A 56,392-nucleotide genomic window follows, 5' to 3' on the forward strand; every position below is an offset into this window, starting at 1 on the left:
CGAGGACCTCGACGTCTATCCCCAGCTACCCCGCACCACCGGCGCGCCCACACTCAACTCTGAAGAGCCCTGTTCCGCGCATCAGTATCCAACGGGCGCGTGAACTTGGGTTCCATGTCTCTGGAGTTGACTCCGGCTCAACGGGAGGCACTGACCAGCGATGAGATCACAGTGGGTATCCGCCCGGAGGATCTCTCCCCGACAAATGAAGGGACGGGTCTTCCCATCACTGCAGAAGTGGTCGAAGAACTCGGCGCGGACGCCTATGTCTACGGCCAGCTCGCGCCGGTTACCGCCGCTAACACAGTGGTGCGGGTGGACCCCTCCGCGCAGAGCACCAAGGATTCCGGGCGCGCTGAGGAAGGTCTCGAGGAAGGCGCAAGCCCGGTGGTGGTTCGCACGGATGGCCGGACTCCGCCGCGCCCGGGCAGCACCGTGTGGGTGGCACCCAACCAGGAACGGATTCATTTGTTCGATGCTGCGACCGGAAACCGGTTGCCGGAATGACACTGATCAAGATTCGCGGGCGACTGCGGCACCGCACGGGCACACTGAAAACTGAAGAGGACAATCACATGACTCGTTCACGATGGGCGGTTGCTGCGGCGGCGTGCTGCGCCCTTTTGTTGGCAGGGTGCTCATCCGCGCCCACGTCTGGGGTGGCTGCGCTGGGCGCTGGAACGGGCGAAGTGACCATTCAGGCCGGTGATGATGAGATTCCCGCGCTGCGCGAAATTGCCGAGGACTACACGGCAGATACCGGTGTTGAAGTGCGGTTCATCGAACGGGAAATCAACGCGCAGGCTATCTCCAACTTCATCTCTCAATCGCCCACCGGGCAGGCCCCGGACATCATTGTTTCCCCGCACGATAATCTCGGCCAGCTTGCCGCCAACGGTGTGGTTGCCCCCGTGGAGCTGGGCGACCGAGGTGAAGAATTCACCGAGAACGCACGGGACGCCGTCGTCTACAACGGTGTGAGCTACGGGGTGCCTTACGCGGTGGAGAGCGTGGCGCTGGTGCGTAACGACGAGCTGACGACCGAGGATCCCGGGACCTTCGACGAACTGCGCGCCGAGGGCCATCGCCTCATGGCGGACAGCGGTATCACCTACCCGTTTACTGTCAGCCAGTCTCCCGATGCCGGCGATCCGTACCACCTGTACCCCTTGCAAACGTCGTTCGGGGCGGAGGTCTTCGAACGAGGAGAGGACGGGGAGTACTCGAGCACTCTGGCCATGGGCGGCGAAGGCGGCCACGAATTCGCGCGCTACCTGGCGGAACTGGGTGAGAGCGGGGACCTGCAGACATCCATGACCCCGGACATTGCCAAGGAATCCTTCATCTCCGGGGAATCCGCTTTCCACATCGCTGGCCCTTGGGAACTCGTGGATATCGAAGCCGCGGACATGAACGTCACCGTTCTCCCGGTGCCGCCGGCAGGAAATGAGGAAGCCCGTCCGTTTGCCGGAGTTCAAGCGTTCTTCGTCAACGCCAACGCAGCAAACCCCATTGCGGCCCAGGACTTCGCGACCAACTACCTCACCCGCCCCGAATCGCAGACAGCCATGTACGAGAGCACTGGCCGACCACCCGCCAGTGAGGTCGCGATCGATGGCATCAAGGATGACCCGTTGCGTTCCGCCTACGCAGAAATTGCGACCACGGCTCTACCCATGCCCGCCATTCCGGCCATGGGCGCTGTGTGGTCCTTCTGGGGCACCACGGAAAACGGAATCGTCAATGGCAACGGTGAACCGGTTGAACTCTGGGATCGCATGATCGCCAATATCGAAGGGCAAATTCAATGAGCACGAGCACCGGTCAGCCCGGAGCGGTAACGGGCCCGGAACAAGCTGACGGCGGCAGTCTGGGCACACCACTGAAGCTCCGCCACTCACACTCACGCGGGTTCAGCGCGGGGTTCGTGGTCAAGCTGGTCCTCATGGCCCTGATCAATGCCTTTGGCCTGTTCGGAATTCTCTCCGCGTGGGCAGCGGGTAGTTGGGGGATCCTCGCGTTCCTCGTGATCGCGCTGATCGTTGCCGACCTGGTGTACTTCCTGCCAACCAGGCGTCTACTGCCCGCTAAGTACCTATATCCCGGGTTGATCTTCCTGCTGGTGTTTCAAATCTTTGTGGTGCTCTACACCGCGGGTACTGCTTTCACGAACTACGGAGACGGTCACAACTCGACCAAGGAATCGGCCATCGGGCAGCTCACACGCACGTATGAACAGCGAGTGCCGGGCGGTCAAGAGTATTCCGTTGCGGTGCTCAGCCAAGACGGGGATCTGGCCCTTGCCGCAGTCCAGGATGACCAAGTCCTGGTGGGAACACCCGACCAAGCGCTCGCACCGGTCGACGGCGCGCGAGTCTCGGACGGGATCATCGAAGAAGTCCCTGGATACGACATCCTCGACTTCAACCAGGTGACTGCCGCGTCCGAGGACGTCATGAACCTCCGGGTGCCTGCCACAGGGGAATCCTCTGACGGCGCGCTGCGCACTGACGATGGCCGCACTGCCTACGCGTACAACCCAACCCTTGTCTATGACGAGCAAGCTGATGCCATGGTCGCCGAAGACGGAACCGTCTACGCGAACAACGGAGAAGGTTCTTTCGCTAGCCCTTCGGGCGAGGAACTGCGCCCCGGCTGGCGAGTCTTTGTCGGGTTCGACAACTTCGCCGCCATCTTCGACCCCGAGATCCTTGGCGGGCCGTTCGTATCGGTGACCTTGTGGACCTTCGCCTTCGCGATCCTGTCGGTGGCTCTGACGTTCTTCCTGGGTCTTCTGCTCGCCATCTTGTTCAACGACAAGAACCTGAAATTCCGCAATGTCTATCGGGCCATCATCTTCCTGCCTTATGCCTTCCCCGCGTTCCTCTCCATCCTGATCTGGGCTGGTCTGCTCAATGCGGACTTCGGATATATCAATCAGGTGCTGCTGGGTGGCGCGGATATCCCATGGCTGGACAACCCGTGGTTGGCCAAGGCCTCGCTGTTGTTGGTGAACCTGTGGCTGGGCTTCCCGTACATGTTCCTGGTGACCACGGGTGCGCTGCAGTCCATTCCGTCTGAGCTCTACGAGTCCGCTGAAATGGACGGCGCCCGTGCAGTACAGAGGTTCCGTGCTATTACGTTGCCGATGCTCATGGTGGCTGTGGGGCCCCTCTTGATCGCATCCTTCGCCATGAACTTCAACAACTTCAACGTGATCTACCTCCTCACTGGAGGTGGCCCACAGGACCTGGAATCAACCACCGGCGTGGGAGCAACGGACATCTTGATTTCGTTCGTCTACAAGATCGCGTTTGCCGGTGGCACCAATGACTACGGCGTGGCATCGGCTCTGTCGATCCTCATCTTCATCATGGTCGCGGTTGTATCGGCCCTGACATTCCGCCGTAGCAAGGCTCTCGAGGAGATCAACTGACATGTCTACTTCCACGACCTCGAGCGCTACGAAAAACCGCCGCGGTTCGCGCTCGCGACTCAGCGCTGGCCAGCGATTTGCCCGCGGCGGCTGGAAGCACGTTGCCGCCCTCGTGGCGTGCGTCTTCGCGCTGTTCCCGCTGGTGTACGCGTTGTCCGCGTCCTTGTCACCCACTGGTTCGCTCCTGGGATCGAACGACCTGTTCGGTGAAGTGACGGGTGCGAACTATCAGAACCTGCTCAACGACCCTCAGAACCCCTTCCTCACGTGGTTCGGGAACTCGATGCTGATTTCGAGCATCACCGCGGTGGGCACGGTTCTGATGGGTGCGGCCGCCGCGTACGCGTTCTCCCGATTTCGGTTCAGGTTCCGCCGCGGCGGGCTGATGTCGCTTCTGATCATTCAGATGTTTCCGCAGCTGCTGGCCTTCGTCGCGATCTTCTTGTTGTTGTTCAGCATCTCCGAGGTGTTCCCGTTCTTGGGTCTGAACTCTCGGATGGGTCTGGTCGCGGTGTACCTGGGTGGTGCGCTCGGGGCCAATACGTTCCTGATGTATGGATTCTTCAACACGATTCCTCGCGACCTAGATGAAGCAGCCACATTGGACGGGGCTTCCCACGCCCAGATCTATTGGACGATCATTCTTCCGCTGGTCACGCCCATCCTGGTGGTCGTGGGCATGCTGTCCTTCATCGCGTCCTTCTCGGACTTCCTATTGGCACAGATCGTGCTCCAGGATCCCGAGAAGTACACACTTGCGGTGGGTCTGTACCAGTTCGTGTCCGTGCAGTTCGGCGAGAACTGGGGCGTATTCACGGCCGGCGCGATTCTGTCCGCCATTCCGGTCGTGCTCTTGTTCCTGTTCTTGCAGCGCTACATCGTCTCCGGTCTCACCGGGGGCGCAGTTAAGGGGTAGCCACACGAGCGACGACGCCGGTCGGCCCGGATTTTGCCCCCGATTCACTCTCGATTCGCATCAGGGGTTCGAGTTCCGCTATGCTGAGTGCCGCACGTTGCCCACGCGTTGGGGAATGTGCACGCCTGGAGGATTCGCCTAGCGGCCTATGGCGCACGCCTGGAACGCGTGTTGGGTTAACGCCCTCGGGGGTTCAAATCCCCCATCCTCCGCGTTGTGAAGTAGCCCCTGACCAGTGGAAACACCGGCCAGGGGCTACTTTCATGTCCGGGGCGTTCCATTGATTGTCGTCAGGTCCAAGGCCACTGGTGCGAAGGACTGCGCTCTGATCGGCGTTACGACCAAAATCGCCCGTGCCATGCAACTTGATCGACGTTGAAACCAAGGATCGCTGGAATCCTGGCCCTACCGTCGATCATGATGCGCTGGCTTCTGCGCGAGGGCATTACCGTCCATCAGAATGCATCGACCCCTTGGGCCGCCTCGCGCCGCTAGCGGCGGGGCATCAGTGCTTCCGACGCGTGGCGATAGCGATCACGATTCCCAGGCCCACGACTACCAGGAGCCCCAGGACCACTGCAGCACCGATGGCAACCGGGGTACTCAGCCCGAAGATCTCGTCTGACTCCGCGGCTTGGGCGTTCTCGGCGCCCTCTGCGTTGTCTCCGCCATCACTATTCGCACCGTCTGAACCGGAGTTCTCCGCATCATCTGACTGGTAATCGTCGGTCGATGCCGAGGGACCAACCAGCGGGGCGATCGGTTCATCGGAGGGTTCGGGACCGTCGTTCGTGGGGACGCTCCACTCTGGTCCATCAATGACGTCACCTTCGCGGAGGACCGTCAGCTCGTACTCCTCCTCGACGCTGGCCTTGCCGTTGTCTTCGCCGCCGTCCAGGGTCACCATGACGAACCAGTCGCCGATGTACGCTGCGTCCCTCTGGAAGGCCATGCTGCTACCCGTTCCGACCCCGTCGGAGTTGCTGTAGATCGGCCAGTAGGCGTTCAGGTTCTCCGCAGAGACTTCCGCGTCGTCCTTCAAAGACGTGCTCATCTCCACCCCCGCCTTTCCGCGCAGCGGATTGGCGACCTCAAGCTTGGCGGCTCGACGTTCATCGGCATTTCTGGCGTTGAAGACAGCCTTGGCCACGGGGCGCTGACCCCAGTCCATGGGCATCTTGTAGATGCGCGTCTCACCGGGCACGAGCGAGCCGCTGTATGTTCCCGGCTCAATGTCGGTGGCGCTGGAGTAAGACGTGCCACCGGCCAGATCGGTCACGGGGTAGTCGTCGTCCAGCTCGGGTACGTCGTCCTTCTCCGAGTCGTAGGGGTGGTTGTCCTCCGGGCCGATCTGATCCTCGGGAGCGATCGGCTCCAGCCCAATGACTAGCTCAACGGGCAGCTCGTCCTCGTAGGCGCTGCCCGTGCGCTTGACCTCAAGGTTCCAATCCGAAGGATTGCAGGACTCCTTGGGTGTCACACGGAGGATGGAAGCGGACGGAGCCTCGCGGCCGAGCGTTGTGGATTCCCAATCGGAACTTCCGGTTTGGTTGCAGGATGCGTTTTCGGCTTCGACATCCACGGAGAAGCTGTCACGCCCACCACCCAGTCGCTGAACGAACTCCTCCATGGAAGGATCTACCACGGTTGCGGAGACATGGGCGCGATATCCCTCGGGGATGTTCAATGTGAACCAGCCTGCGGGGCCCTCCTTGCTGGTCACGGTGGGGCCGGACATCTGCGTCTGGTAATTACCTTCACCCAAATACTGGCCGGAATCCCGGTCCTTACCCAGCGTGATTTCGGTGCCGCCCGCCTCGTAGGCCTGGCCCACTCGCTGCGCCAGTGCCGACAGGGTGGTGCCCAACTCATTGCTGTTATCCGCCGAAGAATAAGTGCCACCGGTTGCCTCGGCGATGCATTCCAGCTCGCTCTGGGCGTCGTCGTTGACCTTGAAACCCACGGTGTGAACGGCCAAGTCCACGCCGTCGGCGCCCAAGTCTTCGGCGACGTCGCAGACTTCCGGCGGCGCGCACGTGTCGATTCCGTCCGAGACCAGAACGATCGAGCGAGGACCCTCATCGCCCAACTCTTCGGCAGCCTTTTTAAGGGAGTTGCCAATGGGCGTGTAGCCCGTAGCTTCCAGGTCGTCGATCTCTTGAGAGATGGTGTCTCTGTCCAGCGGACCCACAGAGCGCAAGACCTTGATGTCCTGGCAGCCGCGTTCGTAATTGTCCGGATCGTCGTCACTGATCTCGGCACCATAGGCGATCAGGCCCAGCTCGACATCGTCATCGAGGTCCTCAAGCATTCCGTTGGCCGCCTTCTTGGCAGCATCCATCCGGTTGCCGCCATCGACATCCGATTCCGCCATAGACCCGGACGCGTCCAGGACGAGCGCGATTTTTGGAGGTACCCACCCGTCGTCGTTCGATGGAGCGGGCGACTGGGTTTGGGCTTGTGCCGGCGCAGTGAGCGCCAAGGCCAAGATCGACGTCGTAACGGCAGCGAAGTAACGGCGAAGCATGCGAGTCTCCTGCGCGGGCGAAAGCGTATCAATCGCAAACTACCCCACCTATGTGACGCAGGAAACAAATGTTTCTCGGGGTGGTTCGTGCCGCCCGGTGCCTACGCAGGAAACTTTCAATGGCCGTGCAGCCTCGGAATTACCGCTTCTTGGGCGTGAAGGACGTGGTGCACTTCCAGGTGGTTTTACCCTGCTTGGCGGAGACCTCCACGATCACCTTGCGCCCGGGGGTTGCGCGGGCAATGGGGTACTTGATCGACGCAGTGCCCTTGGTGGAGGCCGTTGCGGTCTTGGTGTTCGTGGTGGTCTTGTACTTGGCCTTGGTGGTGATCTTGGAGCGGGCGCCCACCTTGGACACCTTCACGTAGGTGTTCGTGTACTGGCGCGGCTGAGTCACGGACATAGTCGCCTTGCACGGCTTGACCACCGCGGCTTCAGCGGGAGCGGCGCCCACGGCAACGGTGCCGGAGGCCAAGAACAAGACGATGAGTCCGGTCGTCACGGAACGACGGAAGGATGATGCGGCATTCATGCGCGGATCCTTTGTTACGGGCGATAACTCTCCGAACTTGGAACCAATATTCCGCGTCAGGACGGCCCAGCCAGGCCGTGAGTCCCTCGCCGATCAGGGGGATGCTCACATCATAAAGACACTAATGACCCCCGGGTAACTATTGTCGCAACATGACGGGCACGAGTCTTTGCGCCGCTGACAACGACGCCGCCGCGTCCAGTTCGGCGCACATGGTCAGCACATCGGACCTCCTACGCATAACAGCGCCGCGGCCGCGCTCGAAAGGAGCGTGGCCGCGGCGTCGTCGATGTCGGGAGAGCTACTTTTTGCCCGCCCGGAAACCCGCGATGTACGGGTCGTGATCGGAGGAAGCGATCTCGTTCGCCACGTAATAGTCGAGCGCGGTGGTGCGGTACTGGCCGTACTGCAGCAGCGGGGACTGGCCGGAGTTGATGTTCCAGGCGTCCGCGCCGGTCATACGCTTCTTCAGGGACGGCGAGACCAGCATGTGGTCCAGTGACCCCACCTGACCGCCGAACACGTACGTGTAGTCGTCCTCGGTGGCCTGCGTATAGCCGGCGCCGTAGAACTCCTGCATCGGGTTCTCCTGGGCATATGAATTGAAGTCGCCCAACACGGCCACGTCCTCGGAGCCCGCGGCCTTGGTCAACTCGGGAATCCAGTCCACGACGGCGCTCGCTTGCGCCACGCGCGCCGCGTTCCAGGCACCCTGGCCGTCGCCGCTGTCACGGTTGGGTCCGGTGCGAGGTGCGGAACCCTTGGACTTGAAGTGGTTGACCACCACGGTGGTGGGCGCGGCGCCGTGCTTGCCGCCGCCCTTGGTCGAGGTGAAGGTGGCGGCCAGGGGAGTGCGGGCGTTCTCGAACGCGCCCCCTGCACCGGCCTCGGAACCCAGCGCCTGAGCCGGGCCCACCTGGGTGACCTGCTTGGGCTGGTAAATGATGGCGTTGGTGATGAAGTCCTGATCGGCCACGGGCTGCATCTCGGAGTCGGGCACCGAGGCGAAGTCCCATTTGGTGTAGCCGGCGGCCTTGTTCAGCGCGGTGACGAGGTTCTGGAGAGCCTCGTCCTTGGGCTCACCGAGCTTGGCGGAGTTCTCTACTTCCATGAGACCCACCACGGACGCATCCAACTGGTTGATGGCGGAGACTGTCTTGGCCTGCTGACGCTGGAAATCGGCCTGGTCGAACGCACCGCGCACGTCGCAGTTCTGGGCCACGTTGTAGGTGCCGTCGGTCGAGTAGTTGCCGCCGCGGCAGCCCTGCTCCTGCCCCACGGTCGTGAAGTAATTGAGCACGTTGAATGAGGCGATCCGCATCTGACCACCCACCGCTGACTTGGGATCGGCGGAGCCCGAGAAACGCGCCGGTTCCTCACCCGGAACCACCGGGGAGGTCGGCTGGAAGCGCCACTTGTCGAAGCGGTAGTCCACGATGACCGGTTCGGTGATGCGCGCGGAATCGCCCACCGCCACCGGATTCTCACGGGTCAGGTAGGGAACCTGGCGTGCCTCCTGAGACGGTGACGCCGCGAAACCCCGGTTGGTGCCGTCATCGAGCGTGACCGAGATGGCACTGTTACGCTCCGCCTGAGCTTGCGCCTCCGCGCTGCCCGGCCGCGCGACCTGGGTCGGTTGCGCGGGAAGTTCCTTCCCCGCGGCCAGCCCGAGTTCGCCATAGCGACCCAGGCCGTAGGTATCCGCGACCTGGAACTTATCCTTGGGCTTGTACAGCATGGATTCAAGGTTCTCGCGGGTGGCGGCGGTGGAAGCCCAGTCATTGGTGGCGGGCTCCACCGCGGGGAGCTCCTCGGCCACCGGCGTGATCTCGATATTGCCTTCCAGCTGGGTAAGACCGCGATACTCCCCGGCTTCGCCCGTGACCTGGACCCTGTCGCCCACGGACACTGTGGACTGCGTGCTACCGGTGTAGACGAACACCCCGGTGGAGGCCTTGCTCGTGTCCACCTTCCCACCGGAGCCGGGGGTCTGAATCACGAAACCACCCAGCGTGCCCGGATCGCCCGGGTACACAGCGGTCACGATCGAGGGTTCAGTCGTGACGGTTTGACCCTTGAGCGGAGTCTCGGCTCCGGTGCCCTGAATCTCGGCGATGGACACGGTGTCGGTGGCCGGGGCTGCGAAGGCGGGCGCCACGGCAATGCCGCTACACAGCAACACCGCTCCGGTGGAGGCAGCGGCAATGCGGGTCCGCAGCGAGGGCTTGGACATGGATACGGGCATGAGTGATCTCCAGATTGTGGTGAGGGGCTATCGCTTGCCCGGAACCTTGACGTCCACCCATACCAGGCGGTGGTCGGAGGTCGGGAACGGGTATTCGCCGGTCAGTTCGGAACCGGGCTGACCGGGCGCTGGCCAGAAAACACCGGCATCCAGCAGCGGCAAATTCTTGGACGGCAACGCGTAGTCCACGCGCAGGTTGCCGGGAGTGGGGCTGTCATTGAAGTCTGCGGTGTCGCGTGCGGGATCGGATTCGTGGGCCAGGTTGGCGCCGCCCTGACGCTCGCTCGCCTCAGTGGCTCCGGTTGAGGTCGGTTGCGAATCGCGCACCCGCGAGTTGTTCAGCAACTGGCCGATGGCACCCGGGAACGAATCGCCGTCGTTGGGGTCGGAGTTGTAGTCGCCCGCGATCACGAAACGCTCGCCGCGAGGCAGACCACCGTGGCGGCCGGCGTCGTCGTAAATATAGGAAGCGCTCTTGTTGCCGGTGACGTAGTCGGCCCAGAAGCGGATCTCGTCGTTGTTCTTGCGGCCGTTACGGTCCTCTGGGCCGTCGAAACTGGGCGGGGTGGGATGCGCGGCCAGCACGTGGACCGTCTTGTTGCCCACACGCACGGGCACATCCCAGTGGGATTTGGACGACAACCGCAGCTGCGCCGCCTGTCCCGGTGTGTAGTAGTCGGTGGGCAGCTGGTTATTGGGCATGTCCTGCCAGCGAAAATTCTGGAAGGTGCGCACCTGATCCTGGGCGATCGGGTACTTGGAGTAGATGACCATGCCGTACTGGCCGGGGAACAGGCCGAAGCCCCACGCGTCGTCGGGCCCGCCCGTCTGCCCGTCCTGGTTGAGGTCCAGGCCGGACTGCACACCCGTATTGACCGGCGCCACGTAGTAATACGGGTAGTCCACCGCCGCTTGGCCGTTCTGCCCGACCGACAGGTAGCTGTCGCGGAACGCCTCCGCCGCCTGGTTACCGGGCACATAGTCGAACTCGTTGACGAGCACCACGTCCGGGTTGTTGATCTGGATGACTTCCGCGATGTTCTGGGCCTGTTGGTTGGCCGGCGTGGAGAGGTCCCGCAGCAGCTGACCCTCCTCGTTGCGGTTCAGCGACGCGTTGTACGTGGCCACGCGCAGCCCGTGCTTATCGCCGGTCACGCTCGCGCTTTTCGACGATGACGCCGCTCGCCCACCTTCACCCGCCACGGCCGGTGCCACCGCGCTCGCGGCGAGGGCAACGGCGAGAGCGCCAGCGGACGAGACAAGAAGGGCGCGATATTGAGCACGCATACGAACCTCCAGGTCAACACACAGTGACCTCGAGCATAAGCGCGATAAACGACCAGGTCGTGGCGGAGAAGTAAAAACTTGGTGGTGGCGGGGTACAGGGAGTGTGGGTGCCACGAACTTTGGGGAGCCCATCCAGATTGGAGACGTGGCCACCTTCTACAGTCCGCAGGATCAGGCTTCTCAGGGGTTTTGGGTCGCCGGCCGGATCGCTCTCATTCTGGGCGTCTCGCTCTGCGATTACTCCCTGTTCCGGCCTTCGGGTACATGACCCGCAATGAAACGTCCACTACCCCGGCTCTGCCTCATGCTGGGGTTACAGTTTCTGGATCGGGGTATGACTCTGACGGAGCTTTCCCATCGGGTCGATATCAGCCTGGCGAACCTGTCGGTTTTGAAGAACAACCGAGCCAAAGCCATTCGGTACAGCACGCTCGTGGCCATTTGTGACGCGCTGGATTGCCAGCCAGGCGACCTTTTTAGGGTCGAGTGAAACTTTCTCCATTCCCCGAAAAGACGGGACAAAATCAACACCGTCCTGGTGCGACGGTTGTCCCCGTTTTGTCGCACCAGGACGGTGGATTTAGCCCTAGCTCCCCCGATCTGTATGTCAGTCGAAATGCGTAACGTATTTCTGTCGCTCGTCGAGCTCTTCGGTCAGTTCCTCGACCCTGTCCAGAGTGGCAGGATCTGCGCCATCCGGATCGGTGAGGTATTCGCGCTCAAGCTGCCGGCATACCCGGCCGTGGAGGGCGAGCACCGTCATCAGGTCCAGGTCGGCCAGCTCACTCGGGAACTGATCTGCCGGGGTGAGGAAGGTGCTGGAGGTGTCAAGCTGCCGGGATTCCCCCGGCGGGCTCTGGTGAGTGGGGGGTAGGCGTGGTGGGAATGATGATTTCGCTCATGATGCACCCTCCTTGAGGGGCTCTACCTGCAGGCCTGTCAGTCCGTTCGATAGGTGCGGGCCTGCGGGGCCAAGATGGCTCGGGAGATGAGTAGGAACCACGAAATGAACGGGTGGCCCCTGGCTCAGAGAAACCTCGTAATCGATCGCGTCACGCAGCAAGTCCAGACCGAGGGCCTCAATATGACGTGCGGGCGTTGCATCCAGGGTGACGCGGGCGCCAGCCGTGAGCTTGCGGGCCCGGCGAATGAGGGGCAGGAGCGCTGACTGGCTGAGCCTGGTCAGGCACCCTGTAGTGATGATCCGGATGTCTTGTCCGTCCATGTCGATCTGGACGGTCACGGAGATTTTATGATCCACTCGTGCAGCCTTCCTCCACGGTAAGGGGGAGGCCGCTGCTTGACCTGTGGTTAAGCGTATTTCACTACTGGCGAGTAGGGAATGTTTTCCCTGATAGATCGCGATTTGCCCACAAACTATTACCGTTCGAAGTGCGTGCGACCGGGGCCGTCACCGATCCTTTCCACCAGCTCGACGGCTAGCTCTCGCAGCTTGATATTGCGGTGATTCGAGGCTGCGGTCAGGATGTCCAGGGCCTCACCTTGCGAGCAACGGTTTTGTCCCATGACGATTCCCACCGCCAAATTGATCACGGTCCGGGAGTTGATAGCGGCGGTCAGATCCTTCTCAACATCGCGCTGACTTTCCAGCCTGAGAGCGAGCTGCAGTGCGCTGGACGCAGCGACGACTTCTTGCTCAATCATTTCGACCGTGGCGGAGTCAAAGGCCCGGGGTTGGTTGGCATAAACATCCAGGCCCGCCGCGGCACCACTCTCAAGTTCCATAGGGACGCCCAAGATCGACAGAATACCCAAGTCGGCGGCAGCCTTCCCATACTCTGGCCAGCGTGAATCGGTGCGGGTATCGGGAACGTAGACCACCTTGTTATCCCGCGCAGCGGTGAGGCAGGGGCCATCCCCTTGATGATGTTGGAGTTCGTCAAGGATTTCCAGGAGCGAATCCGACGATGCCATGGGGGTCACACGCTTGGGGCGCAGCAAGGTCACCGAACAGTGGACCTCGTTGCCCCCAGTGGACACGGCCCTGGCCAGGTTGCGGGTGAAGACATTGAGGAACTCTGAGATGTCTTCACTGTCCAGTAGCAATTGTTGTAATTGGAGGTGAGAAAGATTGTCGGCTTCTTGATTGGTCATGACCCGCTCCTTCGCAGGTGTGGGCCGGCACCCGCGGCTGGATCAGGCCAGGGCCGACCGGCGTCAATCCAGTCCAGTCTTCGACCGTTTCCTTCTCCTCAGGATCATCCCGTTCATTGGGCGTCGCCTCGTCCACCGGTGGGTTCCTGTGGCGCAGGATATCGGCGGCATACGGTACGCGGGGCGGTGCTTGTTCAGCCAGGATTTCGTTGGCTGCCTGAGCCAAGAGGTCTCGCTGGAGGCGCGGGAGTACCAGGGAGTGGTGGAGGAAAGCATCCAATTCGAACTCACTGATGCTGCCACCGATGCTGAAAAAGTAGAGCCACAGACGGCCCTGATCGATGTTAGCTGCACGCATGGTCAGTAACTGCCGGGCTTGCTCGTACCCCACTGAGGCGTCATCGGACTCATGGGACTTCACGATGATTCGCCCTGCTTCTCCCACTCTGTTAGGATGTCGGAGGCCACATCGACCACGCGGCGGTTGCTGTTCCGTGCGAGTTCGAGCAGGCGGGTTCGCGCCATGTCCCGGCTCAGGTGCTCTTGGGCCATGAGCAACCGGCGGCCATGCCGATCGTGTCCCGGGTAGTCAGCGCGTCGGTCAAAACCTTGCTCAAGCGGACGGGCGACTCGATGCTCTGCGTTGTACCCAATAGGGTGGCGGCGGCATCAGCCAGCAACCCGAGAAGATGCACCTCGGTCTGGCTGAAGGCATGGGGTTCAGCAGCGTAGACCTTGAGGGTACCCACGTGGCGCCCCCGGTAAATCATGGGGAACTCAAAACGGATCCAATACCCATGGAAATGGCCGCTTCGATCCAATCCGGCCAGCGCGTTTCCACGGCGGTGTCATCCACCAGCTGCGGGTCGCCGGTGGCCCAGGCGCTCAGGCAGGGGCCTTGCCCCAGATCGTATTGCAGGGTGTCTACTGCTTCCACGGTGGGATCCGTTGAGGCGCTCGACAGCCGTTTGCCTTGGTCATCGAGGATTGAGAAACCCGCCCCTGTTGCGGATGGAACCGTTTGATGGGCAGCCCAAGCGAGCTTGCTCGCAGCCGAGGTGGCGTCCTGCTCATTGAGGATCATCCCGGAGAGGTGGGCGAAAACCCGGCTGAGCTCAACGGGGGTGGATTCGGAAGACATGGTGTGCGTCGTTCATTCGGAGTGGCCGGTCAAGGTGTGTTGGCAGCTGCCCCAAAACTACTCATCACCACCGGCCTCACTGCAGAGAGCCAGCTTGGTGACAAGTGTACCGAGAAAAGACACCTTTTAGGGTGAGGCAGCCGAAGATCGAGAGATAGTGAGTGTCAGAGCTCAAGAACCCGCGCGTGGATTACCGAGCGGTGGTGCAGCGCGGTACGGAGGGCGCGGTGAACGCCGTCCTCGAGATAGAGCGTGCCGTTCCACGAAACGACATGCGGGAAAAGGTCGCCGAAAAAAGTGGAGTCGGCGTCCAAAAGTTTAGAAAGATCCAGCATGGATTGCGTAGTGACCAGGTCCGCGAGGCGGACCTGTTTCGGTGCAATTTTGGACCAGTCAGAGGGTGTGACCAGGCCGTGTTCGGGGTACGGGCGTGAATCGCCCACGGCCTTGAAGATCATTGGTTCAGCCTAATGTGTCGTGCTCCTGCAATGGCGTGCGGTTTCGACGGGGGAATCTTAGGAAACCACACTCAGGGCGGGCCGCGCCAAAGGCAATTGGACGGGGCGGAGATCCTGGTCGAACTGGGCACCCAGGCCGCGCTGGATGAACAGGACGGTTGCATCGGTGCGTTCCCTGTGGGCTCGCTCGCTTTCGGCCCCGTGGCTGCGATCCGCCGTGGACGCAAGGGAGCCGTGCACGAGTTGCGTCAGCTGGGTGGGGTTGGCGCGGGGAAGGTACCCCTCGGACATTGCGCGTTCCAAGATCCCCACCAGGACTCCTTGAAGCTTGCCCACGTGGGCCCCGAGCTTGGCGAAATCCTCGGGGGCGAGCACGGTCTTCATGGCCTCCCCGGGAGGGAGATGACGGCGGCTCATGTCCTCGAGTTGCGCCCGTACGTAGATCCCCAGCTGGTCAATGGGGTTGTCGGTTTCGGTCAGATCCTGTTCGAGGTCCGCCACGAATCGTTCGGTCTCGTCCAGTGCGTAGGCGACGAGCAATTCCCCCATGTCCGCGAAGTAGTTGTACACCGCGGTGCGGCCCACTCCAGCGGTCTTGGCCACCTGCGTCATGGTGAGGTCCGTGAGCCCCTGGGTGTAGAGAAGCTCTCCGAACGCGGTGAGAATGGCGCGCTGGGTGCGCTCTCGTTGGGCGGCGTTACTGGAGGCTGAAATGCGGGGCATGATGACACCTTATCTGATTCTGTCAGTAAACCGGGGAAGCACTGAGGTAGGCGGGTGACGGTCTGTCTTTACATTCAACGGCACGTGCCGCCAGATGTAATCCAGGCGCAGCGTTCTCACTGAGACCTTTCAGGAAACGTCCCGCTCATGCCCTAGACAGGGGGACGCCGCCCGCACCGTTCCCAGCGTGGGGAACCGGTGCGGGCGGCGTCGGCGTACGAGTGAATCAGGATTCGGCGGCCAGACCGCCTTGCCACAGGGACTCGAAGGGCAGGTGCGAATCGAGGCGGTGCCGAATACCGGCCGAGATGAAGGCCTTGGCGGTACGGGCAGCGTCGATCTCGGACGCGCCCTTGGCCAGTTCGGCGGCCACGGCGGCAGCCAACGAACAGCCCGCGCCCGAGACCGGGACCTCGCCCACCTTGGGTTCACTGAGTACCTCGAGCTCGGAGCCGTCGTAGAAGACATCTACGGCGTCCGGGCCGGATAGGCGCACGCCGCCCTTGGCCAGCACGGTGGCTCCGGAGGAATCGTGGATGCGCTTGGCGGCTTCCTTGAGGTCCTCCACGTTGTCGATTGCGTCCATGCCGGACAATGACAACGACTCGAAGTGGTTAGGTGTCACGAAGGTGGCCAACGGCAGCACCTCAGCCTTGAGTGCCTGGTCCGTGTCCAGGGCTGCCCCGGGCTCCTGACCCTTGCAGATCAGGACGGGATCCAGCACCAGGTGGCGCGACTTGAGCTCCGTCATGGCCTTGGCCACCGTGTGAATGGTGTCCGGGGAGCCGAGCATGCCGATCTTGACGGCATCCAGGTCATACGCGGCAGAAATAGTCTGCAGTTGATTGGCCAGCGTTTCCTGGTCCACGGGAGTGACGCGGTGGGCCCAATCATTCTCGGGATCGAACGCGACAATGCAGGTCAGCGCCAGGGAGCCGAAAACGCCCAGCGAAGTGAAGGTCTTGATATCCGCAAGCGCGCCGGCTCCACCGGTGACTTCGGAACCGGCGATCGTCATGGCAACGGGAGGCTGCGGGCGGGAAAGTTTAGTCATGGGCATATTGTGCTCCTGTCATCCCCGTGCTCGCGAATTCAATGCAACAGGCGTAACCATTACACTGATCCACGACGCCGGGTGGCAGACGACGTCAGCACCAGTCCCCTTGATTTCGTGGAGAGTTTGTCGTGCCCAATTCCGCCACCCCGGTCAGCCGTGACGTTTCCGCAACCGCGGTCGCGGCCGACGCCGCCGGCCCCGCTTTTGCTCGCCGGCCCCGCACCTACTTCGACCTGATTCTGGCCGCCTACTGCGTAATCCTGGTGCTCTCCAACATCGGCGCGACCAAGGGCGTGGAGTTCGGTCCCATCATCACGGACGGCGGGTTCTTCCTGTTCCCCTTGGCCTACGTGCTGGGTGACGTGGTTTCCGAGGTCTATGGCTTCAGAGCTGCGCGGAAGGCCATCATCACGTCCTTCGTGTTCGGGGCGTTCTCCTCCGCGGTGTTCTGGATCGTGATCATCCTGCCGCCGGCCGAGTTCTACGAGAACCAGTCCGCCTTCGAGGCCGTGCTGGGCCCCGTTCCGTTGATTGTGGTCGGCTCATTGCTCGGTTACCTGGTGGGCCAGTTGCTCAACGCCTTTGTCATGGTCAGGATCAAGGCCAAGACCAAGGAGAAGCACCTGTGGGCCCGCCTGATCGGTTCCACCATGGTGGGGGAGCTGGTGGATACCATCATCTTCTGCTCGATCGCCGCGCCGATCATCGGCATCGACTCGTGGTCAGGGTTCTTCAACTACGTGATCGTGGGCTACGTGTACAAGTGCCTGGTGGAGGTGCTCATCATGCCCGTGACCTACGCGGTGATCGGATGGATCAAGCGCCGTGAGCCGAGCTATGGGCCGGTGCAGAACGGCGTCGAAACCCGAAACTAGCTCGCGGCCCTCCGCCGTTTCCCGATGCCTTACCGGGGAGCGGCCGGGCCAGAGACCGGGTCGTGAAACCCAGGGTTACCGCCAGTCAGTAGCCCAGGTAGGCGAGCTGCGCTGCGATCGAATGCTCGGCCGCCCGACGTACGCCGTCCGGGACATCCGCGTAAACGGCGTCCGTGATGGCGCCGAGGCTGGTGTTGCTACCCAAGTCATTGAGCACCGAGCGGACCTGATCCAGCCGCTCCAAGCGGTGCTCCGTGAGCTCCTCACAAATTTCCTGAATGTCGTGCAGGGGCCCGGCGTGGGCGGGTAGCACCATGGCACCCGAATGCTGCGCCAAGAGATTGAGCGAGCGGAGGTAATCGCCCAGAGAGCCGTCCGGGTGATCGATCATCGTGGAGCCGCGACCCAGGATCGTGTCACCGGTGATCACAGTTTCCGGCTCATCGTGCGGAATCCTGAAACACACGGAGTCCGAGGTGTGGCCCGGGGTCGCGATGACCTGGATGCGCATGCCCGCGGCCACAATGGTGTCCCCATCGCTGAGGGGCTCTCCGTCGCGGCAGTGCTCGGAAAGTACAGCGCGCACCGGAGCGCCGGTCAGCTTGTGCAACCGGTCGATACCGTCCGTGTGATCCCCGTGCCGGTGGGTGATCAGAATCAGCACCACGTTGCCCACATTCGCAATGGCCCGTAGATGTCCCAGGTCCTCGGGGCCCGGGTCCACGACTACGATGTCGCTGCCGGGCCACGAACCACGGCCCTGGGCCGAGGGGTGAGCGCCGTACGTGGGATGCTCCGGGTCTGAGCCGGGCGCGGACAGAATCCAGGTGTTGGTGCCGTCCAACGTCATAGGGCCCGGGTTGGGTGCCAGGATCACACCCGCGCACGCGCTGACCCGGCGCAACTCGCCGGGCTGGACGTGTGGTTGGTCCGGAACCATTTAAATTCGGTTCTCCTGCACGGCCGCGGCAATGGTGTCGAAAGCGGTGAGGGTGGTCAACAACATCCACGCATCCTGGGGGACCGGCCAGCTGGAAAGCTTGGTGGCCACCACGCGTGCCGGGCGGTTGATGTAGATCATCTGACCGTGGATACCCAGAGCCAGAATCACGTCCGAACCTTCCCGCGGAATCCAGAACTGATTGCGGTACATGCCTCCGGGCATGCGGGTGTCCGTGGGGGAGTCGGCGAATACCTGGCGAGAATCCGGGGCACCGGCCATGGTGTCGTAGATCCATTCCGCGGGGGTGACCCGAGCGCCGGTCATGGAAACTCCGTCACCCAGGACCACACGGCCGACGCGGGCGATATCGCGCAGCGAGGCGGAAATACCACCGTCGAACATGCCGGTTCCGGTGCTGTCCACGCCAATGTTGGCGTCCTCTTCAGCGCCGATACGGCTCCACAGCATGCGGGACATCAACTGCTGCATGCGGGCACCGCCGGCTGCTTCGCAGACCCAACCAAGGACGTCGGTTTCTGCGGAACGGTACTCGAACACACCGCCGTGCTCGCGGACCTTCTTCAAGCCAAGCAGGAACTCGTACATGCTGCGTGGGCCCGGGTGTGTCCAGGGCTTCCAACCGATGGCTTCCTCGAGCTGGCGAACCTCGGCATCAGGATCCGTGTATTCCTCGGAGAAGCGCACGCCGGTACGCATGTCCAAGAGATTGCGCACCGTGGCACCGGCATATCCCGAATATGCCAACTGAGGCACATAAGCGGTCACGGGCGCATCCAAGTGCAGAAGACCCGAGCCCCACAGGGAGCCTGCCACCAGGGACACCAGGGACTTGCTTACGGACATCAGCAAATGCTTGGTGTTCGGAGCCATGCCGCTGGGGTATTGCTCGGCGAGGATCTTGCCGTCGTGCTCGACTAGCCAACCGTCCGTGTAGGTCCAGTCCATGACTTCGCCCACGGTGAGGAACCGGCCGTCGACCGTGACAAGGGGAAGGTTCTCCACGGGTGCGGGAGCACTCTCGAACGGGGCTGCCGGTGCCGCGGCGCGCGAAATGGCTGCGGTGGGCAGGATGTCCGCAATGTGCTGGAAGGACCACGCGAGTTGCTCGGGGGTCTGCCAGTTGTTGAGAGTGACTCCCATACCCGGGGAGCCGCTGGTCTCGCTGAGCAACCTAGGCCTTCAAACCTGCGGATCCTTTGGCCCCTGCTGGACGTACCAGGGGAGTCACGGTGTACATGTCACGGAAGGATTCGATCAAGTGCTTGGCTCGAATGCTCAGCGCGGTGCCATTGCCGGTGTCACGCTGCAACCGCCCGATCGAGACAATGATGCCCAAATCTGCGCCCTTCCAACGGAACTCGCCGGGACCGTAGATCCGCATGAAAAAGACTTCCGACGAGTTCTGAAGCTGGTGCCAGTCTAGCGCCGGGCGGCGGTAAACGAGGCCCCCGTCAGCATCCACGAAGTACTGGCCCGTGCGGGGTGCCTTGTCGATGCGTGCCACACCCGGAGAGATTTCCTTGACCACGGCCTGGCTCCATACATCAACGGCGGCCAGTTCAGCCCAGCGTTCGTTGATCTCGTCCACGTCAAGCTGCAGTTCTACGTCCATGTACTGCAGCAGGTGGAACAGGAACAGCGGAACGTCAGCGTAGGCGCCGGCGGTGACCTGGGTGATGGAGGTGGCCCCGGAAATCCGTGGATTCAGCTCGCCCAGGTACACGTCCTTGGTGTCCAGATCGATGAGCACGTCCACCTCGAAGAAGCCCATGTAGCCTTCCTCGCCCAGGCGGTCGCCCAACCGGCGGACCATGTCCGAGGCAATGGCTCGAGTCTCGTCGTCGAGCACGTCCGGGAACGTCTCGTTGCCGCACCAACCACCGCGGTAGGGGGTCAGCTCGGGGTACCCGGTCAGCTCCGTCATAAACGGGCCCACAATGGTCCCGGCATCGGTGCGAACCGCTTCCACCGCAACGGGGAAGTTGTTGATGCGCTTCATGACCTTGACCTCTTGGCCAACGATCTCGTCCTTGTGCTGGTCCCAGTCTTCTTCGGAATCGATGAAGAACGTGGTCTTGCCGGAATCGCCGTAGGCGGTCTGCACGACCAGATCCGTGCCGAGCTTGTTCTCGGTGGTTTCTTTCTTGAGCTCTTCCCACGAGTCCACCGTGGTGAGGATATTCGGAACCGAAGGCACACCCACCTCATTGCCGAGGCGCGTGGTAATCAACTTGGAGTCCAGCATTTCGCGCAATTCTGCCTTGGGCAGGATCAAGTCGTAGCCGAGCTCCTCGCAGATTTCCTCGGTTTCTTCGTTGAAGAACACCAAGGCGATCTTGGGGCGGGTGCCGCGCGGCGTGCGGGAATCGATGAGGGCTCGCACCTCATGATGGCGCAGAAGCCAGTTGTTGATGTCTTCGCCGGATTCGAATTCACGCGCGGGCTTGTTCTTGGGGGTGAAGATGCGCGGGTGCGCGCCGTCCCAGCCGTCGTAAAAGGGGATGTAGGAGAGGTTGCGCACCCAACGATCCAGTCCCAGAAGGTTGAACGGGGTGGCTCCCACGAAGAACACGGGTGTGTCGTTGACGCGGAAGAAGTGGCGCACCTCAGAGATGTTGCGCAGCACTCGACGTGTGGGTCCGGCCATGCTGGCCGGGACGTACTTGGCATCAACGCCCACGCCGTAGCCTCCGGCCGTGACCTCGTGGGATTCGTCCACGGATGCAGGCCGGCCGGGTACTACACCCTTGGCCGGCTGTTCGGCCTGCTCGCCCTCGCGGTGATCCACCAGAGAGAGTCCACCGGTGGGTGGTGCTTTGAATGCGCCGTCCACAGGCTCATTGGCAGGAGTGCCAGCGAGCGTTTCCCCTACACCCGATTCAGCCGCGTCCTGCGCTGGTGAGGGCGTGGAAGCCGAGCCCCCGCCGTCTTGGTCCTTGTTCTCGGTCATTCTGACCACCCCTTTGGATCGTTGTATTTCCCGTTTATACAGGTCCGTGATTGTGGCGCACAACACACGGAGGCGTGTCCCGTGAATTGCGAAGGAAGATTTCACAATTCGGGACCGCCTGAGCGTGATGAGCAGTAAGGTGATCATTGCAATTGATAGTAATTTCTGAGAGTTTCATCTCGGTATTCGAAATAATTCCCTTGATTGATGGCGTCCCGCGCTCCGGACACCACGTCCAGGATGAACCGCTCGTTGTGGATGGAAGCCAGGGTCGCGGCGTTGCGTTCCTTGGCCTTGAACAAATGGCGCAGGTATGCCCGAGTGTAGTGGGCGCACGTGTAGCACGGGCAGGTTTCGGAGATGGGTGTGAAGTCCCGGGCGAAACGGGCGTTGGTCAGGTTAAATCGTCCGGTGGGTGAGTAAACGGCCGAGGAGCGGGCCACGCGAGTAGGTGAAACACAGTCGAATGTGTCCACGCCGTTGTCAATGGCGGTGAAAATATCATCGGGTTCGGAAATTCCCAGAAGATGTTTCGGAGTATTTTCCGGCAACTCTTCCGTGCACCAGCGAACAATTGTGCCTAACTGCTGTTTTTCCAATGCACCCCCAACTCCGAAGCCATCGAATCCCATGGTCGCAAGATCCCGGCATGCCTTGCGGCGCAGATCCTCGTACTGAGCGCCCTGGATCACTCCGAACAGCGCCTGGTACGGCTTGTGAGAGCGTTCTTCCGTCAGGCGCTCATGCTCGGCGATGCAGCGTAGGGCCCACAGCCGCGTCCGTTCCAAGGCTTCCTCCTGGTAGCCCCGGGAATTATGAAGCGTGGTGAGCTCGTCAAAGGCGAACATGATGTCCGCGCCCAGGTTGTGCTGGATCTGCATGGAAATTTCCGGCGTGAAGCGGTGAAGGTCGCCGTTGATGTAAGAACGGAACCACACGCCGTCGTCATCAACATTGGCCATGCGTTCCTGGCCCTTTGCGACGTCGTCGTCACCGAGCGGTTCTTTGACCGTGGACATGTCGATGACCTTGCCCAAGCCTGAACCTTGGGACATGACCTGGAAGCCGCCCGAATCGGTGAAGGTGGGGCCGGGCCAGTTCATGAACTTACCGAGCCCGCCGGCGGCATCGAGAATGTCGTCGCCGGGCTGCAAGAACAAGTGATAGGCATTCGCGAGCATGGCCTGAGCGCCCTCATCCGCCATGGATTCCGGCAGCACGGCCTTGACCGCGGCTTGGGTGGCCACGGGGATGAACGCCGGTGTCTGGATGTCGCCGTGCGGAGTGTGGATCGTGCCGGTGCGGCCCTGGAACTGGCCCCCGTTACCTTCGATTTGTTCTGGCGAGGGGGATGAGCTGTCCCGCAGGCGGGTCTCGATCTCGAAGCTGAATGGAGCGCTGGATGTTTCGGTACTGGGCGTAGGCACCACACCATTGTGCCGGTTCCGGCGAGCTGCGAGAGAATGGGCCCGGTTCAACGTTCCAGACAGAAAGGTAGGCCGCACCCGGGTGAGCACGGTTGCCCAGTTTTTCGCCCTTCCGCCATCCCAGAGGGATCACATCCCGGCGGCGCGCATCGCGCTGTCCGTGGCCATACCCTTGTTGGTTTTGTTGGCCTTGGACCGGACGGACCTGGCGATCTACGCGGCGTTCGGCGCGTTCACCTCCATTTATGCGCGCAACGAACCAATCAGGGATCGCTTCAAGCACCAGTCGCAGGCCGGTCTCATCCTGGTGGTGTGCGTGCTGTTGGGGGCGTTGCTGTCCAACCTGGGTGTCGCACAGGTTGTGACGCTGGGGATCACCGCCGTGGTTGCCGGTCTGGGCGCCCTGTTAGCGGCGTGCTTGAATCTCAAACCGGCCGGATCATTGTTCTTCATCTTTGCCGTGGGTGCCGTGGGCTCCCTTCCGGATGCCGCGCCAGTGTGGCTCGCTGCGCTGATTGCTGCGTTGTCCGCGGGGCTCTCCGTGGTGCTCGGGTTGGGCGCCAAGTGGGTGGGGGAAGGAATTCAGGGGCCCATCGCCCCGGTTCCCGCTCACCACGGACTGACCACCACTCAGCTGTGGTCCCACGCCGGTCGGTTTTTCCTGGCCACTTCCGTTGCCGGTGCCTTGGGCGTGATGAGCGGGATGTCCCACAGCTACTGGGCCATGGTTGCCGCCGCGGCCCCGATTGCCGCCCCGGATCTGAGTGCACGGCTGCAGCGCGGGGTGCACCGCATGGTCGGCACGCTGGGTGGTGTGGGTGTCACCGCGTTCCTGCTGTCGATGCAGTTGGAAACCTGGCACATCGTGGTGTTCGTGATCATCCTGCAGTTCCTGGCGGAGCTGTTTGTGGGGCGTAATTATTCGATTGCGCTGTTGTTCATCACCCCGCTGGCTCTGCTCATGACGCAGTTGGTGCACCCGGTGGAAACGGTGTCTCTGCTGCAGGCACGCGCGGTGGAAACCGTGATCGGTGCGGTATGCGGTTTGGCGGTCGTGTACTTCTTCCGGTCCCGTTCGGAGCGCGAAGCAGATACCCGAGCGGTCCCCCTGATTCGCCAGGCCACCAATGGTGAGGAACCGAGGGACTAGCCGCTCGTTCCAAAACATTCGAATGGAAAGCTCCTTTAATGACCCGGCACCCCCTGAACACTGAACTGAACTGAACTGAACAACAGCGACAGCCTCACGGCCGACCGCGGCAGATGGTCGGTGTCCGGGACGAACCGGGCGATCATCGCAATTCTGGTGCTTGCCGCGATGATCCCTGCGGTGCAGGGGAACTGGCTGAATGCGCTCATCACGCTGCTCGTGGCAGCAGCTTGGTGGCTGACCTCTCGGATGGCCCGCTGGCGTGATTCATCGGATCGAGAGCGCGTGCAGACCTTCGAGCCCGCGGACGAGCGGGAGCGTGCGATGGAGCGCCAGGCGCTGTCGCAGACCGGGCGGATCGCTCCGTTGTCTCTCCTGGCTCAGTCCGTGGCCTTCTTCTACCTGGTGCCGCAGTACTGGTTCTACTCCGCGGGCACGCTGGTGATCTTCGGGATCATTTGGTTCACCGCCGCTGCCTGGGCGGCGCGCAGCGCATAGGAAGCGCGGTGCTCCCCGGTGACATTTCTGGCACAAGTTCGCAGAAAACGCCGGGTTCCAGGCGCGTTCCTCTGCCCTGAATGTTCAGCTGCGATCCTCGACCTCAGATGTCCGAGGGCGAGTGCTTTCGGACGAGGAAGCGCGCGAAACGCAACCGAGCGGCGTCGTCGGTGAGGTTCAGCGACCCCAACCTGCGTGCGCGATGGCCTGGCGGATCAGATCCCCGCGGCCGCCCTCGAACTCACCCTGGACCTCCTCGGACAGCGCTTCCTCAGGGGTCATCCACGACAACTGCAGTGCGTCCTGGCGAGGCTCGCATTCGCCGCGCACGGGAATGATGTAGCTCAATGCCACCGCGTGCTGACGGTCATCGGTTAGGCCGGTCTCGGACGGGGACGGGAAGAACTCGGACACCGCGAACGGGACCGTGGAGGATGGCATCTGCGGGAACGCGAGCGAACCGAGATCCTTCTCGAGGTGCCGTAGCAGTGCGGCGCGTACCGTCTCGCGGTACATCACGCGTCCGGAGACGAACGTGCGCACCATGTGGCCCTCCGAGGTCCCCTGCAGGAGCAGGCCGATCTCGGAAATGCAGCCGAGAGGGTCCAAGCGCACGGGAATGGCCTGGATGTACACGATGGGCAGCAGCGATCGGGCGTGATCGAGATCCTCTTCGCTGAGCCAGCCTGGATTGGGGTCCGGAGTACGTACAGAACTCATACAGTGTTTCTACCGCAGCACACCCTTTTGGGCTATGCCGCGAGTCGGATTCACGGGGTGGTTCAGCGCACAGCCGAACCTCACGCGAGCAGGGCGGCGGCTTCCAGAACGGTCCATGCCTGTACTTGCGTGCCGAGTTCCACGGGGGCACCCACGCGCTGGGCCTCGTTGGCGTGGCGCGCCGGAACGGGAGAGAAGACGGCCACGGTCTCCCCCTCCTCCCGCCGGGAGCCGGGCTTGGAGAAATCCTCGTCGGGGTCGAATTCACGCCGACCCTCCCACAGCGCCCCGGCAGTCTCTTCAACCAGTTCACGAGCCAGGTCCCGTGCATCCGGGGCCAGCAGGGGCGACGACGCCGCTTCGCCCAGATAGCGCGCCAGGATCCCCATGAACAGGCCGCCATCCCCGCCGCCGTGAGCGCGCAGGACGGGCTTGTCATGTGGGCCTTCTTCGGTGAACTGCTGCGCCGCACCGTGGACGATGGCGGCGGCGCGGTCCAGCCACGACTGACGTTCGGCTGTGTCCTCGGTGATCTCTGCCAGTTCCAGCACGGCGCCGAGCACCGGTCCGGAGTTGTAGCTGTACAGCGCGCGATCCACGGAAGTGGTTTCCGTGCCGGAACCGGCGGCGACCAAGCGGATGCCGTCCAGGAAAGCCCCGCGGCCGTCATCCCACAGGGTGTCGAACAACCAGGTCAGTTGGTCGCGGGCTTCCGCCACGTGGTGGGTGCGCAGCAGCGCGAGTGCGGTAGGAGCCGTGGCGGCGGTGTTCTTGTAGTCGCGGGTGGTGTTCCACCACGTACCGCCGCCCAGGTTGTCGTCGCAACCCGATTGGAGGCGGGTCATGAGCGAACTGCCCGCGCTGAGTACATCTTTGCTGCACGCGCCAGTGGCTTGGAGGTCCTCTTCGCGCAAACGCCCCAGGGCGAGGGCGAGCCAGGCCATGTCGTCGAAGAACAGGTTGTTGGTGACCCTGCCACCGCTTCGGATGGCCATGCCGCGCAGCAGTCGGTGGGCGCGGGAACGGAGGCGGGCGGCGTCGTCATCACTGCCGGCTCGGCGCTCGCGGGCGGCGGCGTCGACCAACGCGTCGAGTAGGTGGGCCTGCCACCAGTAGTGCCACGGGCCCATGCGCGGGTGCGGGAAGGCCACGGCGCCCAGGTAGGTACCCGGCATGCCGAAGGCGCGGGAGCCGAACAGGTGATCCACGGAGTGCGCTGCTTTGGCGGCGCGGTACGCAGGGGAATCGGACATGGAAGTGCTCCTGAGCCGGAAAACGGGACGGTGCGAGCCTATCGGCCTAGCCGAGCTGCGCTTGCAACTCCGGTTCGGCGATCTGCGAGACGAGCCACGGGCTGAACGCGAACGGGGCGCGCTGCACGGCGCCGGCCAGGTCCTGGGGTGAGGCCCACGCGTATTCGGCGACCTCGGACTCCACAGGCTCGGGTTCGAAATCGGTGATCGCCACGAACACCGGGCAGAACTCGTTCTCCACAATCCCGGACGCGTCCGTGGCGCGGTAGCTGAACTCCGGAATCACGGGGGCGATGTCGCGGATCTCCAAACCGAGTTCCTGCTGCGCGCGGCGCGCGATGGCCGCCTCAAAGGGCTCGTCCGGGCCCGGGTGACCGCAGAAGCTGTTGGTCCACACGCCCGGCCAGGTTTTCTTGCTCAGAGCCCGGCGGGTCACCAGGACCTCGCCCTTGGTGTTGAGCACGTGGCACGAGAACGCGAGGTGCAGCGGTGTGTCCTCCGTGTGGACCTCCGACTTGAGCGCGGTGCCGGTGGGCTGGTGCTGGTCATCCAGGAGCACCACGTGCTCCGCGGTGGTCTGCTGGGTCACGATGGGCCGCCTCAAAAGTGGTGTGTTAGGTTCCAGGCAATGGTAGCTGGCAGGTCTCACACGATATGAGGAAACGACGCACGGCACCGCCCCTGCCCATGGACCGCGGGGTGGGTCCCACACGGGTTCGGATGCCGGGGCCGGGCGCACCGGATCCGGTGCTTGTGTCCCTTGGTTCGCTGCCCGCGACCGCTGTTTCGTACGTGACGCAACGCTTCCCAGACAGTGCCGAGTGGTTCGCGGACGAGGTCACGGCAGGTCACGTTCGTTCCGACGACGGCGCGGTGGTCACACCGTCTTCGCCCTACGTTCCTGGCGCTTCGGTGTGGTTCCATCGCCCCATTCCCGACGACGACGCCGCTCCCGTCACCTTGGACGTGCTCTACGAGGACGAGTGGATCATCGCCGTGGACAAGCCGCACGGGCTGTGCAGTACCCCCAACGGAGAAAACGTGCGTCGTAGCGCGGTGGTGGCCGGGCGAGTGCAGTTCGCCAACGATGAGATTTCCGCACTGCACAGGCTGGACCGTTCCACCGGCGGTGTCCTGTTGCTGTGCAAGCGGCGCGAGGACCGCGGGGCGTTCCACAAGATGTTCGAGGAGCGCTCGGTGTCCAAGACGTATTGGGCAGTGGCTTCGCTCAACGATCGCGTTGGTGCCGAGCCGGTGCGCGTGGAATCTCGGATCAACAAGACGCAGGGGGAGTTGCAGGCCCGCGAGGATCCGGGAGAGGTCAACGCGATCACGGATATCCGGTTGCTGACTTCCTTCTCGGATACGGCTGGTGAGTGGGGGCTCTACGAAGTGCGGCCACTGACCGGGCGTACCCACCAGATCCGTGTGCACATGACGTCATTAGGGCTGCCCTTGCGAGGGGACAAGCTGTACCCGGTGCCACGGGAGGATTTCGACGTGGAGGACCCGGACAACCCCATGCAGTTGATCGCTCGATCCATGACTTTCGTACATCCCATGACGGGGGAGTCGATGACCATCGATTCCCGGTTGACACCGAGTAGTCATGCGGCGGTGGCTGGTTAGGTGATAGTGCGGATACGCGAAGGCGTCCGGAGAAGTAGTTAGGGGTTGATGTCGGGTGTTCTCGATTCTGCTGGCGCTCACCTCTGCAGTTGCTTACGGCGCCAGCGATTTTGTCGGAGGGCTTGCCTCCCGATACTCGCGGGCAATGTCCGTGGTTCTGATTGCCTATCCGGTCTCATTCATCATCTTTGCCGTGGCGGCACCGTTCGTCGGTCAACCAATCGAGCTGACTTCCCTCCTGTGGGGTGCTGGGTCTGGAATCGTGATGGCCCTGGCCACGGTGTGGTTCTATTCAGCCATGGCGCAGGGGCCGATGAACGTGATTTCGCCCCTGACCGCAGTCATCGTGACGGTGTTGCCCGTGGTGGTGGGACTTTTCCTGGGTGAGCAGTTGAGCACTGGGGCGTTCATCGGCGTGGGGTTGGCGGTCGTTGCCGTCCTGCTGGTGAGTCGAGAACCGCAACTTCCCTACCCCGCCACTCGGCCGTTCACCGCGAGGATCGCGTGGCTCACGATCGGAACCGGGGTGGGCATGGCCTTGAGTTTCATCTTCACCGACCAGATTCCCCAAGGAACGGGGCTGTGGCCACTCGTAGCGGCTAGGGGAGCCGCTTCGATGGCAATCATCGTGGCAGCACTGAGTTCCAAGCAACTGGCACTTCCTCCGCGAACAGCTCTTGTGCTCGCCCTCATGGTTGGCGCGTTTGATGTCATCGCCAATGGGGCAATGCTCTTCGCGTTTCAAGCAGGTTTGCTCTCCATTGGCAGCGCTCTCATCTCGCTTTATCCGGCCATCACGATTGCCCTGGCAATGCTGGTTCTGCGCGAGAAAACAAGCTTGCTTCAAGTTGTGGGATTGGCCCTGTCGGCCAGTGCGATTCTGACCATTTCATTGACGCAATAGCTTCAGCTGCCCGCGCCCCGGGCGGGACTGGTTTTCGGTACGTGCGCTCACCTGGGAAGAGAGCGAATACAGAGAAAATCATTAATAACGACAAGATAACGTCAATGTGTGTAGTATCAACGATGGCTCTTCCCCCAGCCACCTTCCGGTGGCGGTGCTCTTCCTTTAGAACTGCATTCTTGACGCAGATTCTTGGTGCGCATTTTCATCTGGTCCTTGGGTGTCCCTGCGCGCTTTTCTGCGCCCGACGACGAAATGGCCCGATACTGATGTTCAAGTACCGCACCCCCAAACACGCCGCCCCCCAACGCAAAACGAGCAACCGACTGCTCGCCTCCGCGACTGCCGCATGCATCATGATTGGCGGTCTGACAGCCACAGTTCCCGCGAACGCCGCCCCCAACGACATCGTGTCTGTGTCTGATTCAACCCGAGCAGCTGATGCACAGAACATGCTCAATCAAATCAATGCCCACCGCGCATCCAAGGGTTTGGCTCCGGTGAAGTATTCGGCGAGTCTGTCCGGCATCGCCCAGGGGCAGTCCAACCGACTTGTCCAGCAGGAAGTCATCAATCACAGCAATACCTTCATGACCGATCCGCGCGCCTCCGGTTACAACGCGGTGGGAGAAATCCATGCTCTTTCTTACCGGAACTCGGTCACGGACCTCGTGCAATGGTGGAAAGGCTCCCACGGGCACAACAAGGTGCTGACCGATCCGAAGATGAAGGTCATCGGTATTGGGCTGACTCACGTGGATGGGTCTCTGTCCCGCACCGGATCCGGGTGGCGACTGGTGGGCACCGTGGTGTCCTATGGATTCCCGCAAGGTAAGGGTCCGAAGGACGTATCCAGCACCGTGTCGGGAAGTCTTCTCGGAGGTGTCGCGACACAATCCAATAAAACGACCCCCTCGTACTCAACGGCCCCGCAAACCATCGGTGGTTACACCCTCAAGGGCGCTATCAAGGCTCGCCATAGTGCCCTGGGTGGAACCGGCGTGGTCGGAACCCCAACGATGAACGAACGTGGCGGTCTGATCAACGGCGGCGTTTACCAAAGCTTCCGCAATTCCCGAGGCGCGGTTCACAAGATTCTGTGGTCGCCTGCAACTGGCGCTCGCGCGGTCCTCGAGACTGGCGCGATTGGAAACGCTTGGAAGAAGGCCGGATACGAGCGCGGTTGGGGCTACCCCACCACGGACGAATACCGGGTCGGTACCGAGGTGCAGCAACGATTCTCCAACGGCTATGTGGCCCACTGGTCCTCGGTGACAGGTCGGACGTGGGTCACTCGCTGACCAATCAACTCAAGATTCGGAAAGAACGGGCCTCAGTTACGCTGTAGGTCCGTTCTTTTGTCCGGTTTACTAGCTCACGATGTCCCATGAGGAGCCGCAGTGATCACAGCGCTCGTGATTACCGCGCTGTCCGGATATGGCCTCTACGTGGTGGGGTCGGAAGCCGGAGCGGGAGGATTCGCCTTTGTTCTGACCACCACTTTGGTGTCCTTCGGCGGAGCGTTTTTCGTCGGAGATAAGCTCCGTCAGGCACTCCCAGATTCGTTGTTCCACGTCAGTAATCGGATGAATCGAATCGCCAAAGCACTGGGAGTTGACCACTTCAACCGTTTCCTGCATTTCATCCGATGGAACCGTGTGGCACTCTCCCTGAGGCCTCAGCTCGGGACGCGCCAACCAGCGGACGAACTCCTTGCCTCTGTCAGGTCCAACGCCGTGGCACACACGTGGGGAGCAGCAGTTCATCTGGTCGCCTCGTCAATCGCAGCCCTGGCCTCGCTGCCTGCCGCGCTCTGGATCTTTGGGCTCGGCCTACTCCTGCATGTGTATCCGGTCCTACTCCAGGTGCGAACCCACTGGCGGCTACAACGCCTTCAGGAGCTGTCCCGCAGTCGTTAGTTGTGGGGCGGCAGGTCTGCGCGATCCACGTGGTTCCGAGGCGGTTGCCTCACCTGGTGCTCCCGACATAACCGGTTCGCGTCACAAATCCTCGCCCTGGCACCTGGGGCACCACGCAATCTGCCGTAGGTGCTGGACCGCGGACGGATCGCAGGGCTCGGTAATGGATGGGGCGGCGTCGTCGATCTCGCCGCGCTTGAGGCGCGTGCCGCAGCGGCGGCACGGTTGGTCGTAGTGGCCGTAGGCCCAGAAGAGCGGGCGCCCGGTTGCAGGGTGGCCCACCGTGGAGCGCAGCGGGCGGTCGCGATTCAGGTTGAGCAGCTTGTGCGCCAGCTTCACGATCTCGGTGAGCTTTGCATCCGCAAGGGAACCGACGGGCGCCCAGGGGTTGGTGCGCGTCATGAACAGCACCTCCACCCGGTACACGTTGCCGATACCCGCGAGGTTCCTCTGGTCCATCAGTGCCGTGCCGATCGCGCGATCCGGTTGAGCCTGCAGCCTGCGCAGCGCTTCGTTCAGGTCCCAGTCGGGGCCAAGGATGTCCGGACCCAGATAGCCCACGAGTTCCTGGTCTTCGAGTCGCGTGGGTACCAGTCGTACGTCCTTCACGTCGTAACCAATCGCGTCCACGGCGGCCGTGCGCAGGATCGCGCGGATCGTGTGCGAACCCTGCCCGATCGACACGTCCGCGCTCAGCGGGGTTCGAGCCTCCGCGCGGGAGCGCACGCTGGCGTAGCGGCGGTACGGCTGCCGTCCCCGCTTCCCACGAGCCGCCGGGGACGTCCCGGCCGACGACGCCGCACGCGCCCCTGATCCGCGTTCCGCACCATCTCGAGGCGTCCCGGCCCGCTCGAACACCCGCCACGTTCCATCCATCATGAGGTGCGAGTGCAGGGTCAGTGCTTCGGCGCCGGCCTTCAGGTCGTCCGCATTGGGGGCCTCGGACAGCCGGATCAGAATGTGCTTACCCCGTGGCACCACGTCCACCACCGTGCGCCCGGACAGGTCAGTGGTCGCCAGCGCGGCCACGCGTAGATCCGAGGACTCCAGCACCTGCCCCTGCAGGGCCGCGCGCAGCATCTTGCACTGCCGGTAAACGGAATCACCCTCTGGCATGGGCGCTCACCCGCTCACCGGTGCGCGCATGCGGACCCCGCGCGGCGTCTGGTAGAAGCCTCCGGACAGCAGCCCCTCGCGAATCGCGGTCACCATTTCTACCGATGAGAGCACGGATTCACCGTTGACCTTCTCGACCACGAGCGAGTCCACGGCGCGACGCTGCACGAGTCCGGCCACGGCTTGGGCGGCCATGCGCAGCTCAGGCTCGGATGCCGTGAACGCGAGCGCGGTCTTGCCGCCACGTTCCAGGTACAGCACCAGGTCGCCGTCCACGAGCACCACGATGGCGCCGGCCTTTCGACCCGGGCGGTGCTTGGTCGAGGATTCCAAGGCCACGGCGTCCGGCCAGTCCAGTGCGGCACCGTACGGGTTGGCCGGGTCGGTGGCCGCCAGCGCGAGCACCTGCGGTTCGGGCGCACGCACCGAATCGTCCTCGGAAAAACTGCGCAAAATATCAACCGTTGCCGGCTGTGTGAATTGTGCTGCGCCCAGTCCTTCGATGAAGTAGCCGCGTCGCGCCCGGCCAGCATCCTCCAGGGCGCGCAGCACCTTGTAGACGGTCGCGAACCCTCCCGGTACGTCCTCCACGGCCACTGGGCCGCGCGTGAGAATTCCGTAGCGATCGAGCAACAGCTCGGCCTGCGCCTGAGCCCGCACCGTTGCGTTGAGCGGTTCAGGTCGCAGGACGGACCAGCGCCCGGCTGTGGTGCGTTCCTCCGAACCACCCTGGGCCCGCACCACGCGCCCGCCGGACTCCGCCCCGGAAACCCCCATGCCCGACGTCGCCCCCGGCCGGGACAGCCCACGCAGCCGGGCCGCGCCTCGTCGGCCGGCCGCGCGTGACCGGGCCGGTCGCTTGGGAGTCTTGTGCGAGGAATGCCCACCGGCCATCAGCGCGCGCACCGGCGCATACGTGTCATTAGTGATGAGCCCGGCCCACAACAGATTCCACAACGCGGTTCGCAGTTCGGGCATCCCTACAGTCAGCCCCGCTTGGGACAACGGCTTGATCAGCTGCCACGCGAAGTATGCGCCGCCGCTCTGCAGGACCGCGAGGACGTGCTTTTCCAGCTCGGAATCCAATTCGGAGGCTGCAACCTGCAGTTTCTCGATCGGCGGCAGGGACAGTTCCGCGGACTCCGCTAGATGGAAGGCGACCCAACCGTCTTCACCACCCAGCGATCCGGCACCGGAGAACAACACCTCACCCGTTGCCATGAGTTCATCAAGCATGCCGGGGCGGTAATCCACCACGCGCTGGGCCAACACGAGCGGTTCCCACGCAGAGGCCGGAATCGGGACCCCCGCGAGCTGATCGATCACGGTCAGCACGCCGTCCAGCCCGCGCAGCTGATGCCCCTTGACCGCATGCTGCCAAGCCGGCAGGAACTTGGCGTAAATGCTGGGCGCCACCGGTTCCACGTCTTCGCGCAACGCGGCGAGCGAGCGGCGTCGTAGGGTGCGCAGCACCTCGACATCGCACCATTCCGAGTCCGACGCCGCCGGGTCGCCACTCGGCCGGAACGCACCCTCGCTCACCCGGCGCTGTTTGCCCAAGGCCCGCAGCGCGGATTCGACCACGGCCGGACCCAGATGCAGTGCCGTAGCGGCCTCGACCACGCTGAACGGGCCGTGCGTGCGTGCGTAACGGGAGACCAGGTCGCCCACGGGGTCGGCCACGGGTTCCAGGAAGGTGAGCGGTACGCCCATGGGCAAAGGAATACCCAGGGCATCACGCATGCGGGCGGCATCTTCCACCGCGCAGTAGACCTCGGTGCCTCCCACGCGCATGATGATGGCGCGGTTGGTGCTGACCAGCTGTTCGAGCAGCGCCTTGGCGTTGGACTCACTCAGGTGCAGGTCGTCGGTCTCCAGCGATTCCCGCGGCCGCAAACGCAGGGCGGCCTCGGCGGGGGTCATCGGACCGAGCAGACGCAGCAGGTCGGCCGCGCCCTCCACTCCGCGCAGTCGGCGATCCGGTGCCAGCCGCTGCAGTTGAGCCACCATCTGCTCGATGACCTCTTGATCCAACAGTTCCCGCAGCTCGGCCCGGCCCAACAGCTCGTTGAGCAGCGCCGGATCCAACGACAGCGCGGCGGCCTTGCGCTCGGCCAGCGGGGAATCGCCCTCATAGAGGAACTGCGCGACATATCCGAACAGCAGGGTGCGCGCGAAAGGAGAGGGGGTATCGGTGGTGGTCTCGACCATGCGTAGTTTCCGCCCGGCCAGCTCGCGCTGCAATCGAAGGAGCGCGGGCAAGTCATAGACGTCCTGCAGGCACTCACGCACGGTTTCCAGGATAACGGGGAACTGCGGATACTTGCGGGCCACGTCCAACAACTGCGCTGAGCGCTGGCGTTGCTGCCACAGCGGCGTGCGCTTGCCGGGATCGCTGCGGGGCAGCAGCAGGGCGCGGGCGGCGTTCTCGCGGAACCGGGACGCGAACAGCGCGGAACCGCCCACTTCCTCGGTCACGGTGTGTTCGAGTTCGTTCGGGTCGAAAAGGAACAGCTCCGCACCGGGCGGTTCCTCGTCCGTGGCGGGTACGCGCAGCACGATGCCGTCGTCACCGGCCTGGGACGCGGCGTCGAGACCCCAGCGTTCTTCCAGGCGAGCGCCCACGGCCAGGGCCCAGGGCGCGTGCACCGGCTTACCGAACGGGCTGTGCAGCACCACGCGCCAGTCGCCCAGCTCGTCGCGGAAGCGCTCGACCACCAGCGTGCGGTCGTCGGGGATGTGTTCGGTGGACTGCCGTTGCTCGTTTAGGTACGCGATGAGGTTGTCTTGCGCCCATTCGTCCAGCCCCGCGGCGGTCAGGCGTTCGCGGGCGGTCTCCTGCGACGCCCCTCCGATCTCGCGTGTAAAACTGCCGACGGCGCGCCCCAGTTCCACCGGCCGGCCCAGGCCGTCGCCGTGCCAGAAGGGCAGCTTGCCGGGGACACCCGGGGCAGGGGAGACCACCACTCGGTCGTGGGTGATGTCCTCGATCCGCCAGCTGGAGGCACCCAGGGCAATGATGTCCCCCACGCGGGATTCGTAGACCATCTCCTCGTCGAGTTCGCCCACGCGCTTGGGGTTCTTGCCGTCCTGATCACCCACCAGGAACACGGGGAACAGACCGCGGTCCGGGATGGTGCCGCCGGAGGTCACAGCCAACCGCAGTGCTCCAGGGCGTGCCTGCAAGGTGCCGGTTTCGCGGTCCCACACCACTCGAGGACGCAGATGGGCGAACTCGTCGGACGGGTAGCGCCCGGCGAGAAGATCCAGCACGGCGTCGTAGGCCGACCGCGGCAGATGACGGAACGGCGCGGAACGGCGGAGTGTGTCGAACCAAGCCTCCACATCCACGTCCTCGGCAGCCGCGGCGGAAATCGTGTGCTGGGCCAGGATGTCCAACGGATTGGCGGGGATCGCGAGCGGCTCCAACCGCCCGGCCAGCATCTGCTCGGAAATCACCGCAGCATCGCGCACGTCGCCGCGGTGCTTGGGGTACATGCGCCCGATCGAGATCTCCCCCACTTGGTGCCCTGCGCGCCCCACACGCTGCAAACCCGAGGACGCCGAGGGCGGTGACTCCACCTGGATCACCAGGTCCACGTGCCCCATGTCGATGCCCAGCTCCAGAGAGGAAGTGGCCACCACGCAGCGCAGCCGACCCGTCTTGAGGTCCTCCTCGATCAAGCTGCGCTGGTCCTTGGACACCGAACCGTGGTGCGCGCGGGCCAGCACGGACGTGGCACCCTCGAACCGGTTGTGCTGTCGGGAGATGTCCGCGAACTCGCCGGTGGTGTCGGCATCAGCGGCGGCAATCGATTCGGACTCGTCGGCCCCTTCCGAACCGGAGGGCGCGTTGTTGACCCGGAACTCGTGAATCTCGTTGAGCCGCGCGGTGAGCTTCTCGGCCAGCCCGCGCGAGTTCGCGAACACAATGGTGGAACGGTGCTGCTCCACCAGATCCACGATTCGTTCCTCCACGTGCGGCCAGATCGAAGCGGTCGCCTGGTAGTCGGAGGCCTCCAGGTTCGCGTCGATGCTCGCCGAATCCACCGAGGACGGGGGCGCCGATGCCCCACCCAACGCCGTCATGTCCGGAATCGGCACGGACACCGTGAGATCCCAGTCCTTCTCGGACGGCGGCCGCACCACGCTCACCGGCTGAGAACCGCCCAGAAAACCGGCCACGGTGTCCACAGGCTCCACGGTCGCGGACAAGCCGATGCGCTGGACGGGTTCCTCCAGCAGGTCGTCGAGCCGCTCCAGGCTCACCGCAAGGTGCGCGCCACGTTTGGTGCCGGCCACCGCGTGCACCTCGTCGATGATCACGGTCTTCACGTGCCGCAGCGTCTCCCGCGCCTTGGACGTGAGCATCAGGTACAACGACTCAGGAGTGGTGATCAGGATGTCTGGCGGGTGGGCCAGCAGCGCTCGCCGGGTGGCTTGCGGAGTGTCACCGGAACGCACGCCCACGGAGATATCCGGAGGGGTAATCCCGGCGGCCTTGGCAGCCTGGGTGATCCCGATCAGCGGCGCACGGAGATTGCGCTCCACATCCACGCCCAGGGCCTTGAGCGGGGAAATGTAGAGCACCGTGGTGTGCTCCTCGGCCTTCGCCGGCGACGCCGCCCGCTTGGCTTTCGCGCGCAGGTCCACCTCGGTGCCAGGAAGGGGGTCCTGCCCTGTGCCGGGTGATTGTCGGGCGGCAGCCTTGGTTTCAGGGGTGCCCCCACCCGCTGAGTCGGATGCGGGGAGGCCGCCCCCGGAAGGCCCGGCAGCAGCGTCGTCGGTGGTGTCGGAGGGACGGGAGATGAGCTGGTCGATGGCCCACAGGAAGGCCGCGAGGGTCTTACCCGAGCCGGTGGGGGCGACCACCAGGGCGTGGCGGCCCGCCGCAATGGCCTCCCACGCGCCGCGCTGGGCGGCGGTGGGACCGCTGAATGCGGCGTCGAACCACGTGGCCGTCGCCGAGGAGAAGAGTTTCAGGGACGGGTCAAGACCCAAAACCACGCACCTGAAGTTGGTCGATCTTGGGGTTGCCGCAGGCCTCGCCGGGGTAGCTCAGGAGCAGGGACTGGTGGCTACCCGGCGGGTAGACGCGGAATCCGTCGGCCTGCTGAGGGTTGCACAGCTGGCCGATGGCCCCCGGCTGGGTGATTTTCAGAGGCGCGGAAGCGGACTGCCCAGGCTGCAGGGTGACTGCCGTGCCGGCCAGGGCACCGTCACGGGCTGCCGGGGCACCCACGGTGCCGCCGTTCTGGTCAACGAAAGACACACCCGGGTACCCGTGGAGCACGCACGGCTCGTTACCGGTGTTGGTGAGGTTCACGGAGGCGAGCACCGATCCCGCAGCGCCCTGATTGGGGGTCACGTTCCCGGACAGCTGGGACACGCTGCACGCGCCCGCCTGTGCGCCGGGCTTGCTCTGGCCGTCCGTGGCGGGCGGGGTGAACGGGGTTGCCGGGGGCATTCCCAATTCGGGGGCCGACGCCGTGCGCTCGGGTTCCGGAGCGGCGGGGCCTTCGGGCGCAGCTGCGGTTTCCTCGGGTGCTGCGACCGGCGTGTCTTCCGAGGTCTCGGACGCTTCCGCCGCCGACTCGGTGGGCTCAGGGCTAACCTGTGCGGACGGCGATTCCGAACGCGTCTCCGACGTCGTTGCCGAAGGTGACGCGGAGGGCGTGGCACTCACCGACGCGGACGGAGACTGCGTGGCTGACTGCTCGTCGTTTGCGGTGTCATCACCGCCACCGCAAGCGGACAAGAACAACACGGCGGCCAGGCCGGTTGCGATCATGACGGGACGGGTACCGGTGCGGGAGCTCTGGGGGGCGAGCGTGATTCTCCTCATGGCAACAGTGTCCTACTTTTCGGGCCGAATCGCTGCACGCATCACCTGTGCCAGGTGAACTCCTTCTGCACCGGTTCCCTGGGCGACCTGCGTGCGGCAGGAAAAGCCGTCCGCTAGCACGATGGTTCCGGGTTCAGCAGCGCGGATGCTCGGGAACAATTCGCGCTCACCCAGGGTCTGGGACACCTCGTAGTGACCGGGCTCGAAACCCCAGTTGCCCGCCAGCCCACAGCAACCGCCACCCACCACGGTGCTGTTGACCCCCAGTTTCTCCAGGACCTTCAGCTCGGGGGAGTAGTCACCCATGGACTGCTCATGGCAGTGCACCTGGCACAGCGCCTGACCCTGGCCCGCCTGGGTTTCCAGGGTTCCGAACGGCCAGTGACCGCCCTCCTCGGCGTGCTTGGCGCTGAACTCACCCAGCGTCACCGTCAGGGCCTGCACATTGTGCGCACGGGGATCGTTGGGCAGCAGCTCGGTGATGTCGTGCTGCAGCATCACGGTGCAGGACGGTTCCAGGCCGATGATCGGGTAGCCCGCCTCGATCAGCGGCTCCATCACGTCCAGGGTCTGCAGCAGTGTCTTGCGGGTCATGTCCAACTGCCCGGTGGAGTGCCACGTCAGACCGCAGCACACGTTGCCCATGGGCATGAGTACGCGGTAGCCCATGGCCTCGAGCACCTCGATCGCGGCCTTGCCGGGAGCGTCTGCGGAGAAGTTGGTGAACGTGTCCGGCCACAGCACCACCGAGGGCTTTTCCCCGGCCGCCGACGACGCTCGGTTGCCACCGCGCGCAAGGTCGCGAGCGGCGTCGTCGCCCTTGGTGCGCGCCTTATACCACGAGGTGAGCGGGGTGTTGTTGAAGCGAATCATGCGGCGCTGAGGCTCGATGCCACCGAGCTTCTTGGTGAGTTCCTCGACCGGACGGAAGCGTTCCATGAAATTGACCGCGCGCAGCGAGCCGGGGACTTTGGTCACGAGCTTCATGAGCCACGGCATCCAGCCCATGGTCAGGTGCGCCATGGGGCGGCGATCCTTGCCGATGAACGAGGTGAGGCCCTGGCGGAAGTGGTGGTGCAAGAACTCTGCCTTGTAGGTGGCCATGTCCACGTTGACCGGGCACTCGGTCGCGCACGCCTTGCACGAGAGGCAGAGGTCGAGAGCCTCGTAGGTTTCCTTGGACTTCCAGCCGTCGGTGATGTGTTCCCCGCGCAGCATCTCGGCGAGCGAGCGCATGCGGCCTCGGGTCGAGTGGACCTCATCGCCTGTAGCGACGAAGGACGGGCACATGGCGCCCGAATCCGAACGGCACGCGCCCACACCCACGCAGCGATTGATGGCTTGACCGAACGAGCCGTTGTCGGAGGAGAACGCGTGGACCGGAGTGAGCTCAAAGGTGCGAGCGCCGGGGCCCGGTCGGATGCCCTGGTCAATGGGTTCCGGATCCACGACGACACCGGGATTGAAGAAGTTCTCGGGATCGAAAATCCGTTTGAACTCCGCGAAAGCCTGCCGTGCTTCGTCCGAGTAGATGGTGGTCAGTAGCTCCGAGCGGGCGCGGCCGTCACCGTGCTCGCCGGACACCGAGCCGCCGTAGCGGTGCACGAGCTTCGCGGCGCGTTCGATGAATTCGCGGTACAGGGCCACGCCTTCATCGGTGTTGAAGTCGAAGGAGATGCGGATGTGCACGCAACCTTCGCCGAAGTGGCCGAACGGGATGCCACGCAGGTTCATCTCGTCCAGCAGCTCGTAGAGGTCCTTGAGGTAAGCACCCAGGTGCTCCGGGGGAACGGCGGAGTCCTCCCAGCCGGGCCAGGCCTCGCCGCCGTCCGGGAGACGGGTCACGATGCCCGCGCCGGCCTCGCGGATGCGCCACAGGGCACGTGCCTCGGTGGGGTCGCTGACGACCACGGAATCCACCACGGTCTCCTTGACCAGGGCGGGGAGTTTCTGGGCTGCTTCAAAGGCTTCTTCTTGGGTGTCCGCTCCGACCTCGCAGTAGAGCCAACCGCCGCCTTCGGGGAGCTCGCCACCCGCGTTCTCCTGACCCTGGCGGGTGCGCAACGCGGTGAGCAGGTCCGAGCCCATGCCCTCGATGGTCGTCACACCGGGCACACGGAACTTGGGGGCGGCGGTGGCTGCTTCGATCGCGTCTTTGAAACCGAGCACTGCCAGCGCGGTGAACTTGGGTTTGGCGACCAGCTTGACCTTGAGCTGGGTGATGATCCCGCACGTGCCCTCGGTCCCGGAGAAGGCCTTGGCTACGTCAAAGCCGTTCTCGCCCAGCAAGTAGTGGAGCCCGTAGCCGGAGACCTGGCGCGGGAACTGGCCGAGCTCGGTGCGCAGCATGGCCAGGTGGCGGTCGCGCAGTTGCTTGAGCTGAGAATCCAGGGCGGCGTCGGAGGTGCCGCCCGCCTCCAGGGTGACCTCGCGTCCGTCGGCGAGCATGACCGTGACCGCCGCCAGATTGGAGGCGCTGGTGCCCCACGCGACAGAGTGGGAGCCGCACGCATTATTGGCCACCATGCCGCCCACGGTGCAGCGGGAGTGGGTGGAGGGGTCCGGGCCGTAGGTGAGGCCGAACTCGCTCGCAGCATCACGCAGCTGATCGCAGATCACACCGGGTTCGATCGTGGCCGTGCCCTGGTCCGGGTCGATCTCCAGGATGCGGTTGAAGTACCGGGAGGTGTCGATGATCAGCCCGTCACCGATCGCATTGCCCGCCACCGAGGTTCCGCCGCCGCGGGAAATCACCGGCCAACTCTTCTCCTGCGCGGTGGCCAGCAGCTCGCGGATCTCGTCCACGGAGCGCGGTTCCGCCACGGCCTGGGGGAGCCTGCGGTAAATCGAAGCGTCGGACACGTACGCGGCACGAGTGGTCAAATCATCCCGGAGAGCAGTCATGGTCTAACTTTCGCCTACCCGCCCCCGTGATTCCAATTAGGTCACCTTTGTTCCGTGTCCCGGCCCATTCTTCCGGGGACGACGCCGCCCGCGCGCCTTCGTGGGGAAGGTACGCGGGCGGCGTCGGCAGGATCTAAAGCTGGTGGCTCACCACTCCGGGGCGATGGTGATCTCAGCGCCCTCGAGCTCCTCGTTCCACTCGACCTGGCAGGTCAAGCGGGAGTTGTCGTGGCGGGTGTCGTCGAGCATTTCCAGGAGGTCTTCTTCCTCCTCGTTGGTGCCGCCGGTCTTCACGAACGACTCCTGATCCAGGTACGAGTGGCACGTGGAGCACGAGGCGTTGCCGCCACAGGTCGCCAGGATGGGGAACTTGTGACGGGTCAGGGCCTCCATGAGGGACTCGTAGTCCTTCCACTCGACGCCCTCGGTGCGCACACCTTCACGGTCGGTCACATTGACGTTGATGCTGCTCACTCGGGTGGACCTCCTACAGTTACGACCCGTTGTGGATTCTCAGAACTAGGGGCCATTCTACGTTCGCGGACCACGGTTGAGACCACCGGATGGCCAAGTGTGATCAGTCCCCCATGCGACGCACGGTCAGTGCCTGGGCCACACGGCCGATCGGGCCGTCCTCGTCGAAGAGCTCCGAGTGGGTCAGGCCCACGCCGCCCGGGCCGATCTCCACGTTGGTGTCCAGGCCCACCCAATCGGAAACCGGCTCGCGAATCAGGTGGATGGACAGGTCCACGTTGGGGAACGCCCATTTGCCCGGCTCCACGCGGGGCGCCAGGCCGTTGGCGGTGTCGATAGCGCTGACAAAACGAGCGGTGTTCGAGGACTCCTCACCCGCCACGATCTGGTGCCCGATGCGCAGCCACCCCGCAGCGCTGCCTGCTCTCGGTTCGCGAGCCAGATGTGCCTCCAGCGTGGCGATGAAACCACCGGCCCACGTTTCCGTCATGTCCACCGGCGGGCATTCCTTGACCGGGGGGAGGGGCTGGATCTCCCCGCCGGCCACGTCCTGGGTGTCCGAGGTCTTCAAACGCCACATGCTCAACCGAATGCAATCGCGGCCACCCGCGCTCATGGTCGCTTCGAGCAGCTCGATGGTTTTGCCGGGGCGCAGCACGCGGGTGTTCACTTCGATGTCACCGCCGGGGATGAAACCCAGGATGTCGAAGGACAACCGCACCGGAATTACGTCTTCGCGTGGGTGATTGCGTTCGATTTCATGAACCATCAAGCCCGACGAGGCCGCCATGTGCTGTTCCAGCGGGCTCCACGCACCCTGCGTGTACACCGTGGTCCGGAAACTGTGGTCACCGGTCCGCACGTAATGGGCATCGGGGACGTCTTCCCCGTTGGCGCCGAGGTGCTGGGGTTTGGGCTCGGTGGTCATGCTTGAGGTCCTCCTGCAAGGTGGTGTTTGTGTCCTGCATTACACCTTAGAGTCCCTAGCGGTGTTCGCCGCGCACCCGGGCACGGCCGTCGGCGCGTGCTGATCGGGTGATGGGGCCGCCCGTGACCCGAGTGTGCATTCTGACCGACGGTAGGACTACGCGCCATCCAGGAGCTGCAGTCCCATCGACGGTAAGGCCACAGAACCGAGGATCCCCGGTCGTACTGTCGATCAGGGTGCAGATGCGCGAGGATTTGGGGCGGGCTGTCGATCACTGTGCACTCGGTCGAGGGTTTCCACGCCATGCGCCCGATGTGAACCTGGTGGTGGGCCTGCGGGCATGAAAAACGCCCGCTACCCCTGTTTGACTAGGGGCAACGGGCGATTTCGATTGGCGGTGACGGAGGGATTTGAACCCTCGTTGGCTTTAACACCAAACATCATTTCGAGTGATGCACCTTCGGCCGCTCGGACACGTCACCAGCTCGAAGTACTTTACCGTCAGGTTCCACCCGGAACCAAACTGTGCCAGCCGTGACTACTTGCGGTGGGCCTCGAAGAACTCCCGCAGCAGCCCGGCGCACTCGGCTTCACGGACCCCACCGGTGACCTCGACCCAGTGATTCAGGCGAGGTTCGCGGACCACGTCGAACACCGATCCGCAGGCGCCAGCCTTTGGATCCCAAGCTCCGAGAACTAGCCGCGGTACACGAGACAGCACGATGGCCCCGGCACACATGGCGCACGGTTCCAGGGTGACCACCAGGGTGCAGTCCTGGAGCCGCCACGATCCGGTGCGGGCTGCGGCGTCGCGGAGTGCCAGGACCTCCGCATGCGCGGTGGGGTCGCCGCACGCTTCGCGACGGTTATAGCCACGCCCGACGACGTCGCCCTGGGAGTTGACGACCACCGCACCGATCGGGACGTCCCCGCTCGCCACGGTCTGCTGTGCTTCTAATAAAGCCAGGTCCATCCAGCGTTCGTGCTGGATGGACCTGGCAGTGGGCGGTAACGCCATGTGTGACTTACCGGCGGCTGTTCTGCGCGAAGTACGCGGAGTTGGGAGTCTTGAACGCGGTCACGATCCACATGATGTTCACGACGACCGCGATGATCGAGATCACGATCAATACGATGCCCAGCCCGCCGTACATGAGCGCGCCGAAGATCCCGAACAGGTAGGACAGGATCGACAGAGCGGCGAAGACAGTACCCAGGATGCGAGCCCAGTTCTTGCCCTTGGCCAAGCCGCGGTAGACCAGGAAGTAGAGCAGCAGTCCGATGACCAGACCAGTAATCGTGCTTCCGACCCCACCGCTACTAGCAAATGCCTCTGCTTGTTCACTGCTCAGACCCTGCTCGCGGTAGAAAGCAGCAAGATCAGTGACGGAATTAGCGATGAGGCTGACGACTGACCACAGGATGTACAGCGCCGCGGACAACAGCGTCAGCTTGAGCAGCTTATCGAGCAGACCCGGGCGCTCCACCATGCCGGTGTACTGGTTCGGGTTGTACTCGGACGTACCGTATTTGCCGCCCTGCTGGCCGTAGCCGTGCTGAGGCGCACCCTGCGGATCCTGGCCGGGGCCCGGCTGGCCAACAGGGTTGGGCTGGCCGGGATTCGGCTGACCGGCGCCGGGCTGGTTGCCGTAGTCGGGGTTTCGGGGTTCATTGGGAGTCGTGCTCATGGGGAAGGTCCCTTCTTCTCATTGGTGCGAGTGGTGAAAGTGAATTACTCGTAGCGCAGTGCATTGATGGGATCCTGCCGTGCTGCGCGCATGGCGGGAATGGTGCCGGCCAGGAACGCGATGACCATCACGGACAAGATGATCAGTGCAGTCTGGATCGGGTCGAACAGGAACAGGCTCAAGCCCGGTAGGCCTTCCAACAGCCCGTTGGACAGTACGGAACTGATGATCGATCCGGTGGCCACGCCCACGGCGGCGCCGATGGCGGAACCGAGGAAGCCGATGAAGATGGCCTCGAGAGAGAACAGGCCGAAGACCTTGCCGCCGCTCATACCCAGGGCCTTCATCAGGCCGATCTCACGGGTGCGCTCCTGCACGGACATCAACAGCGTGTTCACGATGCCGAAGCCCGCTGCGAGCAGGGCGATGATCGCGAAGGAGTTCAAGATCCAGACGATGCCGTTGATGACCGCGCGGAACATGCCGAGCTGGTCCTCCACGGTCATACCCAACATGTTCTCGTCCGCGAGCTGGGACTTGATCTGACCGGCGTCGTCGATGTTCTCGATGTTGGCCACGGCCATGAAGTAGCTGTCCGGAACGTCGCGCTGAGACCCGGAGGTCTGGTAGTCGTAGAGCTTCTCGTTGAGGCTCGAGGACGGCATGGGGGTCAAGGACGCACCGGCCAAGGAGGCTTGCGAGACACCGGAAATGGTGACTTCGAAGGTTTCGTCATCGCCGGCCATGTTGGTCATGACCACGTCAACGGTCTTGCCCACGGCATCTTCGTTCGAATCGAAACCCAGGTCTTCGACCCAGGACGCGGGGACGATCATCTCGTCATCTTCTCGGGTGGGAATCTCGCCGGACTCGAGTTCGACGCCTTCGGCGTCCGAAGGCATGCCCAGCTGCAACTGGAACTGATCACCGTCAGGCGATTCCAGGTACGTGGGGGTGACCATGTACATGGGGTCCACGGACTCGACACCGTCGATGTTTTCGATGGTCTCGATGTCTTTGTTGCTCAAGCCGCTCATGGACCCGAATCCGGTGGACACGTTGGAATCCTCGGGGTCGTACTCCCGGGGCCCGTCGTCCTGGGGTTCGGTCTGATCCGCGACCTTCTGGACGTAAATGGAATTCTGATCGCCGAAACCGGCAACGGTCTTGTCGATGTAGTCGTTCACGCCGGTGCCCACACCCGAGGTGAGGGTCAGGGTGAACGCACCGATGAAGATGGCGATGACGGTCAGAATGGTTCGTGCTTTGGAACGGAACGTGTTTCCGATGGCCGTCCGCAGCAGATCGACAAACTTCACTCGGAGACTCCCTGCTGGTCGGAGGTGGACGGTTCGGCCGCGGGGGCTGCGTGGCGACCCGCGCGGCGGGGGCGGCGCGCTGCCTCGGCGAGCTCAGCGGCGTCGGCCTCGCTCAAGGTGATGAGCTGACCGGTCGCGGGTTCCTTCACGGTCACGGGGCCGCTCTCGCTCTGCTCGGAGTTGTTTCGCCCCGAGAACATGTGGGTCGCTGCGGCGGGGCTCGCGCTCTGATCGATTTCGCCGTCCACCAAGTAGATCTGGCGAGAGCAACGTGAAGCGAGGTCCGGATCGTGGGTGACCACCACCAGGGTGATGCCCTTCTCCTTGTTGAGCCCGAACAGGATGTCCTCGACCACGTCAGAGGTGGCGGTGTCCAAGTTGCCCGTGGGCTCGTCAGCGAAAATCACGGAGGGGTTATTGATCAGCGCACGGGCAATGACCACGCGCTGCTTCTGGCCGCCGGACAAGTCCGTGGCCTTATTGGAGGCCTTATCCGCCATCTCCAGCTGCTCGAGCGCTTCCAAGCCTCGGCGTTTGCGCTCCGCGGAGGAGACGCCGGCGATCTTCAGCGGCAACGTCACGTTCTCCAGAACGGTCTGGTTGGGGGTGAGGAAGAACTGCTGGAACACGAAACCGAACGCCGAATTGCGCAACTCGTTGAGCTGTTTGGCGTCCAGGTCGTTGGTGGGTTGACCCTTGAGCGCGACCACACCGTGGGTGGGCGCATCAAGGAGGGCAAGCAAATGCATGAGGGTTGATTTGCCTGAGCCGGACTTGCCAACAACGGCCACGGACTCGCCCTCGTTGATCTGCAGGTTCACGCCCTTGAGAGCATCGAACCTGGTTTCCCCTCTGCCATATATCTTGACCAGATTCTCGGTTTCGAGGACCGGAGCCGTCATAAGAGGCTGTTCCTTTCGGGGGCTGCAGCTGATGTACCAATGTGATTGGGTTCAAGTCTTTCGTAATGACGATAGGCCACGCATCCTACGACGGGTGGAAATTTCGCACATGACACCGCGATGCTCGGCCCCACTCCGGGCTGAATTCCGGCCGCCGGTGCTAGTTTGACCGTATGCGAGTCACCGTTTTGGATCACCCCCTGGTAGCCCACAAGCTCAGCGTTCTGCGCGATAAGTCCACACCGTCACCGGTGTTCCGGCAGCTGGTCGAAGAACTCGTCACGCTGCTCGCGTACGAGGCCACCCGCGAGGTCCGGGTGGAACCCATCACCATTCAGACTCCCGTGGCGGAAACCCAGGGCGTGGGGCTCTCCCGCCCCCGCCCGTTGGTCGTCCCCATCCTGCGAGCGGGTTTGGGCATGCTCGAGGGCATGACGCGTCTCATTCCCACCGCGGAGGTCGGCTTCTTGGGCATGGCCCGGGATGACACCACCTTGGACATCATCACTTACGCGGAGCGGCTGCCCGAGGACCTGACCGGCCGCCAGGTGTACGTGCTGGACCCCATGTTGGCCACCGGTGGCACCCTGCGTGAGGCCATCAAGTTCCTTTACCGCCGCGGCGCCGAGCAGATCACGTGCGTGTGCCTCCTGGCCGCGCCGGAGGGCATCGCGAAGCTTGAGGAAGAACTGGGTGACGCCGAGGCGAACCTCGTGCTGGCAGCTATTGACGAGCGTCTGGACGAGAACGCCTATATCGTGCCCGGCTTGGGAGATGCCGGTGACCGCCTGTACGGAGTGGTGGACTGAGACCGCTCTGCCGGTTGAGTTTTCGTTTTAGCGATACCGCGCGTCCCGGGTTCTTGACACGGCCTAAAAAATCTGATTTATACGTTCAGAGTCCAGATTGAGAACCCGGGAAAGCGCGGATTTCTGCGTTTTTGGGGGATTACTTGGCCTTGTATGGCCTGCTGAATAAGCGGCTCAAAAATGTGATTTAGGATACATTAAGCCCCATCTGTCTCATTATGTGAGAAGTAAGCGGGTTTGTTACTTGCCAGTCCGCGTGTTGTCGCACACGATGTGATTACGCCGCTTCCAGGAAACTCACGGATTCGGTGTCTCACGAGGCAGGGGATACTCACATGTCAGGTGCACCGGGTTACGTTCATATTTCTCAGCGGCATCGCTTGAGCGCCGCGCAGGCCGCAATGCGTTCGCGCGGACCGCATCGCGTTGCTGGTTCCGTGGAGGAATATCGAAACCTGCGCTCACTCACGGGTGACCAGTCTCAGGATTCTCGCCTGGAACGCCATGCGGTCACCGAGCAGCAGCCCACCGAAGCTCGTGGCTTCGTGATTTACGTGGGCGTGGATGAGCAGGCTGCAGCTGACCGCGGTATCAATCTGGTCCAGCTCGTCCAGGATGTGCGTGGCCACATCAACCAGTTGGTCCCTGAATCCGATTCTTACGCTGCCGTAGCGCTCGCTCCGATCAATGCTGAGGGCACCGATCTTGAGGTGGTTCGCAGTGCGCTGGGTGATCCCACGTGCGCGGATCCCGTGATCGAACCCATGGTTCCGTTGCCCACTCCGGCTTCCGGTTCCACCATTGACCACCAGCGCGTGGGTGTGTTGATCGACCTGTCCCGCCGCGAGGTGTTCCTGGACGGGGATCTGCTCAACCTCACGCACCGCGAATTCGAGCTACTCAACTACCTGGTGGAGAACGGCACCCGCACCGTGGGTCGCCTCGAGCTGCTGGACAACCTCTGGGACGACGCCGAGGAAGTCCCCTCAGAGCGCACCATCGACGTTCACGTGCGCCGCTTGCGTTCCAAGCTCGGTCGCCTGGCCAATACCGTGCGCACCGTGCGCGGTCAGGGTTACCGCTTCTACGACCACCCCGAAGTGGTCGTGTGGGCAGCTCCCGAATACTCGATCTGATCTTTTCGTAGCTTTTCCCACCACGCCGACGCCGCTCGCGCGCCTCACAAGGGCGACCGAGCGGCGTCGGCGTGGTTAAGGCCGCGAGGCGAGCGTGCCAGACTGGTGGGCATGGCACGCCACGATGTGAAGCACCTGGTGATCATGCGGCACGCGAAGGCGGACTACCCGCCCGGTGCGCTCGATCATGACCGTCCTCTGATGACTCGCGGGGCTCACGATGCTGCCGCGGCGGGGGAATGGCTCGCGCAGCAGTACACCCCGGACATGATCATGGTGTCCTCCGCGCTACGAACCCGCCAGACCGTCACGTGGGTGTGCAGCGAACTCGGGGAGAAAGCGCCTACACCGCAACTGGTGGACGAGCTCTACAACGCCCACGAGACGGCGATCATCGCCGCGGTCAATCACGCGCCGGAAACCGTGCGAACCCTCTTAGTGGTCGCTCACATGCCCGGGGTGCTGGACACGGTGTTGCGCCTGGCCTCACGTGATTCCGATGTGGACGCCATGATGGATGTCTCCGGTGGCTTTCCGACCTCCGGCGTAGCCGTGCTGGAAGTCCCGGGTGACTGGGCGCTGTTGGACGGAGGGGATGCGCGTTTGGTTCACTTCGAGGTGCCGCGCGGTTGACATCCGCAGCGGGTCTTTTCAGCCCAGCTCGGATGCGTACTCGGCCATGAGCGCTTCGTACGCCGGCCATTCCTGGGTGCTGATCCGACCGGTTTCCACCGTCTCAACCATGCGGTCCAGGCGATACTCCCAACCTGGGTCCATGTAGTTCACATCCAAGTCCGGCGCGAATCAGCGCCGGGGCTCGCACGCCACGCCGTCACCGTCGCCGTCCAGGCCGGCGCGATAACCGGGCTGCCCGGCATAGAGCGGAGCGAGACCAGCTGCGCGTGCCTCGGCGCATTTCGAGAAGTAGAGGTCCGCGGGTGCGGGCGGCGCCGGTGCCTCGGGCGCTTCCGGCGCGGGAGCAACGGGCTCGACGGCCTCGGGGACGCGGGGAGCGGGCTGCGGACTCGGGGGAGCGGCCGGGGTATCAGACGGCTCCGGAACCACCGAATCAACCGGAAGCGGTTGGTCTGGGCACTTGCCGAGCACCCGGTCCATGGCGTTCTTCTCCGCGTCCGTGACCCACAATTCGTAGCGGTGTTTCACAGCAATCTGCCGGGCCACGTACTCGCAGCGAAAATCGGTGGCCGGTGGCAGCCACGTAGCGGCATCGCCATCGCCCTTCGCGGAGTTGCTGGGCCCGTCCACGGCTAGCAAGTTCAGGGGATCGTTGGCGAACTCCGTGCGCTGATCTGCATCCAGGTTCTGCGCGCCCTTCTGCCACGCGTCGGACAGTGCCACTACGTGGTCGATCTGCACATCTGCACTGGTTTGGACACCTGACACGAAGTCGACATGCTCACCGGTGAAGGGGCTGGTCAGATCACCGCTGAGGACTTTGCAGCCCTGCGTTCCCGGTGCCACGGCTATCTCCGTGAGATCGCGACGCAAAATATCGTTGCGGGTGTCGCAACCATTGCGGTCCGTATCGGCCCAGCGCACCCCGAATTGCTCGCGTGAGTAATCGGTCTTGGGCGCGCGCCCCTTCACTACCAGCTCATCCAGGGCTGTCCTGGCGGGTCCCTGAGCAGCCTCGGGTCCCCGCGTCACCTCCGCGGTGGAGGTTGGCTGGGCAGTCTCCGTGGGTACAGGCTTGCTGGTTTCGGGAACGGTCGCGGGCGGCGTCGTACTCGATGCAGACGAAGACGACGACGCCGCTCCGGTCGCGGGTGCCGACGGCGCCGAATCGGGTGCGTCCACCGGAGCGCACCCGGCGAGCGCGCCAATCAGAGCCAGTGCAGCGAGCGCAGCGGGGCGAAACGGCGAACGAGGGGAAGCAGCCACGAGACCAACACCTATGAAATGGGGGGAAGACAAACAAGAAGCTCCGTATCGGAACCGATACGGAGCTTTTTCTTTGGTGCGCCCGGAGGGATTCGAACCCCCAACCTTCTGATCCGTAGTCAGATGCTCTATCCGTTGAGCTACGGGCGCATTTGCAACAACCGATGTGCTCGGCTGCAACGGGTAATAACTTACACCGGTCCAGCCCAAGTGCAAAATTCGATGCTCCCGCCAGTGGTGTGATGTAACCCTCAACTGGACAGGGCGTTGCCGCGATAGACTCACTGCACACGCAAAACCCTGCCGGAGCTAGTCCCCCGGAATCACTTTCAACGATGTCGTTGAGAGCCTGATCGACGGGCAGCAGCATCGCCGACCATGGGCGCGGCAAGACGGCCTCAACGAGGAGACATGTCAATGGCTGACAACACCACTGCAAGCACCGAATCCACCGGACTCAACCAGGCTGTGCGTGAAGCGCTCGACAACGCACCCACCACGCACCCGCAACTGTTGGAGTGGGTCCGCGAAATGGCGGAAATGACACAGCCGGACGCCATCCACTGGGCAGACGGTTCCGAAGAGGAATGGAACACGCTGACCACCGAGCTCGTGGACGCAGGAACCTTCGTTCGTCTGAACGAAGAGAAGTTCCCCAACTCCTTCGCCGCCTTCTCCGACCCGGACGACGTAGCCCGTGTCGAGGAGCGCACCTTCATTTGCACCAAGACGCCCAAGGGCGCCGGTCCCACCAACAACTGGGAAGACCCCGCCGTCATGAAGGAAACCCTGGTGAAGAAGTTCACCGGTTCCATGCGCGGTCGCACCATGTACGTGATTCCGTTCGTCATGGGAAGCCTGGACGCCGAGGATCCCAAGTACGGCGTGGAAATCACCGACTCCGCCTACGTCGTGTGCTCCATGCGCATCATGGCCACCATCGGCACCCCGGTGTTGGACAAGATGACCCGCGACAACGCGTTTTTCGTGGAAGCATTGCACTCCCTGGGTTCCCCGCTCGAGCCGGGTGAAGAAGACGTCCCGTGGCCCTGCAACACCACCAAGTACATTGTGCAGTTCCCCGAGGACCGTGCCATCTGGTCCTTCGGTTCCGGCTACGGCGGCAACGCCCTGCTCGGTAAGAAGTGCTACGCACTGCGCATCGCCTCCGCAATCGCCCACGACGAGGGCTGGCTGGCCGAGCACATGCTCATCCTGAAGGTCACCGACCCCGAGGGCGATTCCCGCTACATCGCTGCGGCATTCCCCTCGGCTTGCGGTAAGACCAACTTCGCAATGCTCGAGCCCACCATCGACGGCTGGAAGGCCGAAATGGTCGGAGACGACATCTCCTGGATTCGCTTCAAGGAAGGCCAGGCCCGCGTGGTCAACCCCGAGGCCGGCCTGTTCGGTGTGGCTCCGGGTACTGGCTGGACCACCAACCCCAACGCCATGCGCGGCGTGGCACGCGGCAACACCATCTTCACCAACGTCGCACTCACCGATGACGGCGGTGTGTGGTGGGAGGGCATGACCGATGAGGTCCCCGATCACCTCACCGACTGGAAGGGTAACGACTGGACCCCGGACTCCGGGCGCCCGGCCGCGCACCCCAACTCGCGCTTCTGCACCCCCATCAAGCAGGTCGACATCCTGGCGGACGAGTACGACGATCCCGAAGGTGTGCCGCTGTCGGCCATCATCTTCGGTGGCCGCCGCAAGACCACCGTGCCCTTGGTCTCCGAGTCCTTCGGTTGGGAGCACGGTGTCTTCCAGGGTGCAACGCTGTCCTCCGAGACCACCGCTGCCGCCAAGGGTGCCGTGGGTGTGGTTCGCCGCGACCCCATGGCCATGCTCCCGTTCATCGGCTACAACGCCAATGACTACCTGGACCACTGGCTGGACACCGGCGCGCGCGTTGGCGAGGAGGCCATGCCCAAGATCTACTACGTGAACTGGTTCCGTCGCACCGCAGACGGCGGCTTCGCATGGCCCGGCTTCGGCGAAAACTCTCGCGTGGTCAAGTGGATCGTCGAGCGACTCAAGGGTACCGCGGGTGGTCAGGAGACCCCCGTGGGCATCGTCCCCACCAAGGAAGACCTGGACCTCAGCGGCCTGGACATCTCCGACGACGAGCTCGAAGCTGCACTGCGCGTCGATCAGGAGGAGTGGCTGGCCGAGTTGCCGGGCATCGACGAGTGGTTCAACAAGCTCGGTGACGTTCCGGAAGTCATTTTGGAACAGCGTGCCGGTCTTGAGGAGCGACTCAAGAATTCCTGATTCGAACTGACACGCCCGAAGGGTCAGTGTCCCCATATGTAGCGACGCCGTGCACGCCATTCTTCACTTGAGTGGCGTGCACGGCGTTTCCATGTGTGTTTTAGTTAGCTACTGTGCGGTCCGTTGGGGGAAACTCCGTCAAGGAAGACAATGAGGCCGACTGGAATAGCAGGGGAGAGGCTGTCCTTGGAAAACATTTTGCAGGTCACCGGTCTGACCAAGAATTACGCTCATTTTCGGGCTCTCAAGGGCATCGATCTCACGGTGGGGGCCGGAGAGATTGTTGGTCTGGTGGGAGAAAACGGGGCGGGTAAGTCCACTCTGATTTCGTTGCTCTCCGGGCTCTCGCGGCCCAACGGGGGAGCCATGATCCTGTGTGGGGACAACTACACACCACAGAATGAACAGGATGCCCGATCAGCGGGCGTGGGTGCCGTGCACCAGCGCTTCGCGATGAACGGGTCCCTCACGGTGGCGGAGGCCATCGCGGGATTCGAGCACGGAGTCCACGGTGACCGGGAGTCGCTGCTGGAACGGGCCCGAGAGGTATTGCGTGACTCCGGGGTGGAGTTGGATCCGGAGGCCCACATTTCCTCCCTGATGCGCGCGGAGAAAGCACTCGTGTAGGTGCTGCGTGTTCGCATGGAGGACCCGCGCCTGGTGCTCATGGACGAGGTAGCAGCCACATTCAACGATCACGAAGTGGCCACCGTGCACGCCATGACGCGACAGCTGGCCAGTCAGGGTCGAGGCGTCATCTACATCACCCACCGCATTGATGAGGTGCGCTCCTTGGCCGACCGCATCGTGGTCATGCGCGAGGGCACGATCAAGGAAGAATTCGTACCCCGTGAAGTGGGTGCCGACCAGATCGTCTTCTCCATGCTGGAACGCGAACTCCCCGAGCGGGACCGGCCCGGCGGTCAGGAACACGAGGACGAGGCCCTGACCGTTCGCGGGTTGAGTACGGACAGCGGACTGAACGGCGTGGATCTCACGCTCCGCCGCGGAGAAGTCCTGGGCCTGACGAGTTTGCGCCGCGCCGGCATGAACGAGCTGGCCGGTGCCGTGGTGGGGGTTCACCCTGGTTCATACGCGCAGCTTCAGGTGTCCGGTAAAGACGTGGGCATTAATTCGGCGCAGGACGCCGTGGAGCTCGGTATCGGGTACCTGTTCGACAACGACGACGAGTTGAACGAGGCGCACGAGCAATCCGTGGCCCGCAGGCTGCGTCACGACGACCCGGACCCGGATGCGGGATTCGTCAGGGAAGTCACCGCACTGCGTGAAGTTGTCGCCCAGGTCAAGGCCTTGCACATCAAGACGCACGACATCCAGGGCTAAGTGGGCAAGTTGTCCGGCGGCGATCAGCAGAAGATCGCGCTGGCCCGATGGATGAGCACCGACTGCGACATTCTGATCCTGAATCACCCCACCCGCGGAATCGACGTGGGTGCCAAGGGCGACATCTACGACATGCTCCCGACCTGACCTCCAAGGGCACCTCGGTGCTACTGATCTCCTCGGAGATGTCCGAATTGTTGCAATGGTGTCACCGAATCCTGGTCATGCGTGACGGTCAGATCGTCAGTGAGCAGTTCAATGACCAGGCCACTGAAGACACCCTGATGGCTGCTGTGACGGGCGAGGAGCTGCCCGCCAGGGCGGTGCGTAAGCGGCGCGTGGCCGAAGAAGTCCCGCAGGAGAACACCGCTCACGACTGACCCTGACTCAGGACTGTCACCGGACCGGGCGCGAGCCTCCGGATCTCAAAGAACTGCGGCCCGCACTTTTGAGTACGGGCCGCAGTCGTGTGAACGACCCGGGTGGATGAATCCCGGGTCACCAATTTTGAGTCGGATCAGAGGGAAACGCGCTTGGACACGGTGTTGAGTTTGTGGCGTGCCAGTGCGAGGTTCGCGGTGTTGCGGTCCAGCACGAGGTAAACGAACAGTCCGCTGGTCTCTTCCGTGTTGAGCACGTTGATCAAGTGGTACTGGCCCTCGAGGGTGATCATGATGTCCTCGATCTCACCGCGAAGGTTGATGTCCTTCATGGTCCGCAGCTTGGCGCGGACCACGTTGGAGTTACCGGCCGCGGCAACGTTGAGGTCGAAGCCGGGGTTACCGCCGGAGGCAAGTGCCATGCCGCTGGAAATATCCACCACGGCGGCGCCGGTCGCGCCCTCGATGCTCAGCAGTTCCTGAATGAAGTTGTCCAACTGGGACATATCGATTGTCTCCCTACTAGAAGTTTGTGGTGCGTCGACAGGCGTTTGGGTAGGCCGGTCTTCGGCACGTGTCTTGCGAGAAGGCGACAGTGAAAAGGCCATGACCTATATCCCCCTATTGAATTGGTTCTAGCCTGCTGTCGCACCCCTTGGCCCCCAAAGCCCGGGGGGTTGCAGCTTTTTCAGCATACGAGGGGGTAACTGGCTCGCCCAGGGAAAAACACAAGCGTGGACTAGCCTGCATCGAGGTGTTAGTCGGATGGGGGACGAGCTCCGCCGAGGGAATTTTCCGTCGAAAGTAACGGTTACTCCAAGGTTGGCAGCGTTTAATAGATCCATAACCACATGAGGGGGCTGAATCGTGAAGCTAACTGCTTTTTCTGACATCGCCCTACGAGTGCTGTTGCTGATGGGCGGACTGCCCGAGGGCACTCTCTTGTCCACTCAACGTATTGCCGAGAGTGTCGGCGCCCCCTATCACCACGTGACAAAGACGGTGGCCAAACTGCGATCCATGGGGTTGTTGGAGTCGCAGCGCGGACGGGCCGGGGGAGTGAGCCTGACCGAAGCTGGTCTTGAGGCCAATCTGGGATCCGTCTTGCGGGAGCTTGAGGCCAATACCGCGATTGTTGAGTGTGAGGCGGACGAGGCTTCTTGCCCGCTCAATCACGGCTGCAAGCTGCGCGCGGCGCTCGCCAAGGCCCGGGAGGCCTTCTACTGCGAGTTGGACAGTGTGACCATTGCCGACCTGGTCAACGAGCGACAGGCTGGCAAGGTGGCGGTCAGTATTGGGTTGGCCCCGCCGCGTAACGCTTTCGTGTGAGACCTACATTACTCGTATTTGGGATGCTAGATTTCTTAGTGCAAGGTTTCCAAACTGAGGAGTAGCCGTGCTTTCCGAGAAGTCTCGTCCCATCATCGAACAAACTATTGGCGTGATCGCAGAGCGGATCCCCGCGATCACCCCCGAGTTCTACAAGTCCATGTTCAACGCCCGCCCCGATCTGTTGGACGGGATGTTCAGCCGCTCCAACCAGAAGAACGGCACGCAACCGCAGGCATTGGCGGGCTCGATCGCGGCCTTCGCCTCCCACCTGCTCAAGAATCCGGATTCCTATCCGGACGAGGTGCTCTCGCGCGTAGCTCATAAGCACACGTCGCTGGGCCTGCTGCCCGAGGAATATCCCACCGTGCATGAGCACTTGTTCGGTGCCATTGCAGCGGACCTGGGTGATGCCGCAACCCCCGAGGTTGTCGCAGCCTGGGACGAGGTCTACTGGCTCATGGCGGACGCCCTGATCAAGTTGGAGAAGGGTCTCTACGGCCAACAGGCCAATGACGTGATGTTCGCGCCGTTCAAGCTCATTTCCAAGGAAGAGATCGCCAAGGGCGTCATTGCCTTCGAATTCGAGCCTGCGGACGACACCCCGCTGACCCGCCCGATTCCCGGCCAGTACGTGACCATTCAGGTCAAGGTCAAGGACGGTATCCGTCAGCCCCGCCAGTTCACTCTGGTTCCCTCTCAGGAGGGCCACCGACGTGTGGTCATCCGAAAGGACCCGCAGGGCGAGGTCACACCCATCCTGCACGAGGACATCAACGAGGGTGACATCCTGGAGATCTCCAACCCCTACGGTGATGTGGTTCTGGATGAAGGTCACGGCAGCCTGGTCCTGGCCTCGGCCGGGATCGGCACCACTCCCATCGTGGCGTTCCTGGACAAGCTCGCCAAGGAACAGTCGCAGCGCAAGGTCACCGTGCTACACGCGGATCACTCCAAGGACCGTTGGCCGGGGCGCCAGATCATGGAGCGGCTGGTGGACAGCCTGCCCAACGCCCAGTTGATCACCTGGATGGAGACCCCCGGAGACGGCGATCACGAGGGCTTCATGAACCTTGCCGACATCGACCTTGACGTGGATGAGGACACCAACGCCTTCATGTGCGGACCCTTGCCCTTCATGAAGGGCCTGCGCTCACAGCTCATCGAGAAGGGAATGCGCGGCCGCAACATCCATTACGAGATCTTCGGCCCCGACCAGTGGATGCTCCACGACGAAGCTCGCATGGCCGATTCCTGAGCCTCGGCTCGTCGTTCTGATTCCCAGCACGACGTACGACGGCGCCGCACGA

General features: G+C 63.2%; 55 protein-coding genes and 3 tRNA genes. 23 read left to right on the forward strand and 35 right to left on the reverse strand.

Features of this window, described 5'->3' with window-relative positions:
• Positions 1 to 69 precede the first annotated feature (69 nt).
• From ABD283_RS10180 to ABD283_RS10200, 5 genes are all read left to right on the forward strand, one after another.
• Entirely contained in the window at positions 70 to 507 is a 438-nt protein-coding gene (locus ABD283_RS10180; RefSeq protein WP_425552832.1) for an ATP-binding cassette domain-containing protein, read from the forward strand.
• A gap of 68 nt (positions 508 to 575) precedes the next feature.
• The gene (locus ABD283_RS10185) at positions 576 to 1,811 is read left to right on the forward strand and encodes a sugar ABC transporter substrate-binding protein (RefSeq protein WP_344224883.1); all 1,236 of its coding nucleotides are present in this window, start codon (positions 576 to 578) and stop codon (positions 1,809 to 1,811) included.
• On the forward strand, positions 1,808 to 3,436 hold the full coding sequence (locus ABD283_RS10190) for an ABC transporter permease subunit (protein WP_344224884.1): 1,629 nt from the start codon (positions 1,808 to 1,810) through the stop codon (positions 3,434 to 3,436). Before ABD283_RS10185 ends, ABD283_RS10190 begins: the two co-directional genes overlap by 4 nt.
• 1 nt (position 3,437) lies before the next feature.
• On the forward strand, positions 3,438 to 4,352 hold the full coding sequence (locus ABD283_RS10195) for a sugar ABC transporter permease (protein ID WP_344224885.1): 915 nt from the start codon (positions 3,438 to 3,440) through the stop codon (positions 4,350 to 4,352).
• Between the two features lie 127 nt (positions 4,353 to 4,479).
• Positions 4,480 to 4,564 (forward strand) — tRNA-Ser (locus ABD283_RS10200).
• A 293-nt stretch (positions 4,565 to 4,857) separates the two neighbouring features.
• Here the strand turns inward: ABD283_RS10200 and ABD283_RS10205 are convergent.
• From ABD283_RS10205 to ABD283_RS10220, 4 genes are all read right to left on the reverse strand, one after another.
• On the reverse strand, positions 4,858 to 6,879 hold the full coding sequence (locus ABD283_RS10205; protein ID WP_344224886.1) for a vWA domain-containing protein: 2,022 nt from the start codon (positions 6,877 to 6,879) through the stop codon (positions 4,858 to 4,860).
• A gap of 139 nt (positions 6,880 to 7,018) precedes the next feature.
• Positions 7,019 to 7,411, reverse strand: a complete 393-nt coding sequence (locus ABD283_RS10210) for a hypothetical protein (RefSeq protein WP_344224887.1) — start codon at positions 7,409 to 7,411, stop codon at positions 7,019 to 7,021.
• 301 nt (positions 7,412 to 7,712) lie between these two features.
• Complete coding sequence (locus ABD283_RS10215) at positions 7,713 to 9,656, reverse strand: ExeM/NucH family extracellular endonuclease (RefSeq protein ID WP_344224888.1); 1,944 nt, start codon at positions 9,654 to 9,656, stop codon at positions 7,713 to 7,715.
• Positions 9,657 to 9,683: 27 nt separating this feature from the next.
• Positions 9,684 to 10,943 (reverse strand): endonuclease/exonuclease/phosphatase family protein, encoded by a 1,260-nt coding sequence (locus ABD283_RS10220; RefSeq protein WP_344224889.1) that lies wholly within the window; start codon positions 10,941 to 10,943, stop codon positions 9,684 to 9,686.
• A gap of 274 nt (positions 10,944 to 11,217) precedes the next feature.
• Here ABD283_RS10220 and ABD283_RS10225 point away from each other — a divergent pair, with 274 nt between their 5' ends.
• Entirely contained in the window at positions 11,218 to 11,433 is a 216-nt protein-coding gene (locus ABD283_RS10225) for a helix-turn-helix domain-containing protein (protein ID WP_344224890.1), read from the forward strand.
• A 117-nt stretch (positions 11,434 to 11,550) separates the two neighbouring features.
• Here ABD283_RS10225 and ABD283_RS10230 read toward each other — a convergent pair whose 3' ends face one another.
• The 9 genes from ABD283_RS10230 to ABD283_RS10270 form a co-directional block, all read right to left on the reverse strand.
• A complete protein-coding gene (locus ABD283_RS10230) occupies positions 11,551 to 11,706 on the reverse strand; it encodes a hypothetical protein (protein WP_344224891.1) in 156 nt (51 codons plus the stop codon).
• A gap of 135 nt (positions 11,707 to 11,841) precedes the next feature.
• Entirely contained in the window at positions 11,842 to 12,204 is a 363-nt protein-coding gene (locus tag ABD283_RS10235; protein ID WP_344224892.1) for a hypothetical protein, read from the reverse strand.
• A gap of 119 nt (positions 12,205 to 12,323) precedes the next feature.
• Entirely contained in the window at positions 12,324 to 13,058 is a 735-nt protein-coding gene (locus ABD283_RS10240; protein ID WP_344224893.1) for an ANTAR domain-containing protein, read from the reverse strand.
• Entirely contained in the window at positions 12,994 to 13,479 is a 486-nt protein-coding gene (locus tag ABD283_RS10245; protein ID WP_344224894.1) for a hypothetical protein, read from the reverse strand. Before ABD283_RS10245 ends, ABD283_RS10240 begins: the two co-directional genes overlap by 65 nt.
• A 112-nt stretch (positions 13,480 to 13,591) precedes the next feature.
• Positions 13,592 to 13,828, reverse strand: a complete 237-nt coding sequence (locus ABD283_RS10250; protein WP_344224895.1) for a hypothetical protein — start codon at positions 13,826 to 13,828, stop codon at positions 13,592 to 13,594.
• Positions 13,825 to 14,199: a GAF domain-containing protein gene (locus ABD283_RS10255; protein ID WP_344224896.1), complete on the reverse strand. Its 375-nt coding sequence runs from the start codon at positions 14,197 to 14,199 to the stop codon at positions 13,825 to 13,827. The genes ABD283_RS10250 and ABD283_RS10255 overlap by 4 nt, the downstream gene beginning before the upstream one ends.
• Before the next feature lie 164 nt (positions 14,200 to 14,363).
• A complete protein-coding gene (locus tag ABD283_RS10260; protein WP_344224897.1) occupies positions 14,364 to 14,657 on the reverse strand; it encodes a type II toxin-antitoxin system VapB family antitoxin in 294 nt (97 codons plus the stop codon).
• Positions 14,658 to 14,714: 57 nt separating this feature from the next.
• A complete protein-coding gene (locus tag ABD283_RS10265; RefSeq protein ID WP_344224898.1) occupies positions 14,715 to 15,380 on the reverse strand; it encodes a TetR/AcrR family transcriptional regulator in 666 nt (221 codons plus the stop codon).
• 226 nt (positions 15,381 to 15,606) lie between these two features.
• Positions 15,607 to 16,434 (reverse strand): hydroxymethylpyrimidine/phosphomethylpyrimidine kinase, encoded by an 828-nt coding sequence (locus ABD283_RS10270; RefSeq protein ID WP_344224900.1) that lies wholly within the window; start codon positions 16,432 to 16,434, stop codon positions 15,607 to 15,609.
• A 131-nt stretch (positions 16,435 to 16,565) separates the two neighbouring features.
• On the opposite strand from ABD283_RS10270, the gene ABD283_RS10275 reads away from it, so the two are divergent.
• The gene (locus ABD283_RS10275; RefSeq protein ID WP_344224901.1) at positions 16,566 to 17,312 is read left to right on the forward strand and encodes a queuosine precursor transporter; all 747 of its coding nucleotides are present in this window, start codon (positions 16,566 to 16,568) and stop codon (positions 17,310 to 17,312) included.
• Between the two features lie 85 nt (positions 17,313 to 17,397).
• Here ABD283_RS10275 and ABD283_RS10280 read toward each other — a convergent pair whose 3' ends face one another.
• From ABD283_RS10280 to tgt, 4 genes are all read right to left on the reverse strand, one after another.
• Complete coding sequence (locus tag ABD283_RS10280; protein ID WP_344224903.1) at positions 17,398 to 18,252, reverse strand: MBL fold metallo-hydrolase; 855 nt, start codon at positions 18,250 to 18,252, stop codon at positions 17,398 to 17,400.
• Positions 18,253 to 19,416: a serine hydrolase domain-containing protein gene (locus tag ABD283_RS10285; RefSeq protein WP_344224904.1), complete on the reverse strand. Its 1,164-nt coding sequence runs from the start codon at positions 19,414 to 19,416 to the stop codon at positions 18,253 to 18,255.
• Between the two features lie 31 nt (positions 19,417 to 19,447).
• Positions 19,448 to 21,226, reverse strand: coding sequence for a biotin carboxylase (locus ABD283_RS10290; protein ID WP_344224905.1), 1,779 nt, complete (start codon positions 21,224 to 21,226; stop codon positions 19,448 to 19,450).
• Between the two features lie 143 nt (positions 21,227 to 21,369).
• On the reverse strand, positions 21,370 to 22,653 hold the full coding sequence (gene tgt, locus ABD283_RS10295; RefSeq protein WP_344224906.1) for a tRNA guanosine(34) transglycosylase Tgt: 1,284 nt from the start codon (positions 22,651 to 22,653) through the stop codon (positions 21,370 to 21,372).
• 82 nt (positions 22,654 to 22,735) lie between these two features.
• Here tgt and ABD283_RS10300 point away from each other — a divergent pair, with 82 nt between their 5' ends.
• Positions 22,736 to 23,803 carry an FUSC family protein gene (locus ABD283_RS10300; protein WP_344224907.1) on the forward strand — a complete coding sequence of 356 codons (1,068 nt, stop codon included), beginning with the start codon at positions 22,736 to 22,738 and terminating at the stop codon, positions 23,801 to 23,803.
• 120 nt (positions 23,804 to 23,923) lie between these two features.
• On the forward strand, positions 23,924 to 24,301 hold the full coding sequence (locus tag ABD283_RS10305) for a hypothetical protein (protein WP_344224909.1): 378 nt from the start codon (positions 23,924 to 23,926) through the stop codon (positions 24,299 to 24,301).
• A 177-nt stretch (positions 24,302 to 24,478) separates the two neighbouring features.
• On the opposite strand, the gene ABD283_RS10310 is transcribed toward ABD283_RS10305, so the two are convergent.
• From ABD283_RS10310 to idi, 3 genes are all read right to left on the reverse strand, one after another.
• Positions 24,479 to 25,021 (reverse strand): NUDIX hydrolase family protein, encoded by a 543-nt coding sequence (locus ABD283_RS10310; protein WP_344224910.1) that lies wholly within the window; start codon positions 25,019 to 25,021, stop codon positions 24,479 to 24,481.
• 80 nt (positions 25,022 to 25,101) lie between these two features.
• A complete protein-coding gene (locus ABD283_RS10315) occupies positions 25,102 to 26,274 on the reverse strand; it encodes a glycoside hydrolase family 76 protein (protein WP_344224911.1) in 1,173 nt (390 codons plus the stop codon).
• A 46-nt stretch (positions 26,275 to 26,320) separates the two neighbouring features.
• Complete coding sequence (gene idi, locus ABD283_RS10320; protein WP_344224912.1) at positions 26,321 to 26,863, reverse strand: isopentenyl-diphosphate Delta-isomerase; 543 nt, start codon at positions 26,861 to 26,863, stop codon at positions 26,321 to 26,323.
• A gap of 65 nt (positions 26,864 to 26,928) precedes the next feature.
• Here idi and ABD283_RS10325 point away from each other — a divergent pair, with 65 nt between their 5' ends.
• The 4 genes from ABD283_RS10325 (at position 26,929) to ABD283_RS10340 (ending at position 30,726) form a co-directional block, all read left to right on the forward strand.
• Positions 26,929 to 27,903: a pseudouridine synthase gene (locus ABD283_RS10325; RefSeq protein ID WP_344224913.1), complete on the forward strand. Its 975-nt coding sequence runs from the start codon at positions 26,929 to 26,931 to the stop codon at positions 27,901 to 27,903.
• 55 nt (positions 27,904 to 27,958) lie between these two features.
• Positions 27,959 to 28,807 (forward strand): EamA family transporter, encoded by an 849-nt coding sequence (locus tag ABD283_RS10330; RefSeq protein WP_344224914.1) that lies wholly within the window; start codon positions 27,959 to 27,961, stop codon positions 28,805 to 28,807.
• A gap of 416 nt (positions 28,808 to 29,223) precedes the next feature.
• A complete protein-coding gene (locus tag ABD283_RS10335; RefSeq protein WP_344224915.1) occupies positions 29,224 to 30,108 on the forward strand; it encodes a CAP domain-containing protein in 885 nt (294 codons plus the stop codon).
• Between the two features lie 99 nt (positions 30,109 to 30,207).
• Positions 30,208 to 30,726, forward strand: coding sequence for a glycosyl-4,4'-diaponeurosporenoate acyltransferase CrtO family protein (locus ABD283_RS10340; RefSeq protein ID WP_344224916.1), 519 nt, complete (start codon positions 30,208 to 30,210; stop codon positions 30,724 to 30,726).
• An 81-nt stretch (positions 30,727 to 30,807) separates the two neighbouring features.
• On the opposite strand, the gene ABD283_RS10345 is transcribed toward ABD283_RS10340, so the two are convergent.
• The 11 genes from ABD283_RS10345 to ABD283_RS10395 form a co-directional block, all read right to left on the reverse strand.
• Positions 30,808 to 31,842: a DNA-formamidopyrimidine glycosylase family protein gene (locus ABD283_RS10345; RefSeq protein ID WP_344224918.1), complete on the reverse strand. Its 1,035-nt coding sequence runs from the start codon at positions 31,840 to 31,842 to the stop codon at positions 30,808 to 30,810.
• 6 nt (positions 31,843 to 31,848) lie between these two features.
• Positions 31,849 to 36,843: an ATP-dependent helicase gene (locus tag ABD283_RS10350; RefSeq protein WP_344224987.1), complete on the reverse strand. Its 4,995-nt coding sequence runs from the start codon at positions 36,841 to 36,843 to the stop codon at positions 31,849 to 31,851.
• Entirely contained in the window at positions 36,833 to 37,687 is an 855-nt protein-coding gene (locus ABD283_RS10355) for a DUF4232 domain-containing protein (protein WP_095796258.1), read from the reverse strand. Before ABD283_RS10355 ends, ABD283_RS10350 begins: the two co-directional genes overlap by 11 nt.
• Positions 37,688 to 37,699: 12 nt before the next feature.
• Positions 37,700 to 40,591, reverse strand: a complete 2,892-nt coding sequence (locus ABD283_RS10360) for an FAD-binding and (Fe-S)-binding domain-containing protein (protein ID WP_344224919.1) — start codon at positions 40,589 to 40,591, stop codon at positions 37,700 to 37,702.
• Between the two features lie 147 nt (positions 40,592 to 40,738).
• Complete coding sequence (locus tag ABD283_RS10365) at positions 40,739 to 41,065, reverse strand: 2Fe-2S iron-sulfur cluster-binding protein (RefSeq protein WP_095796260.1); 327 nt, start codon at positions 41,063 to 41,065, stop codon at positions 40,739 to 40,741.
• Positions 41,066 to 41,168: 103 nt separating this feature from the next.
• Positions 41,169 to 41,993 carry a thioesterase family protein gene (locus tag ABD283_RS10370; RefSeq protein WP_344224920.1) on the reverse strand — a complete coding sequence of 275 codons (825 nt, stop codon included), beginning with the start codon at positions 41,991 to 41,993 and terminating at the stop codon, positions 41,169 to 41,171.
• 392 nt (positions 41,994 to 42,385) lie between these two features.
• A tRNA-Ser gene (locus tag ABD283_RS10375) sits at positions 42,386 to 42,475 on the reverse strand.
• Positions 42,476 to 42,531: 56 nt separating this feature from the next.
• Positions 42,532 to 43,011: a tRNA adenosine(34) deaminase TadA gene (gene tadA / locus ABD283_RS10380; protein WP_344224921.1), complete on the reverse strand. Its 480-nt coding sequence runs from the start codon at positions 43,009 to 43,011 to the stop codon at positions 42,532 to 42,534.
• A gap of 7 nt (positions 43,012 to 43,018) precedes the next feature.
• Positions 43,019 to 43,681, reverse strand: coding sequence for a hypothetical protein (locus tag ABD283_RS10385; RefSeq protein WP_344224922.1), 663 nt, complete (start codon positions 43,679 to 43,681; stop codon positions 43,019 to 43,021).
• A gap of 44 nt (positions 43,682 to 43,725) precedes the next feature.
• Entirely contained in the window at positions 43,726 to 45,000 is a 1,275-nt protein-coding gene (locus ABD283_RS10390; protein ID WP_344224923.1) for an ABC transporter permease, read from the reverse strand.
• On the reverse strand, positions 44,997 to 45,902 hold the full coding sequence (locus ABD283_RS10395; protein ID WP_344224924.1) for an ABC transporter ATP-binding protein: 906 nt from the start codon (positions 45,900 to 45,902) through the stop codon (positions 44,997 to 44,999). Before ABD283_RS10395 ends, ABD283_RS10390 begins: the two co-directional genes overlap by 4 nt.
• Before the next feature lie 173 nt (positions 45,903 to 46,075).
• Between ABD283_RS10395 and upp the strand changes: the two genes are divergently transcribed.
• The 3 genes from upp (at position 46,076) to ABD283_RS10410 (ending at position 48,480) form a co-directional block, all read left to right on the forward strand.
• Entirely contained in the window at positions 46,076 to 46,711 is a 636-nt protein-coding gene (gene upp / locus ABD283_RS10400) for a uracil phosphoribosyltransferase (protein WP_344224925.1), read from the forward strand.
• Between the two features lie 335 nt (positions 46,712 to 47,046).
• Complete coding sequence (locus tag ABD283_RS10405) at positions 47,047 to 47,847, forward strand: winged helix-turn-helix domain-containing protein (protein WP_344224926.1); 801 nt, start codon at positions 47,047 to 47,049, stop codon at positions 47,845 to 47,847.
• Between the two features lie 111 nt (positions 47,848 to 47,958).
• Entirely contained in the window at positions 47,959 to 48,480 is a 522-nt protein-coding gene (locus ABD283_RS10410) for a SixA phosphatase family protein (RefSeq protein ID WP_344224927.1), read from the forward strand.
• 18 nt (positions 48,481 to 48,498) lie between these two features.
• Here the strand turns inward: ABD283_RS10410 and ABD283_RS10415 are convergent, their stop codons facing one another.
• The 3 genes from ABD283_RS10415 to ABD283_RS10425 form a co-directional block, all read right to left on the reverse strand.
• Entirely contained in the window at positions 48,499 to 48,633 is a 135-nt protein-coding gene (locus ABD283_RS10415) for a hypothetical protein (protein WP_344224928.1), read from the reverse strand.
• An 18-nt stretch (positions 48,634 to 48,651) separates the two neighbouring features.
• Positions 48,652 to 49,749, reverse strand: a complete 1,098-nt coding sequence (locus ABD283_RS10420) for a GmrSD restriction endonuclease domain-containing protein (RefSeq protein WP_344224929.1) — start codon at positions 49,747 to 49,749, stop codon at positions 48,652 to 48,654.
• 74 nt (positions 49,750 to 49,823) lie between these two features.
• Positions 49,824 to 49,899 (reverse strand) — tRNA-Arg (locus ABD283_RS10425).
• 267 nt (positions 49,900 to 50,166) lie between these two features.
• Here ABD283_RS10425 and ABD283_RS10430 point away from each other — a divergent pair.
• From ABD283_RS10430 to ABD283_RS10450, 5 genes are all read left to right on the forward strand, one after another.
• Entirely contained in the window at positions 50,167 to 52,029 is a 1,863-nt protein-coding gene (locus ABD283_RS10430) for a phosphoenolpyruvate carboxykinase (GTP) (RefSeq protein WP_344224930.1), read from the forward strand.
• 186 nt (positions 52,030 to 52,215) lie between these two features.
• A complete protein-coding gene (locus ABD283_RS10435; protein ID WP_344224931.1) occupies positions 52,216 to 52,656 on the forward strand; it encodes an ATP-binding cassette domain-containing protein in 441 nt (146 codons plus the stop codon).
• A gap of 15 nt (positions 52,657 to 52,671) precedes the next feature.
• The gene (locus ABD283_RS10440; protein ID WP_344224933.1) at positions 52,672 to 53,373 is read left to right on the forward strand and encodes a sugar ABC transporter ATP-binding protein; all 702 of its coding nucleotides are present in this window, start codon (positions 52,672 to 52,674) and stop codon (positions 53,371 to 53,373) included.
• Entirely contained in the window at positions 53,374 to 53,520 is a 147-nt protein-coding gene (locus ABD283_RS10445; protein ID WP_344224935.1) for a hypothetical protein, read from the forward strand.
• Positions 53,521 to 53,597: 77 nt separating this feature from the next.
• Complete coding sequence (locus ABD283_RS10450) at positions 53,598 to 53,753, forward strand: hypothetical protein (RefSeq protein WP_344224936.1); 156 nt, start codon at positions 53,598 to 53,600, stop codon at positions 53,751 to 53,753.
• A 137-nt stretch (positions 53,754 to 53,890) separates the two neighbouring features.
• On the opposite strand, the gene ABD283_RS10455 is transcribed toward ABD283_RS10450, so the two are convergent.
• On the reverse strand, positions 53,891 to 54,259 hold the full coding sequence (locus tag ABD283_RS10455) for a roadblock/LC7 domain-containing protein (RefSeq protein ID WP_344224938.1): 369 nt from the start codon (positions 54,257 to 54,259) through the stop codon (positions 53,891 to 53,893).
• Positions 54,260 to 54,620: 361 nt separating this feature from the next.
• Here ABD283_RS10455 and ABD283_RS10460 point away from each other — a divergent pair, with 361 nt between their 5' ends.
• Together ABD283_RS10460 and ABD283_RS10465 are read left to right on the forward strand one after the other, a co-directional pair.
• Positions 54,621 to 55,082: an RrF2 family transcriptional regulator gene (locus ABD283_RS10460; RefSeq protein ID WP_344224939.1), complete on the forward strand. Its 462-nt coding sequence runs from the start codon at positions 54,621 to 54,623 to the stop codon at positions 55,080 to 55,082.
• A gap of 67 nt (positions 55,083 to 55,149) precedes the next feature.
• Positions 55,150 to 56,340, forward strand: a complete 1,191-nt coding sequence (locus tag ABD283_RS10465; protein ID WP_344224940.1) for a globin domain-containing protein — start codon at positions 55,150 to 55,152, stop codon at positions 56,338 to 56,340.
• Positions 56,341 to 56,392 lie beyond the last annotated feature (52 nt).

Origin of the sequence: Kocuria atrinae (genome assembly GCF_039531425.1) — a bacterium.
GTDB classification, from domain to species: Bacteria; Actinomycetota; Actinomycetes; order Actinomycetales; family Micrococcaceae; genus Kocuria; species Kocuria atrinae.

Excerpts from the sequence above, each read along its gene's own strand:
- ABD283_RS10185 (WP_344224883.1), top strand. The coding sequence starts at position 576 with ATGACTCGTTCACGATGGGCGGTTGCTGCGGCGGCGTGCTGCGCCCTT.
- ABD283_RS10190 (WP_344224884.1), top strand. The coding sequence starts at position 1,808 with ATGAGCACGAGCACCGGTCAGCCCGGAGCGGTAACGGGCCCGGAACAA.
- ABD283_RS10195 (WP_344224885.1), top strand. The coding sequence starts at position 3,438 with ATGTCTACTTCCACGACCTCGAGCGCTACGAAAAACCGCCGCGGTTCG.
- ABD283_RS10205 (WP_344224886.1), bottom strand. The coding sequence starts at position 6,879 with ATGCTTCGCCGTTACTTCGCTGCCGTTACGACGTCGATCTTGGCCTTG.
- ABD283_RS10210 (WP_344224887.1), bottom strand. The coding sequence starts at position 7,411 with ATGAATGCCGCATCATCCTTCCGTCGTTCCGTGACGACCGGACTCATC.
- ABD283_RS10215 (WP_344224888.1), bottom strand. The coding sequence starts at position 9,656 with ATGCCCGTATCCATGTCCAAGCCCTCGCTGCGGACCCGCATTGCCGCT.
- ABD283_RS10220 (WP_344224889.1), bottom strand. The coding sequence starts at position 10,943 with ATGCGTGCTCAATATCGCGCCCTTCTTGTCTCGTCCGCTGGCGCTCTC.
- ABD283_RS10225 (WP_344224890.1), top strand. The coding sequence starts at position 11,218 with ATGAAACGTCCACTACCCCGGCTCTGCCTCATGCTGGGGTTACAGTTT.
- ABD283_RS10230 (WP_344224891.1), bottom strand. The coding sequence starts at position 11,706 with ATGACGGTGCTCGCCCTCCACGGCCGGGTATGCCGGCAGCTTGAGCGC.
- ABD283_RS10240 (WP_344224893.1), bottom strand. The coding sequence starts at position 13,058 with ATGACCAATCAAGAAGCCGACAATCTTTCTCACCTCCAATTACAACAA.
- ABD283_RS10250 (WP_344224895.1), bottom strand. The coding sequence starts at position 13,828 with ATGATTTACCGGGGGCGCCACGTGGGTACCCTCAAGGTCTACGCTGCT.
- ABD283_RS10255 (WP_344224896.1), bottom strand. The coding sequence starts at position 14,199 with ATGTCTTCCGAATCCACCCCCGTTGAGCTCAGCCGGGTTTTCGCCCAC.
- ABD283_RS10260 (WP_344224897.1), bottom strand. The coding sequence starts at position 14,657 with ATGATCTTCAAGGCCGTGGGCGATTCACGCCCGTACCCCGAACACGGC.
- ABD283_RS10265 (WP_344224898.1), bottom strand. The coding sequence starts at position 15,380 with ATGCCCCGCATTTCAGCCTCCAGTAACGCCGCCCAACGAGAGCGCACC.
- ABD283_RS10270 (WP_344224900.1), bottom strand. The coding sequence starts at position 16,434 with ATGACTAAACTTTCCCGCCCGCAGCCTCCCGTTGCCATGACGATCGCC.
- ABD283_RS10280 (WP_344224903.1), bottom strand. The coding sequence starts at position 18,252 with ATGGTTCCGGACCAACCACACGTCCAGCCCGGCGAGTTGCGCCGGGTC.
- ABD283_RS10285 (WP_344224904.1), bottom strand. The coding sequence starts at position 19,416 with ATGGGAGTCACTCTCAACAACTGGCAGACCCCCGAGCAACTCGCGTGG.
- ABD283_RS10290 (WP_344224905.1), bottom strand. The coding sequence starts at position 21,226 with ATGACCGAGAACAAGGACCAAGACGGCGGGGGCTCGGCTTCCACGCCC.
- ABD283_RS10310 (WP_344224910.1), bottom strand. The coding sequence starts at position 25,021 with ATGAGTTCTGTACGTACTCCGGACCCCAATCCAGGCTGGCTCAGCGAA.
- ABD283_RS10315 (WP_344224911.1), bottom strand. The coding sequence starts at position 26,274 with ATGTCCGATTCCCCTGCGTACCGCGCCGCCAAAGCAGCGCACTCCGTG.
- ABD283_RS10325 (WP_344224913.1), top strand. The coding sequence starts at position 26,929 with ATGAGGAAACGACGCACGGCACCGCCCCTGCCCATGGACCGCGGGGTG.
- ABD283_RS10345 (WP_344224918.1), bottom strand. The coding sequence starts at position 31,842 with ATGCCAGAGGGTGATTCCGTTTACCGGCAGTGCAAGATGCTGCGCGCG.
- ABD283_RS10355 (WP_095796258.1), bottom strand. The coding sequence starts at position 37,687 with ATGAGGAGAATCACGCTCGCCCCCCAGAGCTCCCGCACCGGTACCCGT.
- ABD283_RS10360 (WP_344224919.1), bottom strand. The coding sequence starts at position 40,591 with ATGACTGCTCTCCGGGATGATTTGACCACTCGTGCCGCGTACGTGTCC.
- ABD283_RS10370 (WP_344224920.1), bottom strand. The coding sequence starts at position 41,993 with ATGACCACCGAGCCCAAACCCCAGCACCTCGGCGCCAACGGGGAAGAC.
- tadA (WP_344224921.1), bottom strand. The coding sequence starts at position 43,011 with ATGGCGTTACCGCCCACTGCCAGGTCCATCCAGCACGAACGCTGGATG.
- ABD283_RS10385 (WP_344224922.1), bottom strand. The coding sequence starts at position 43,681 with ATGAGCACGACTCCCAATGAACCCCGAAACCCCGACTACGGCAACCAG.
- ABD283_RS10395 (WP_344224924.1), bottom strand. The coding sequence starts at position 45,902 with ATGACGGCTCCGGTCCTCGAAACCGAGAATCTGGTCAAGATATATGGC.
- upp (WP_344224925.1), top strand. The coding sequence starts at position 46,076 with ATGCGAGTCACCGTTTTGGATCACCCCCTGGTAGCCCACAAGCTCAGC.
- ABD283_RS10405 (WP_344224926.1), top strand. The coding sequence starts at position 47,047 with ATGTCAGGTGCACCGGGTTACGTTCATATTTCTCAGCGGCATCGCTTG.
- ABD283_RS10410 (WP_344224927.1), top strand. The coding sequence starts at position 47,959 with ATGGCACGCCACGATGTGAAGCACCTGGTGATCATGCGGCACGCGAAG.
- ABD283_RS10430 (WP_344224930.1), top strand. The coding sequence starts at position 50,167 with ATGGCTGACAACACCACTGCAAGCACCGAATCCACCGGACTCAACCAG.
- ABD283_RS10440 (WP_344224933.1), top strand. The coding sequence starts at position 52,672 with ATGGAGGACCCGCGCCTGGTGCTCATGGACGAGGTAGCAGCCACATTC.
- ABD283_RS10450 (WP_344224936.1), top strand. The coding sequence starts at position 53,598 with ATGCGTGACGGTCAGATCGTCAGTGAGCAGTTCAATGACCAGGCCACT.
- ABD283_RS10455 (WP_344224938.1), bottom strand. The coding sequence starts at position 54,259 with ATGTCCCAGTTGGACAACTTCATTCAGGAACTGCTGAGCATCGAGGGC.